This window comes from Paenibacillus alba (assembly GCF_013204855.1).
Lineage (GTDB): Bacteria > Bacillota > Bacilli > Paenibacillales > NBRC-103111 > Paenibacillus_E > Paenibacillus_E alba.
In genome coordinates this window covers 1-57,671 of sequence record NZ_JABMKZ010000025.1, presented here as the reverse complement: position 1 = coordinate 57,671, position 57,671 = coordinate 1, and the positions used below count along the sequence as shown (strand labels likewise).

Annotated in this window: 58 protein-coding genes and 1 other annotated feature (1 of these 59 running past the window's edge); of the genes, 50 read left to right on the top strand and 8 right to left on the bottom strand. The window is 47.3% G+C overall.

Features of this window, described 5'->3' with window-relative positions:
* Positions 1 to 64 carry the final stretch of an SPOR domain-containing protein gene (locus tag HQN90_RS25530; RefSeq protein ID WP_173223955.1) on the top strand. 1,283 nt of this gene lie to the left of the window's left edge, so only the last 64 of its 1,347 coding nucleotides appear in the window; its start codon lies off the left edge, out of view; it ends in the stop codon at positions 62 to 64.
* A gap of 45 nt (positions 65 to 109) precedes the next feature.
* Here HQN90_RS25530 and HQN90_RS25525 read toward each other — a convergent pair whose 3' ends face one another.
* Complete coding sequence (locus tag HQN90_RS25525; RefSeq protein WP_173223953.1) at positions 110 to 1,360, bottom strand: N-acetylmuramoyl-L-alanine amidase; 1,251 nt, start codon at positions 1,358 to 1,360, stop codon at positions 110 to 112.
* Positions 1,361 to 1,505: 145 nt separating this feature from the next.
* On the opposite strand from HQN90_RS25525, the gene HQN90_RS25520 reads away from it, so the two are divergent.
* The 20 genes from HQN90_RS25520 (at position 1,506) to HQN90_RS25425 (ending at position 17,732) form a co-directional block, all read left to right on the top strand.
* The gene (locus HQN90_RS25520; protein WP_173223951.1) at positions 1,506 to 1,748 is read left to right on the top strand and encodes a DUF4321 domain-containing protein; all 243 of its coding nucleotides are present in this window, start codon (positions 1,506 to 1,508) and stop codon (positions 1,746 to 1,748) included.
* A 59-nt stretch (positions 1,749 to 1,807) separates the two neighbouring features.
* Complete coding sequence (locus HQN90_RS25515) at positions 1,808 to 2,416, top strand: Maf family protein (RefSeq protein WP_173223949.1); 609 nt, start codon at positions 1,808 to 1,810, stop codon at positions 2,414 to 2,416.
* A gap of 110 nt (positions 2,417 to 2,526) precedes the next feature.
* The gene (locus HQN90_RS25510) at positions 2,527 to 2,976 is read left to right on the top strand and encodes an RrF2 family transcriptional regulator (RefSeq protein WP_079419079.1); all 450 of its coding nucleotides are present in this window, start codon (positions 2,527 to 2,529) and stop codon (positions 2,974 to 2,976) included.
* 111 nt (positions 2,977 to 3,087) lie between these two features.
* Positions 3,088 to 3,777: a RadC family protein gene (gene radC / locus HQN90_RS25505; RefSeq protein WP_173223947.1), complete on the top strand. Its 690-nt coding sequence runs from the start codon at positions 3,088 to 3,090 to the stop codon at positions 3,775 to 3,777.
* A 34-nt stretch (positions 3,778 to 3,811) separates the two neighbouring features.
* The gene (locus HQN90_RS25500; protein WP_173223945.1) at positions 3,812 to 4,846 is read left to right on the top strand and encodes a rod shape-determining protein; all 1,035 of its coding nucleotides are present in this window, start codon (positions 3,812 to 3,814) and stop codon (positions 4,844 to 4,846) included.
* A 19-nt stretch (positions 4,847 to 4,865) separates the two neighbouring features.
* A complete protein-coding gene (mreC, locus tag HQN90_RS25495) occupies positions 4,866 to 5,729 on the top strand; it encodes a rod shape-determining protein MreC (protein WP_173223943.1) in 864 nt (287 codons plus the stop codon).
* 13 nt (positions 5,730 to 5,742) lie between these two features.
* Positions 5,743 to 6,273: a rod shape-determining protein MreD gene (gene mreD, locus HQN90_RS25490; RefSeq protein WP_173223941.1), complete on the top strand. Its 531-nt coding sequence runs from the start codon at positions 5,743 to 5,745 to the stop codon at positions 6,271 to 6,273.
* Positions 6,274 to 6,345: 72 nt separating this feature from the next.
* A complete protein-coding gene (gene minC / locus HQN90_RS25485) occupies positions 6,346 to 7,008 on the top strand; it encodes a septum site-determining protein MinC (protein ID WP_173223939.1) in 663 nt (220 codons plus the stop codon).
* 40 nt (positions 7,009 to 7,048) lie between these two features.
* Entirely contained in the window at positions 7,049 to 7,843 is a 795-nt protein-coding gene (gene minD, locus HQN90_RS25480; protein ID WP_173223937.1) for a septum site-determining protein MinD, read from the top strand.
* A gap of 7 nt (positions 7,844 to 7,850) precedes the next feature.
* Positions 7,851 to 8,999 carry an FtsW/RodA/SpoVE family cell cycle protein gene (locus HQN90_RS25475; RefSeq protein ID WP_173223935.1) on the top strand — a complete coding sequence of 383 codons (1,149 nt, stop codon included), beginning with the start codon at positions 7,851 to 7,853 and terminating at the stop codon, positions 8,997 to 8,999.
* 144 nt (positions 9,000 to 9,143) lie between these two features.
* Entirely contained in the window at positions 9,144 to 10,034 is an 891-nt protein-coding gene (locus HQN90_RS25470; RefSeq protein ID WP_173223934.1) for a M23 family metallopeptidase, read from the top strand.
* Complete coding sequence (locus tag HQN90_RS25465) at positions 10,027 to 10,902, top strand: M50 family metallopeptidase (protein ID WP_173223932.1); 876 nt, start codon at positions 10,027 to 10,029, stop codon at positions 10,900 to 10,902. The genes HQN90_RS25470 and HQN90_RS25465 overlap by 8 nt, the downstream gene beginning before the upstream one ends.
* Before the next feature lie 23 nt (positions 10,903 to 10,925).
* Positions 10,926 to 12,089 carry an Rne/Rng family ribonuclease gene (locus HQN90_RS25460; RefSeq protein ID WP_173223930.1) on the top strand — a complete coding sequence of 388 codons (1,164 nt, stop codon included), beginning with the start codon at positions 10,926 to 10,928 and terminating at the stop codon, positions 12,087 to 12,089.
* A 54-nt stretch (positions 12,090 to 12,143) separates the two neighbouring features.
* Positions 12,144 to 12,234: a sequence feature (ribosomal protein L21 leader region), on the top strand.
* Between the two features lie 12 nt (positions 12,235 to 12,246).
* Positions 12,247 to 12,558, top strand: coding sequence for a 50S ribosomal protein L21 (gene rplU, locus HQN90_RS25455; protein WP_029194673.1), 312 nt, complete (start codon positions 12,247 to 12,249; stop codon positions 12,556 to 12,558).
* 11 nt (positions 12,559 to 12,569) lie between these two features.
* Entirely contained in the window at positions 12,570 to 12,923 is a 354-nt protein-coding gene (locus tag HQN90_RS25450) for a ribosomal-processing cysteine protease Prp (protein ID WP_173223928.1), read from the top strand.
* 5 nt (positions 12,924 to 12,928) lie between these two features.
* Entirely contained in the window at positions 12,929 to 13,240 is a 312-nt protein-coding gene (gene rpmA, locus HQN90_RS25445) for a 50S ribosomal protein L27 (protein ID WP_079419062.1), read from the top strand.
* Positions 13,241 to 13,428: 188 nt separating this feature from the next.
* On the top strand, positions 13,429 to 14,184 hold the full coding sequence (locus HQN90_RS25440) for a Spo0B domain-containing protein (RefSeq protein ID WP_173223926.1): 756 nt from the start codon (positions 13,429 to 13,431) through the stop codon (positions 14,182 to 14,184).
* A gap of 53 nt (positions 14,185 to 14,237) precedes the next feature.
* On the top strand, positions 14,238 to 15,539 hold the full coding sequence (obgE, locus tag HQN90_RS25435) for a GTPase ObgE (RefSeq protein ID WP_173223924.1): 1,302 nt from the start codon (positions 14,238 to 14,240) through the stop codon (positions 15,537 to 15,539).
* Between the two features lie 179 nt (positions 15,540 to 15,718).
* Positions 15,719 to 16,792, top strand: coding sequence for an anthranilate phosphoribosyltransferase (locus HQN90_RS25430; RefSeq protein ID WP_173223922.1), 1,074 nt, complete (start codon positions 15,719 to 15,721; stop codon positions 16,790 to 16,792).
* Between the two features lie 145 nt (positions 16,793 to 16,937).
* Positions 16,938 to 17,732, top strand: a complete 795-nt coding sequence (locus tag HQN90_RS25425) for a C40 family peptidase (protein ID WP_173223920.1) — start codon at positions 16,938 to 16,940, stop codon at positions 17,730 to 17,732.
* A gap of 78 nt (positions 17,733 to 17,810) precedes the next feature.
* On the opposite strand, the gene HQN90_RS25420 is transcribed toward HQN90_RS25425, so the two are convergent.
* The gene (locus HQN90_RS25420; RefSeq protein ID WP_079419052.1) at positions 17,811 to 18,320 is read right to left on the bottom strand and encodes an NUDIX domain-containing protein; all 510 of its coding nucleotides are present in this window, start codon (positions 18,318 to 18,320) and stop codon (positions 17,811 to 17,813) included.
* Positions 18,321 to 18,485: 165 nt separating this feature from the next.
* Here HQN90_RS25420 and HQN90_RS25415 point away from each other — a divergent pair, with 165 nt between their 5' ends.
* The 5 genes from HQN90_RS25415 to HQN90_RS25395 all read left to right on the top strand — a co-directional run bounded on the left by HQN90_RS25415 (position 18,486) and on the right by HQN90_RS25395 (position 23,754).
* On the top strand, positions 18,486 to 18,968 hold the full coding sequence (locus HQN90_RS25415; protein WP_326069968.1) for an ACT domain-containing protein: 483 nt from the start codon (positions 18,486 to 18,488) through the stop codon (positions 18,966 to 18,968).
* Between the two features lie 30 nt (positions 18,969 to 18,998).
* Positions 18,999 to 20,285, top strand: a complete 1,287-nt coding sequence (locus HQN90_RS25410) for a homoserine dehydrogenase (RefSeq protein WP_173223918.1) — start codon at positions 18,999 to 19,001, stop codon at positions 20,283 to 20,285.
* Positions 20,286 to 20,332: 47 nt separating this feature from the next.
* On the top strand, positions 20,333 to 21,310 hold the full coding sequence (gene thrB / locus HQN90_RS25405) for a homoserine kinase (protein WP_173223916.1): 978 nt from the start codon (positions 20,333 to 20,335) through the stop codon (positions 21,308 to 21,310).
* Positions 21,307 to 22,170, top strand: a complete 864-nt coding sequence (gene pheA, locus HQN90_RS25400) for a prephenate dehydratase (protein ID WP_173223914.1) — start codon at positions 21,307 to 21,309, stop codon at positions 22,168 to 22,170. The genes thrB and pheA overlap by 4 nt, the downstream gene beginning before the upstream one ends.
* Before the next feature lie 153 nt (positions 22,171 to 22,323).
* Positions 22,324 to 23,754: a LysM peptidoglycan-binding domain-containing protein gene (locus tag HQN90_RS25395; RefSeq protein WP_246362836.1), complete on the top strand. Its 1,431-nt coding sequence runs from the start codon at positions 22,324 to 22,326 to the stop codon at positions 23,752 to 23,754.
* A gap of 64 nt (positions 23,755 to 23,818) precedes the next feature.
* Here HQN90_RS25395 and sigW read toward each other — a convergent pair whose 3' ends face one another.
* On the bottom strand, positions 23,819 to 24,430 hold the full coding sequence (sigW, locus tag HQN90_RS25390) for an RNA polymerase sigma factor SigW (RefSeq protein WP_079419042.1): 612 nt from the start codon (positions 24,428 to 24,430) through the stop codon (positions 23,819 to 23,821).
* Positions 24,431 to 24,968: 538 nt separating this feature from the next.
* On the opposite strand from sigW, the gene HQN90_RS25385 reads away from it, so the two are divergent.
* The 8 genes from HQN90_RS25385 (at position 24,969) to yajC (ending at position 33,765) form a co-directional block, all read left to right on the top strand.
* Entirely contained in the window at positions 24,969 to 25,643 is a 675-nt protein-coding gene (locus tag HQN90_RS25385; RefSeq protein WP_338042383.1) for a BofC C-terminal domain-containing protein, read from the top strand.
* Between the two features lie 120 nt (positions 25,644 to 25,763).
* On the top strand, positions 25,764 to 26,267 hold the full coding sequence (gene ruvC, locus HQN90_RS25380) for a crossover junction endodeoxyribonuclease RuvC (protein ID WP_079419040.1): 504 nt from the start codon (positions 25,764 to 25,766) through the stop codon (positions 26,265 to 26,267).
* On the top strand, positions 26,264 to 26,896 hold the full coding sequence (gene ruvA / locus HQN90_RS25375; protein WP_173223910.1) for a Holliday junction branch migration protein RuvA: 633 nt from the start codon (positions 26,264 to 26,266) through the stop codon (positions 26,894 to 26,896). The genes ruvC and ruvA overlap by 4 nt, the downstream gene beginning before the upstream one ends.
* A gap of 207 nt (positions 26,897 to 27,103) precedes the next feature.
* A complete protein-coding gene (gene ruvB, locus HQN90_RS25370) occupies positions 27,104 to 28,111 on the top strand; it encodes a Holliday junction branch migration DNA helicase RuvB (protein ID WP_173223908.1) in 1,008 nt (335 codons plus the stop codon).
* Between the two features lie 845 nt (positions 28,112 to 28,956).
* A complete protein-coding gene (locus HQN90_RS25365) occupies positions 28,957 to 31,155 on the top strand; it encodes a SpoIID/LytB domain-containing protein (RefSeq protein ID WP_173223906.1) in 2,199 nt (732 codons plus the stop codon).
* A gap of 9 nt (positions 31,156 to 31,164) precedes the next feature.
* On the top strand, positions 31,165 to 32,250 hold the full coding sequence (gene queA, locus HQN90_RS25360; protein ID WP_173223904.1) for a tRNA preQ1(34) S-adenosylmethionine ribosyltransferase-isomerase QueA: 1,086 nt from the start codon (positions 31,165 to 31,167) through the stop codon (positions 32,248 to 32,250).
* Positions 32,251 to 32,298: 48 nt separating this feature from the next.
* Positions 32,299 to 33,438 carry a tRNA guanosine(34) transglycosylase Tgt gene (gene tgt, locus HQN90_RS25355; RefSeq protein WP_173223902.1) on the top strand — a complete coding sequence of 380 codons (1,140 nt, stop codon included), beginning with the start codon at positions 32,299 to 32,301 and terminating at the stop codon, positions 33,436 to 33,438.
* 15 nt (positions 33,439 to 33,453) lie between these two features.
* Entirely contained in the window at positions 33,454 to 33,765 is a 312-nt protein-coding gene (yajC, locus tag HQN90_RS25350) for a preprotein translocase subunit YajC (protein WP_173223900.1), read from the top strand.
* A 64-nt stretch (positions 33,766 to 33,829) separates the two neighbouring features.
* Here the strand turns inward: yajC and HQN90_RS25345 are convergent, their stop codons facing one another.
* Both HQN90_RS25345 and HQN90_RS25340 read right to left on the bottom strand, forming a co-directional pair.
* A complete protein-coding gene (locus tag HQN90_RS25345; RefSeq protein WP_173223898.1) occupies positions 33,830 to 34,666 on the bottom strand; it encodes a phosphatase PAP2 family protein in 837 nt (278 codons plus the stop codon).
* Positions 34,667 to 34,761: 95 nt separating this feature from the next.
* On the bottom strand, positions 34,762 to 35,142 hold the full coding sequence (locus HQN90_RS25340; RefSeq protein ID WP_173224062.1) for a TIGR04086 family membrane protein: 381 nt from the start codon (positions 35,140 to 35,142) through the stop codon (positions 34,762 to 34,764).
* Between the two features lie 109 nt (positions 35,143 to 35,251).
* On the opposite strand from HQN90_RS25340, the gene HQN90_RS25335 reads away from it, so the two are divergent.
* Positions 35,252 to 36,595, top strand: a complete 1,344-nt coding sequence (locus HQN90_RS25335) for an ArsB/NhaD family transporter (RefSeq protein ID WP_173223896.1) — start codon at positions 35,252 to 35,254, stop codon at positions 36,593 to 36,595.
* Between the two features lie 106 nt (positions 36,596 to 36,701).
* Positions 36,702 to 37,382 (top strand): DUF421 domain-containing protein, encoded by a 681-nt coding sequence (locus tag HQN90_RS25330; protein WP_173223894.1) that lies wholly within the window; start codon positions 36,702 to 36,704, stop codon positions 37,380 to 37,382.
* A 39-nt stretch (positions 37,383 to 37,421) separates the two neighbouring features.
* On the opposite strand, the gene spoVB is transcribed toward HQN90_RS25330, so the two are convergent.
* Positions 37,422 to 38,987 carry a stage V sporulation protein B gene (gene spoVB, locus HQN90_RS25325; protein WP_173223892.1) on the bottom strand — a complete coding sequence of 522 codons (1,566 nt, stop codon included), beginning with the start codon at positions 38,985 to 38,987 and terminating at the stop codon, positions 37,422 to 37,424.
* Between the two features lie 163 nt (positions 38,988 to 39,150).
* Between spoVB and HQN90_RS25320 the strand changes: the two genes are divergently transcribed.
* The 10 genes from HQN90_RS25320 to HQN90_RS25275 all read left to right on the top strand — a co-directional run bounded on the left by HQN90_RS25320 (position 39,151) and on the right by HQN90_RS25275 (position 51,028).
* Complete coding sequence (locus tag HQN90_RS25320) at positions 39,151 to 39,504, top strand: post-transcriptional regulator (RefSeq protein WP_338042382.1); 354 nt, start codon at positions 39,151 to 39,153, stop codon at positions 39,502 to 39,504.
* A 119-nt stretch (positions 39,505 to 39,623) separates the two neighbouring features.
* Entirely contained in the window at positions 39,624 to 40,859 is a 1,236-nt protein-coding gene (gene secD / locus HQN90_RS25315) for a protein translocase subunit SecD (RefSeq protein ID WP_338042381.1), read from the top strand.
* The gene (gene secF, locus HQN90_RS25310) at positions 40,849 to 41,775 is read left to right on the top strand and encodes a protein translocase subunit SecF (protein WP_173223890.1); all 927 of its coding nucleotides are present in this window, start codon (positions 40,849 to 40,851) and stop codon (positions 41,773 to 41,775) included. The genes secD and secF overlap by 11 nt, the downstream gene beginning before the upstream one ends.
* Before the next feature lie 65 nt (positions 41,776 to 41,840).
* A complete protein-coding gene (locus tag HQN90_RS25305; protein WP_173223888.1) occupies positions 41,841 to 42,794 on the top strand; it encodes a cation diffusion facilitator family transporter in 954 nt (317 codons plus the stop codon).
* 23 nt (positions 42,795 to 42,817) lie between these two features.
* Positions 42,818 to 45,265, top strand: a complete 2,448-nt coding sequence (recJ, locus tag HQN90_RS25300) for a single-stranded-DNA-specific exonuclease RecJ (protein ID WP_173223887.1) — start codon at positions 42,818 to 42,820, stop codon at positions 45,263 to 45,265.
* Complete coding sequence (locus tag HQN90_RS25295) at positions 45,262 to 45,774, top strand: adenine phosphoribosyltransferase (protein ID WP_173223886.1); 513 nt, start codon at positions 45,262 to 45,264, stop codon at positions 45,772 to 45,774. The genes recJ and HQN90_RS25295 overlap by 4 nt, the downstream gene beginning before the upstream one ends.
* 185 nt (positions 45,775 to 45,959) lie before the next feature.
* Complete coding sequence (locus tag HQN90_RS25290) at positions 45,960 to 48,143, top strand: RelA/SpoT family protein (protein WP_079419010.1); 2,184 nt, start codon at positions 45,960 to 45,962, stop codon at positions 48,141 to 48,143.
* 35 nt (positions 48,144 to 48,178) lie between these two features.
* A complete protein-coding gene (dtd, locus tag HQN90_RS25285; RefSeq protein ID WP_173223884.1) occupies positions 48,179 to 48,619 on the top strand; it encodes a D-aminoacyl-tRNA deacylase in 441 nt (146 codons plus the stop codon).
* Positions 48,620 to 48,705: 86 nt separating this feature from the next.
* Positions 48,706 to 48,879: a hypothetical protein gene (locus HQN90_RS25280; protein ID WP_173223882.1), complete on the top strand. Its 174-nt coding sequence runs from the start codon at positions 48,706 to 48,708 to the stop codon at positions 48,877 to 48,879.
* Positions 48,880 to 49,081: 202 nt separating this feature from the next.
* A complete protein-coding gene (locus HQN90_RS25275; protein ID WP_173223880.1) occupies positions 49,082 to 51,028 on the top strand; it encodes an FAD-dependent oxidoreductase in 1,947 nt (648 codons plus the stop codon).
* 92 nt (positions 51,029 to 51,120) lie between these two features.
* On the opposite strand, the gene HQN90_RS25270 is transcribed toward HQN90_RS25275, so the two are convergent.
* Together HQN90_RS25270 and HQN90_RS25265 are read right to left on the bottom strand one after the other, a co-directional pair.
* Positions 51,121 to 51,399, bottom strand: a complete 279-nt coding sequence (locus tag HQN90_RS25270) for a hypothetical protein (RefSeq protein ID WP_173223878.1) — start codon at positions 51,397 to 51,399, stop codon at positions 51,121 to 51,123.
* A 535-nt stretch (positions 51,400 to 51,934) separates the two neighbouring features.
* Complete coding sequence (locus HQN90_RS25265) at positions 51,935 to 52,327, bottom strand: DoxX family protein (RefSeq protein ID WP_173223876.1); 393 nt, start codon at positions 52,325 to 52,327, stop codon at positions 51,935 to 51,937.
* Between the two features lie 159 nt (positions 52,328 to 52,486).
* Here HQN90_RS25265 and HQN90_RS25260 point away from each other — a divergent pair, with 159 nt between their 5' ends.
* The 4 genes from HQN90_RS25260 to HQN90_RS25245 all read left to right on the top strand — a co-directional run bounded on the left by HQN90_RS25260 (position 52,487) and on the right by HQN90_RS25245 (position 57,149).
* Positions 52,487 to 52,792: a winged helix-turn-helix transcriptional regulator gene (locus tag HQN90_RS25260; protein WP_079419001.1), complete on the top strand. Its 306-nt coding sequence runs from the start codon at positions 52,487 to 52,489 to the stop codon at positions 52,790 to 52,792.
* 440 nt (positions 52,793 to 53,232) lie between these two features.
* The gene (gene hisS, locus HQN90_RS25255) at positions 53,233 to 54,498 is read left to right on the top strand and encodes a histidine--tRNA ligase (protein ID WP_079418999.1); all 1,266 of its coding nucleotides are present in this window, start codon (positions 53,233 to 53,235) and stop codon (positions 54,496 to 54,498) included.
* Between the two features lie 81 nt (positions 54,499 to 54,579).
* A complete protein-coding gene (gene aspS, locus HQN90_RS25250) occupies positions 54,580 to 56,358 on the top strand; it encodes an aspartate--tRNA ligase (protein WP_173224056.1) in 1,779 nt (592 codons plus the stop codon).
* Between the two features lie 23 nt (positions 56,359 to 56,381).
* The gene (locus tag HQN90_RS25245) at positions 56,382 to 57,149 is read left to right on the top strand and encodes a tRNA threonylcarbamoyladenosine dehydratase (RefSeq protein ID WP_079418995.1); all 768 of its coding nucleotides are present in this window, start codon (positions 56,382 to 56,384) and stop codon (positions 57,147 to 57,149) included.
* Positions 57,150 to 57,671 lie beyond the last annotated feature (522 nt).

Here is a 57,671-nt window from a genome sequence, read left to right as displayed (position 1 = left end):
GTCGATGATGCAGTACATTATCGCGCAGAAAGAGCTGATTAAGAAAATCAGCGTCCCTTCCTAAAAAAAGCGTGTCCGAACCTTTTAAGGGCTCAGACACGCTTTTTTTTCATTTGACATAATAACGATTCAACAAGGCCGCTATCTCGGCGCGGGTAATGGTTTGATCGGGCTTGAACGAAGTATTGGTGATGCCATTGATCAATCCTTTATTTTGCAAAGCGTAAATGGCTTTGGCGCTCCATAGCGTAGAGGGCACATCGTCGAAGCTAGGCAGCTGTGCTGCCTGCTGTCTGCTGTTTGCAGTGGCGGATAGCTGCAGCAAATGGTCAAACAGATAGGCAACCTCGCCACGTGTAATCGGTTGGTTGGGACGGATGGTTCCATCCGAGTACCCCTGCAGCAGATTCAGTTTCTTGGCTTTGGCGAACACGGGGCTAGCCCAGTGAGACGTTGGCAGATCTTTGTAGCTTTGCTCAGCGGCACCGGCCTGGCAGCCATATACAAGCGATGTGACAGTCCCGCTTGGCTCGCAGGACGCTTTCATTTCGCTGAAGGTGAAGACACGATCCATCAAGGTGAGGAATTCAGCTCTGGTTAGTGCGCGATCGGGTTCAAACAGATTGGCGGCCATACCTTCAATGACACCTTTATTTTGCATCCGCACGATCGCTTCTCGAGCCCAATGGGTAAGTGTGTCCGTGAACAAGGGAGGTGCATAAGCTGCAATCCCGTTCGCGATGCCTTTCGCCATCTTGGCTCGAACCGCATCGCTGGCCAGCAAAGCGGCATCGCTGCTCTGACTGAGAAAAGCTGTTTCTACGAGAATACTCGGAATGGTCCCCATTCGAGCGACATACACAGCACTTGGGACGAGTCCTAAGTTTTTGGTGCCCACTGCTGCGACCAGAGAATTCAAAACGTGCTGTGCCAGATCTTTGCTGTAGGGAGTCAATTGCTTCATCGTTTCACTGGCAGGATAATCCTCTTGCGGATAGGCGTTGTCATAGTAAAGCACCATCGAGCCGTTGGTTTTGCCATCAGGGTGTGCATTCGCATGAATGGATACGAATAAATCCGCTTGCTGCGCATTCGTGAATTCGACTCGCTGTGCAAGCGCCCAGTAGGAATCATCTTTTCTGGTCAAAACAACCTCATAACCGAGCGCGGTCAGCTCGTCTCGTACCTTTTGGGTGATGTCCCAGTTGACATCCTTTTCACGGAGACCATTGACTCCGATAGCTCCGGGATCACTTCCGCCGTGTCCGGCGTCCAGCACAACTTTGTAAGCAAAGGCTTGATACGGAAAGGCAATGGTGAACAGAAAAGTGAATAGGATAAGTCTTTTTAGTAGAGTCATAGTTGAGATACCTCCGGTAACTATCTTACTAGGATCAGCAGGGGATGTAAGCAGGTAACAATCACCATGCGATCACATTTTTCATGGAAAAAAGAGGAGTGTGCCAGTATAATAGGGCTTGTACATAGAAGAGAGGATGACAGGCATGAAAAAAGGCACCTTCGCATTAATCGTATTTTTAATCGTCGGTTTGATTACCGGGATTATTGTTGGCCAGCTGCTGGCGCCGGTCCCTGCTCTTGCTTTTTTGACCAAATCAGCTCAGATCTCCTGGGAGCCTAAAGCTGATCTGCAGGTTGTGAAATATGAGTTCCATCTTTTGGTGAAACTAAACTTATGCAGTATTCTTGGATTAGTGGGGGCCTACCTCCTGTATCGCAAGGTGTAAAAAAGGCATTCTCGCCTATGTGTGAATTCGATTATTACTTTGAACGGGAGTTGTTTCTTATGAGTACCCATACCAATCAACAGCAAAGACTTATTCTGGCTTCGTCATCGCCGCGCAGACAAGAGCTTATCCAAACATTAGGTCTACCCTATATCATTCGAGTAAGTGACGCAGATGAGACCGTCGAAGAAAAAATCACGCCAGCTCAGTTGGTGGAATTGCTTTCTTTGCGCAAAGCATCCATGGTGCGTGAAATGCTGGAAGCTGGAGAGCAGCATGGTATTATTATCGGCTCGGATACGGTCGTTGTTTACCACAATGAAGTTTTGGGTAAACCGGCGGACGAACAAGACGCTTTCCGGATGCTGCAAGCACTGCAAGGCAATACGCATCAAGTTTATAGCGGGATCGCGTGTATCGATGCAGCTACGGGAAAACAAGCCGTTTCGCACAGTGTCACAGATGTCAAGATGAAGCCAATGAACGACAGCCAAATTCTTCGTTATATTGCGACAGGAGAACCTAAGGACAAGGCCGGCTCTTACGCCATTCAAGGGATCGGAGCTACGATTGTGCATGCCATCGAAGGCGACTATTTCACCGTTGTTGGCTTGCCGCTGTCTCTGCTAAGCGATTTGCTGCTTCAGTTTGATATTGAAGTTCTCTAAACGTTCACCGTTCTGCCTCCCAAAAGGTGCCCATCCATTGACTGAATAATCTGTAACGGGTACAATGACAGTAAGCGACACAACATCGCATTCTTCAGGGGGGACCAACCATGAACAGCGAATTTACGATAGCCGTCCACAGCCTTGTATTTCTCGCTAATTTGCCCGATCATATGGCAACAAGCGAAGAAATTGCTGTGAATGTGTCTACACATTCTGCTCGTATTCGCAAAGTGATGGGCTTTCTTCGAAAAGCAGGCTACGTTTCAACGAAAGAAGGTATCGGCGGCGGTTTCATCCTTAGCCGGAACCCGGACGAAGTGACACTCGGTGAAATTTACCGATTGACGTGCCAAGGCTCCTTGAAGCCAAGCTGGTGCTCTGGGGATGAGAATAAACCCTGTTTGATTTCATCCAAGATGGATAAATTAATGGGAGATGTGTTCGCAGACGCCGAGAAGCAGATGGAATTGTACTTCAATGGACATACCATCGGCAGTATGTTGGAACGAATTAGAGCTTTCGAATGCCCACAATCGAATAATGAGCTATTGTCCTAGAAGCCCTCGGATCTTATGAATCCGGGGGTTTTATGTCGTTTTTTGAGCATATTTCGGCATGAATGGGATAGAGGCAAGTAACACAACCTACAAGATGAAAGAGGGGAATTCATGGAAGCCACAAGCTTGATGCTGCGAGAAGTGCCAAATGAGGAAAGACCGAGAGAGCGCATGCTCCAGTATGGAGCTGGAGCCCTTAGTCATGTGGAACTTTTGGCTATTTTGCTTCGAACAGGGACCGTATCTGAATCAGCTGTGCGTTTGGCGTCACGAATATTGAACGAAAGTGGGGGCTTGCGCAGTCTAGTAGATATGAGCAAAGATCAGCTGACGCAGATCAAAGGGATCGGCGATGCGAAAGCCCTGCAAATTATGGCTGGCATTGAGCTTGGACGCAGACTCGCCAAAAGCAGCTATGCCGAGCGGGTGACGATTCGTTCGCCCAAGGATATCGCCAATTTGATGAGCGAAGATCTTCGTTATTTACAAAAGGAGCATTTTGTTTGTTTATTTCTGAATACGAAGAATCATTTGCTGGCGCAGGAAACTTTGTCTATGGGCAGCTTGAATGCATCCATCGTACATCCCAGAGAAGTGTTTCGCGCGGCGATCAAACGCAGCAGTGCTTCTATCGTTTGTGTACATAATCATCCCAGCGGCGACCCCACACCAAGCCCTGAGGATATTCAATTAACGCATCGTTTAGTGGAAGCGGGAACTATCATTGGTATTGAAGTACTGGATCATGTTATCATTGGTGATCAGCGATTCATTAGTTTGAAGGAACAAGGCTTTATGTAATATAATAGATTGGCAACAGGAAAGGAGCATTGCCATGTTTGGCGGTTTAACGAAGGATTTAGGGATTGATTTGGGTACAGCGAACACACTGGTTTATGTAAAAGGCAGAGGAATTATCGTTAGAGAACCGTCTGTGGTTGCTCTACGTACGGATACGAAAACAATCGAGGCTGTCGGAGACGCGGCCAAAAAAATGATCGGGCGCACCCCTGGCAACATCCGTGCGATTCGCCCGATGAAAGATGGCGTTATCGCCGACTTTGAAACGACAGCGACGATGATCCGCTACTTTTTGAGACAAGCTCAGAAGCAGCGCTGGCTCTTCCAGCGTCACCCGAATGTGATGGTTTGCGTGCCATCCGGAATTACAGCTGTAGAGAAACGTGCAGTTGAGGATGCGACCAAACAAGCCGGAGCGCGCGAGGCGTACACGATTGAAGAACCGTTTGCTGCGGCAATCGGTGCCGATCTTCCTGTTTGGGAACCAACAGGCAGTATGGTCGTCGATATTGGCGGCGGAACGACAGAAGTCGCGGTGATTTCTCTCGGGGGCATCGTTACCAGCCGCTCGATCCGCATCGCCGGGGATGAAATGGACGATGCTATCATTCAATACATTAAGCGTACATACAATTTGATGATTGGGGAACGCACATCCGAAACGCTTAAAATGGAAATTGGCTCTGCGCTTCCGATGGAGAAGCCGGAAACAATTGAAATTCGTGGACGGGATCTGGTTTCCGGATTACCCAAAACGATGAGCGTGACATCCGATGAAATTACGGAATCCCTTCAGGACACGGTCAATGCCATCGTCGAAGCGGTCAAAGTTACGCTGGAGAAATGTCCACCAGAATTGTCCGCGGATATCATGGACCGCGGCATCGTTCTGACGGGCGGCGGCGGCTTGCTTCGCAATCTTGATCGACTGCTGGCAAGAGAAACAGGCATGCCTGTCCTCGTGGCAGAGAACCCGCTCGATTGCGTGGCAATCGGCACAGGACGCGCACTAGAAAACATTCATTTGTTCAAGAATAAGTCAGGATCAGGCTCGCGATATAAGCGTTAATATTCGTTAGAAGGTGCTCATGTTGTTTAAATTTATGGGAAACAAGAGGCTGTTTTTCCTGATGTTCGGACTTGTCTGCTTCTTTATATTGATGGGATTGACACTAGGGAACCGGGCACCGATGACGTGGCCGGAGAAATTCGTCAAAGACTCCGTTTCTTGGACGCAAGGACTCTTCTACAAGCCCGCTGCGCAGGTAGCGGGTTTCTTTGAAGATGTTCGTCAGTTAAGAGTTATTTATGAAGAGAACAAGACGCTGAAGCTGACGCTTACGCAGTATGCGCGAGATACGCAGCGGTTGAATGATCTGGAGGCTCAGAACAAGCGGTTAATGGAAGCGCTTGGCTTTACAGAGCGCCAGCGTCAAGCCAACGTGTACACGTATCGCATTGCGGAGGTCGTTACGATGGATACAGATCCATACAATGCGACGGTAACGATTAATTTAGGCGATAAAGACGGGATAAAGGAAAATATGGCTGTCATGACCGTGGACGGTCTGGTAGGCAGAGTAAGCAAAGTGTTCGGCTTTCACTCGAACGTTCAATTGCTCAACGAAATCAATGATTCTGACAATAATTCCAAGGCCATCGCCGTTACGGTTAAGGGTAATGAGAATCAGCCATTCGGGATGATTGAGTCTTATGCCAATACTGGCGAGCTTGTGATGAACAAGGTTGAACACGCGGATGATATGAAAGTTGGAGACACCATTATTACATCAGGCTTGGGTCAAGTGTTTCCTAAAGGCATTGAGGTTGGAACTATTTCATCCATCGGCCCTGGGGAATTCGGCATCACATACAAGGTTATGGTGAAGCCCAAAGCTTCGTTCAGCCATATTCGCGAAGTGTTTGTGGTCGAAGTCCCGGAAGTGAAATGAGGTGAGCCGTAACGTGAATCGACATTTGCTGTGGCTCATCATTTTATTAGCAATTTTCATTCTGCAAGGCAGTATCTTTGTTTGGTTGATCCCTTCGGCCTGGCAAGGGGTTGTGCGTGTAACGCCCCATTTCACTTTGGTCTTCATCTTGTTTATCGGACTTTTTCATCATCGTCATACCGCTCTCATTTACGGGCTCCTGTTTGGGCTTTTGCATGATTTCAACTACTACGGTTCCATGCTGGGGGTGTATTCCTTCGGTATGGGATTAACCGGCTACTTGGCTGGATTAGCACAGCGAAGACAACCTAATTTAATATTTTATAATTTGCTGATTACCGGAATGGGACTGCTCTTGTTTGAGTTTTTGAACTACGGGATCAACCGTTTGTTCAAGCTTATTGACATTGATCTGAAATTTGCCCTCACCCACTACATGCTTCCGAGTGTTCTGTTTAATCTGCTGTTTGCCCTGATTTGCTACGTTCCCATTCGCAAGCTGCTTGAAGGAAAGCGGAATGTGCCTGCCGGAAACGAAGATTAATTTTCTGGGCGGTTTGCAGGAGAATTCAGGACATGAACCGAAATGTATAGGTTGGGAGGTTGTCATACACTTATGTCCGTAACTAAGCACCATGTAATGATAAAAGGGGTCAAGGATGGCCTTGTTTTTTTACTAAACGATGCATGCGAATGGCAAGATTTGCTGCAAGAGCTGCAGCATAAGCTTGAGAAAACGCATCAACAAATATTGACTGGACCGATTATTCATGTGCATGTGAAATTAGGCAGCCGTGACGTGACGGAAGAGCAGAAGGACGAGATTAGATCTGTCATTAAGCAAAAAGGCAATCTTCTCATCCAATCGATCGAAGGTGAGCCCCGTAAAGAGGCTGCCGCTGAAGAACCTGCGGCTTCAATGACAACAGTTAAGGGCATGATTCGTTCGGGACAAACCCTCCACCAAGAGGGTGATTTACTATATTTAGGCGATGTGAATCCGGGCGGAACGATAACATCTACCGGAAACATTTATATTATGGGTTCGCTTCGGGGGATGGCGCATGCGGGGATTGACGGCGATGATAAAGCTATTATCGCAGCCTCCCATATGCGCCCTACTCAATTGCGTATTGCCGGCATCATCAGCCGTTCTCCCGATGAGTGGGGAATTGAAGAGGCCTTCATGGAATTTGCTTACGTGAAAGAAGGCAAAATGGAAATCGATAAGGTGCATCAGCTTCATCGACTTTGGCCGGATTCAAATTTGAAATCTTAGTATATAACATATAGAAAAATTGCGTGTGGGGTGAGAAAGTATGGGAGAGGCAATCGTTGTCACTTCAGGAAAAGGCGGTGTTGGTAAAACAACGACTTCCGCTAATCTTGGAACAGCATTGGCACTATTGGGGAAAAAGGTTTGCATGGTAGATACCGATATCGGACTGCGCAATTTGGATGTCGTCATGGGACTTGAGAATCGGATCATTTACGATCTGGTCGACGTGGCGGAAGGCCGCTGCCGGTTGCCGCAAGCTTTAATTAAAGATAAACGCTTCGATGAGCTGTATCTTCTGCCTGCGGCGCAGACGAAGGATAAGCATGCTGTATCGCCGGAACAAGTGAAGGATATTATTCTCGAGCTCAAAAAAGACTTCGAATTCGTCATCATTGACTGTCCTGCGGGCATCGAGCAAGGGTTCAAAAATGCTGTGGCCGGTGCTGACAAAGCGATTGTCGTGACCACGCCTGAGAATGCCGCTGTGCGTGATGCTGATCGGATTATCGGACTACTGGAGAATGAGAAAATTTCCTCTCCCAAGCTGGTTATTAACCGTATACGCCCCTTGATGATGAAGAAGGGCGAGATGCTGGATATAGACGAGATCTGCTCGGTACTGGCGATTGATTTATTAGGAATTGTTCCTGATGACGAGCACGTCATCAAGGCAGCTAATCTAGGCGAGCCCACCGTTATGAACCCATCCTCTCGCGCAGCTATCGCTTATCGCAACATTGCTCGCCGCATATTGGGGGACACCGTTCCGCTTATGCAATTGGAAGACAAAACGGGCTGGGTGAAACGTATGAAAAAGTTTATTGGAATAGGATGATTGGACAGTGCTTGCGAAACTGAAAAACATAGATATTCCGATAGTAGTCATCTTGCTTGCCTTCATGGTGATCAGCACAATGATGGTGTACAGCGCCTCTGTTGATCATCCGTCAATTGTTATCAGCGTCACCAAAATTCTTGTCTTATACGGGGTTTGTTTAATTGCTTTTCTGGCATGCAGTATATTTGATTTTCGCGTTCTTATTCGAATCGCTCCTTACTTATACGGAATTGGTATTCTTTCATTGATCGCTGTGTATTTTTTTGGTAAAAAAATTCATGGTGCACGCGGTTGGTTTGAGCTTCCCGGGGGACTTACCTTTCAACCGGCGGAATTGATGAAGTTAATTCTGATTATTTGCGTTACAGCGCTCTTGGCAAGACGCGGCGGGGATCTATTGCAAATTAAGAATGATATCATTCCGGTCGGAGCAGCTGTTGTATTGCCTTTTATTCTGGTTCTTATCCAGCCGGATTTAGGGAATGCGATCATCTTTGTCATTATTCTGCTCGGTATGCTCTGGATTGGAAATATTAAATATTCGCATGTTTTGCTCAGTGTTGTGATCTTGGCGGGGGCTGGCTTCCTAATATTGACTCTGTACAAACAATTTCATCAACCCTTGTATGACTTGCTTAAGGGATATGGCTTCAGCCACTGGCTGGACCGGATTGATACGTTTCTGTACCCGACAGAAGTAGCCGCTGATGATAGTTATCAAGTAAATAATGCGATTAGAGCTATTGGTTCGGGCGGTCTAGAAGGGGAAGGATTCCTGAAGGGAACTTCCGTTCATAGTAACTTTATTCCTTTCGCATACTCGGACTCCATCTTTGTTGTGGTAGGAGAAGAGTTCGGTTTTCGTGGATCAGCAGTTCTCTTGCTTATCTATTTCTTGTTGATTTACCGGATGATTCTCATCTCCATTCAAAGCACGCATCTGGGCGGCGCTTATATCGTCGTTGGTGTTGTGTCCATGTTTGTGTTTCAAATTTTTGAAAATGTGGGCATGATGATAGGAATTATGCCATTAACGGGAATAACGCTGCCTTTCGTCAGTTACGGCGGAACCTCGCTTATGATCAACATGCTTTCAATAGGGTTAGTCATGAGTGTGAAGCTGCATCAGGATCGTGAGCCTGAATTATTTTAAACATCCAGCCCTAGTCTTGCAGAGTCCTTAGCTCTGTAAGATTAGGGCTTTTTTTGGTTAAACGTGATTGATCACATAATCTTGTCCCTCTTCTCATAGGCTGTACTAAACATGATTCGCTAGTACTGTTTAGGAGGGGCTTCCATGGAAGTCAAAGATAAAGTCAAGCAAAGACGATTGGAACGGCTTCGCAATCTGCGGGAAACGCCGGATACCCTTAAGGGGAACGCGGGTCCATACAAGCCTGCACGACTCAATGAGCAGCTGCCCATGCTTCATAACCCCCAGACACCGCCTTACGTAGATATGGACTTGAAACGACGGATGGAAGATCCGGAATATGCCTGGCAGCAAAAAATGCGCATGGACAAAACCTTGCATGGACGAGATTATGGGGGCGATGAAGGGGGAGGCCTATTATCGCCGCCTTCATCCCGCAAGATTGCGCTTAAGCTTTTGATTAGCGGAGCTTTATTTGCGGCGATGTATGGCATGTTTCAGCTGAACCAGCCATGGGCGCTGAAGGGAAAGCAGATCGTGACGGCTTCTCTTACAAAATCCTATGATTTCACTGCGGTTTCGGCTTGGTATACGACCCGTTTTGGCGGTTCGCCGTCGTTTATTCCCAGCTTTAACCGTGAGGGGAATGAGGCGGTCAAAGTGAGTACAACGAAACGCACTTTCTACTCTCCGGTCAAAGGAAGCATCATCCTGCCCTTTGATGGGACGAACCATCCGGGCGTTAATTTGAATACCGCTGAATATGCACCTGTATACGCTTTGGATACTGGTCAGGTTATCTTCTCCGGTGTTGCTGTGGAGACAGGGCTAACGATCATCATTCGCCATCCTGGCGGCTTGCAATCCTTGTACGGGGGATTAGGCGAGGCCGATGTAGAAGTAGGGGACTGGATGAAAGTAGGCGAGTCGATAGGCAAAGCCGATAAAAAGGATCCGGCCAAAGGGACGCTGTATGTCGCTTTGACGAGAGACGGTCGTCCTATTAATCCACTGGATGTGACGAACTTTGATTAAATGGGCCGGAACAACGTATCGCTTTCACCCTTTGTTTACCCTCATCATGATCGGTTCCGCTTTGACGGGATATTTTCTGGAAGCTGCTACGTTATTTGGTATCGTGCTTGTCCATGAGCTGGGTCATCTCGTTGCTGCGAGCGGCTTCGGATGGCGGGTTAAGGAAGTTCAGCTTCTGCCCTTTGGCGGTGTTCTCGTTGTAGATGAATTGGGGACAGTTCCGACTTGGGAAGAGCTTGTCGTCTCTTTGGCCGGCCCGCTGCAGCATGTCTGGATGATCCTCTTGGCTCTGCTCATGAAGGGGCTTGGGGTAGGTGTCGGCAGCTGGTGGGACTATTTCATTGATGCCAATCTGATGATTGGTTTATTTAATCTCATTCCAGTTATGCCGCTGGATGGCGGCAAAGTGCTGCAGTCCTTGCTGGGTTATTTTTTATCCTACCACAACACCATTTTATATACGGTTTGGATTAGTATGATACTAAGCACGGCGATTATCGCCATGGCCATCATGCAATTCATCAGCGGACAACTCCCGCTCAATATATTGGTTATTGGCATTTTTTTGCTCGTGTCCAATTGGTATGCGTACCGCCAGCTGCCCTATCACTTTTTTCGTTTCCTGATTGGCCGTGGAGCGCGCATGAGCCAAGTGATCAGCCGCGGAACATTAGCCCAGCCGATTGTCATTACCAGGCAGCGGACTATGGCGGAAACGCTGAAGCTTTTTATGCGGGAGAAATACCATTTAATCTATATCGTCAACGACGTTGGGCGCATACAAGCCGTGCTGCCGGAACAGCAAATTGTGAGCGGTTATTTGGATGGAAAAAAACCGGGGAGTGCAGTTTCCGATCTTTTCATGTAAAATAACTGTTGAGGTGAACGTGTATGAAGCAACTTATAATTCACTGCGCACCTGAACTTACACAAGCGGCATTGCTTGAAGACGGTCGTCTTGTTGAGTATGATACGCAGTATCCGCTTGATTCCCAAAGAGCAGGCAGCATCTACATGGGTCGCATCGTCAACGTTCTTCCCGGCATGCAGGCGGCGTTCGTCGATATCGGACTTTCGAAGAATGCCTTTCTTTATATAGACGACCTCCTCCCTGTCCATTTGGACAAGCAACCTAAGATTAAACCCTCCATAACGGAGCTCGCTGAAGTTGGACAGACGCTGATGGTGCAGGTGACCAAGGATCCGCAAGGAACCAAAGGTGCCAGAGTAACGACACATATTTCCATTCCCGGCCGCTGGATTGTCTATATGCCGGATGCCGATTATATTGCCATATCCCGCAAAATTGATTTGGAAGTTGAACGACAGCGTCTCAAACAGCTTGCAGAGGGCAATTTACTTCCCGGAGAAGGTGTTATTCTGCGGACGGGCGCGATTGGACAGAGTGAAGAATCCATTCGTGATGACTTGCAAAATTTACGAGATTTATGGCAGGCGATTGTAGCCAAAGTTGAAGGCGTGCACGCGCCGGCGCAGCTGTATCAGGATTTGGATTTGCTGCCAAGATTAACGCGAGATGTCATCTCGGATGACGTAAACGAAGTTTGGCTGAACGATGCCAAGGTGTATGAAGAGATGCGTCAGCTGCTGCGCAGGCAGCATCCGAGCTGGCGCGGACGAGTTGCCTATTATGACCGCAAGATTCCCTTGTTCGATCAATTCGGAGTCACTGATGAATTGAATATTAGTTTCCGACGGAAAATTTGGCTGCCTAGCGGGGGTTATTTGATTATTGATCAAACCGAAGCATTAACGGTCATTGACGTTAATACGGGCAGATATACCGGATCCATTAATTTAGAACAGACGGTCACGGATATTAATCGGGAAGCAGCGAGTGAGATTCCAAGGCTTCTGCGGCTGCGAAATATCAGGGGCATTATTATTGTAGATTTCATAGATATGATTTCCGAAATGAATCGCGCGGCAGTCATGGAGAATATCTCGCAAGCCGTGCGCAAGGACCGCTCCAAAACGATTATTGTTGGCTGGACAAGACTTGGGCTTCTCGAAATGACGCGCAAGCGCAAATAAAAGAATTGCATATCAAAATGTTTCTGTGATATAATACTCGGAGTGTGTTGTTTAGGCATGCTGTAACCGCACGAATCGGGTCTAAGCACGGCATCGGATGTTTCATCCTAACCGTCACCTGGACAAGGCGAGTCTGAGACATGAGGAGGTAATGAAAATGTACGCAATTATTGAAACAGGTGGTAAACAGTACAAAGTTCAAGAGGGCGATGTTCTATACATCGAGAAATTGAACGCTGCTGAAGGTGAAGTTGTTTCTTTTGATCGTGTGTTCCTGGTTTCCAAAGAGAGTGGCTTAGTAGTAGGTGCTCCATTGGTAGCTGGTGCTTCAGTTTCCGCGAAAGTGGAGAAACACGGCAAAGGCGCTAAAGTCATCGTTTATAAGTACAAACCGAAAAAGAACTATCACAAAAAGCAAGGTCATCGTCAACCGTACACAAGAGTAGTTGTTGAGAAAATCCAAGCGTAATAGGCTGACTTATGATCTACGTGACCATAAAGCGTCTTGAACCGGATTCGCCTCAGATCTTATCTTATGTAGTGGCAGGCCATGCTGAGTATGACGTACCCGGCAAAGACTTAGTCTGTGCTGCAGTATCGGCGGTTTCCGTTGGTACCTTTAATTCTATAGAATCTTTAACCGGTGTGATTCCTATTCACGAAATGGAACGAGGCCTTCTGGATGTTACAATCCCGGAGAGCACGCGGGACATGGTGGAAACGTGGAACCAAGTTCAGTTGATTCTGGAATCGATGGTCGTTATGCTTCAAACGATTGAACAAAACTACGGTGACTATATAACGATTGAAACAATCTATCACAAAGGAGGATAAACACCATGTTGAAATTGGATCTCCAGTTATTCGCTTCCAAAAAGGGAGTAGGTTCCACAAAGAACGGACGTGACTCGCATTCCAAGCGCCTTGGCGCTAAACGTGCTGACGGTCAAACGGTTACTGCGGGCAGCATTCTCTATCGCCAACGCGGTACGAAAATTCACCCAGGAACAAACGTAGGCATTGGTTCGGATGATACACTTTTCGCTTTGGTACAAGGCGTAGTGAAATTCGAGCGTTGGGGCCGCGATCGCAAAAAAGTGAGCGTATACCCAGTTGATGTAGCTCCTGTGGCTGCAGCAGTAGAAGCGTAATATGAATCCCTGGCGAGCCTGAGTTCGCTCAGGGATTTTTTTCCTAGAACGAAACAAACCTCTAAACGCGGTCACGCTTTCTGATGGCCGAGGGCGGAGGTTTTCTCATTTGTTTGGTGAAGTTTGCTGGTACATCATGATATACTGGATGAACGTTTACAAAGCAGGGAGAACGGAGCGAACGGGGAATGAAGCGAGCAGGCAGCGCCCAGGTTTATTTATTAGCGTTTGTGCTCCTCGGACTAACAGGGATGATGTTTGTGGAATCCTGGATTGTCAGAGGCGCGGTGGTCATCATTGTTGTGGTATGTGGCTATACAGCTTTTAAACTGGAAACAAGCAGAGTAGAAGAAAAGTGGACTCAAATCCTTCACGAACAGGAACACACGAGTCAGAAGAAGCTAATTCAGGTGATGAATCGCCTTAGACATGACTGGATGAACGACACTCAGATTTTATTTGGTTACATTCAACTGAAGAAGTTTGATAATTTACAGCCTTATATGGAAAAAATAAAAATGAATATGCAGCAGGAAAGTAATCTCTCCAAGTTAGGTCTCCCCTCGTTTATTGCTTTCTTGTTGCTGTTCCGAGTCGAATCGAAGTCACTCGAGTTCGTGGTTGAACTAGATCAGGAAATGAATCTGGCTGAGCTCCCTTTGCCAAGCGGACTGATCGAAAGAGTGGTACGGCAAACAGTGGAATGTGTCCAGCAGCATGCAGCTACAGGTGATGGCGAAAGTGGGACACTTAGCTTAGAACTCGATGTTCAAGAAGATAGCTTACTGCTTGATTTTGTATATCAAGGCCCCTATCATCGGGAGCAACTTGAGAAAGCTTTGAATGAGCGCTTGCGTTCGAATGTCCATTCGTTTACGCTAGAGCACAATGATTGGCAAGAGGAAGAAGTGGCTGTGACGTTGCGGTTGCCTTTTCATACATAAATAAAGGGATCTTTGGCTCAAGGTCAAAGTCTCTCCTTAGTTGAGGTGTAGAAATGTTTGTAGATAAAGCGAAGATTTTTGTAAAAGGCGGCGACGGCGGCGATGGCTTGGTTGCTTTCCGACGCGAGAAGTATGTACCGGAAGGCGGTCCTGCCGGCGGTGATGGCGGGAATGGCGGAGATGTGGTATTCCGTGTAGATGAAGGCCTTCGTACCTTGATGGATTTCCGTTATCAGAAGCACTTTAAAGCGGATCGCGGCGAGAAAGGCCGCAATAAGTCGATGCATGGCGCTAACGCAGAAGATATGGTTGTACGCATCCCGCCAGGGACTACGATCATTGATGATGATTCGCAGGAAGTCATCGCTGATTTGACGCGTCACGGACAAGAAGTTGTTGTTGCGAAGGGTGGCCGAGGCGGTCGAGGCAACACACGGTTCGCAACCGCGCGCGTTACAGCCCCTGAGATCGCCGAGAATGGCGAAGAAGGCGTGGAACGCTGGGTTGTCCTAGAGATGAAGGTGATGGCTGACGTCGGCTTAGTGGGTTTCCCTAGCGTTGGGAAATCGACGCTATTGTCGGTTGTCTCTGCCGCGAAGCCGAAGATTGCCGCGTACCATTTTACAACACTGACTCCGAACCTCGGGGTTGTGGATGTGGGCGACGGACGCAGCTTCGTGATGGCGGACCTTCCAGGTCTGATCGAAGGAGCCCATGAAGGCGTGGGGCTCGGCCATGAATTCCTGCGTCACGTTGAACGGACGCGAGTGATTGTCCATGTCGTGGACATGTCCGCTGCGGACGGTCGCGACCCTTACGAGGATTTCCTCAAAATCAACGAGGAAATCAAGCTCTATAATGCGAAGCTGGAGCAGCGTCCGCAGATCGTTGTTGCGAACAAAATGGACATGCCGGATTCCGAGGACAATTTGACCTTGTTTAAGGAGCAGTTGGCTGCGGATGGCAAGGAAGTAGAGGTTTATGCGATTTCGGCTTTGACGCGAGGCGGTATTCAGGAGCTGCTCTACAAGATTTCGGATATTGTAGAAAGCATTCCGAATGCACCAGAGGTTGAGGGTGTAGCTCAAAAAGAAGAACGTAAAGTATATCGCTTCGAGAAACGCGAGGAGAATGACTATACGATTCGTCGTGACAATGATGTATTCGTGATCGAAAGTCCTTCGATTGAGAAGCTCATCAAGCGAACAAATTTCAGTACACAGGATGGCGTTGCCCGGTTTGCCCGGATTTTGCGGAATATGGGAATCGATCAGGAATTGCGTACGCGTGGAGCCGTTCATGGTCAAACGATCCAAATTGGCGACTTTGATTTTGAATTTGATGAGAAGCAGTAAACTCACAAAACACTTATCCTTGCACAGGGTGAGTGTTTTTTTGCGTTAAACGCGCATTATATGTTATAAAACTTGACATGTTTTTAGAAAAGGTTTACGATTTTCTTGATAATTGCTTTATATATGTAAGTTAATGTAACATTAAATTGAATGACTTCAAGCAGGGAGGAGGAGTGACGATGAAAAGATGGATTCAAGCGATAGGGTCAGGTCAGCAAGGCTCACGAGATCTTTCTTATGAAGAGGCGGTTGAAGCAGCTCATGAGATGGCCGGTGGACATTCAACGGATGCGCAATGTGCCGCTTTTTTAATGGCGCTGTGTATGAAGGGAGAAGCTGATGAAGAGATGAGGGCGTTCGTGGATGTTTTCCGCAGCTATTCCTTGAATTACCATCCTTTAGCCGATTCACTCAACTGCGCTGGACCTGCGGAGGGGCGGCATTTATTCCCGATTACACTTCCTGTCAGTTTATTGCTGGCCTCTGTGGGTTTCTCACAGATTCTGCATGGCGGAGACTCGCTGCCTGCGAAGCAAGGAACGGCGATGAAAGAGCTGCTGGAAGGTTTGGGCGTAGAATTGGACGTAACCGTTAAAGCTTGGGAGACGATGTTAGTCCATCTGCACATTGGATTTCTGCATACGGAGCAGCTCTGCCCGCCTTTAGGAAAACTGAAGCAGGTACGTGAGCAAATTGGCATGCGCACCGTTATGAACATCGTAGAGAAAGTGATGAATCCGGTACACTCGATGAATATGATCATTGGGGTGAACCAGCGGAAAACGATGGAGTCATTGATTCCTATTTCGATGAGCTCAGGCTTGCAAAATGTATATATTGTCAATGGCATTGAAGGTTCCGAGGATTTGCCTATTTACCAAAACAGCACGATTCGGATTGTTACTCCATGGGGTGATGAATCACGCGTGGTGGAACCGCAGAAATTCGGTTTTCGGAGCGAACCCTTGCTGCCGATAAGCAAAGAGGATCAGGTTTCCATCGTGCAGCGGATCATTGCGGGGGATAATTCCGAGGAATTGCGGCGCGAGCGGGATCATGTTATTTTCAATACGGGCTTGCGGTTGACTTGGTTTGATAAGGTTGGCAGCTATGAGGAAGGCTTTCAATTGGCGGAGTCTCTGCTGCAGAGGAGAGAAGCCCATAAAGTCATGCAAAAATGGATCGACCAAAGCCATCGTTTTACCCGAAAAGACGTTTCTAATGGGAATGACTCTTCCACAAAAATCGGATAAAGATCCTACCTTTCTGCCTGGCAATCAGGCGAAGGCAGGGTCTTTTTTTGAATTATGTTGCGGCTATCCCCTTAAATTGGCCTGTGCTTACGAACCGTATATTGAGGTAAATAAGCTAAAGCGAAAAGCTAGGGAGGCTAACAACATGAAAAAACAACTATTGACTCTTGCGCTCTTACCCACCCTTATTTTTGGGGCGATTACGATACCGATGCCGCAGCAAGCTTCAGCAGCAACAGCAGCAACTGCTCAGATTATAAGCAGTGTCAGCTTGAGACAAAGTGCAGATGAGAATTCGGCGCGGATTCGATACCTGAAGCAGGGAGAGAAAGTTACCATTTTGACCAAAGTAAACAGTTGGTGGTATAAAGTAAAAGCTTCCGACGGACGTGAAGGGTACATAAGCACGAGTTCCAAATACATACAAACTTCTGGAGATAGCTCATCAGGCGGATCCAATAGCGGTGGAAACCAAGGTGGAAGCGGGAGCGACTCAACATCTACAAAGGTTCAAAAAATTATTGCAGCCGGAAAGAAATATTTGGGCACACCCTATGAATATGGGTCAAGCCGTGACAATACAGCGACTTTTGATTGCTCCGACTTTGTTCGTCAAGCCTTCCTGGATGGCATTGGCTTGAAACTGCCAAGCGACTCTAGAGGACAAGGGAGTTATGTGAAATCTCTGGGACATGCCAAAACAGACTGGCACGATCTCAAGCCAGGGGATCTCATGTTCTTCATGTCTTACAAAGGGACAAGCGCATCCAACTACAAGGGAATCAATAAATCAACGCAGACGATAACCCATGTAGCTATTTACTTGGGCGATGGTCAAATCTTGTCCACTTACTCCAAAGAAAGCGGCGGAGTGCGTATTGACTCCATTGCTAATCGGCATTGGGAATATCGCTTCTTGTTTGGCGGAAGCGCACTCTAGGCGACCAACCCAAAAACCTTAAGTTCCACTTCTGTGGGCTTAAGGTTTTTTTGTGTTATAAGACATAGATGCGAGGCGTCAGAGCTGCTTCGGGTCTATGAGAGGATTCCAATGTACGGTAGGCTCCTCTGTGCCTGCGATGACGCCGGCTGAACCGATCCATGGGTGCGGCGTAAGACCAACCTGGAAATAGTGTTCAAGCAAACAGCGGAAAATATAAGGGATTGGGCGATCGAGTACTTGTTCTTTGGGAATCCAATGCAGATCGCCTTCATTGGTGACAATGCGCGGATTGACATCCATTTTGCCGATATAGAAAAATTGCTGGCGAACTTCTTGTCCATTTAAACGAAGTAAGACATACTGTAATTGCAGTCCTTCTATTTCATCATGTTCGATGCCGGTTTCTTCGTATATTTCTCGTAAACAGGCCGCGCGCGGATTATTGAGCTCATCGGGTTCCAAGTGGCCGCCGACTGCTGCCCAAACACCGGGAGAGAGCGTGCGTGTTAAGGAACGTTTCATCATCAAGAGTTCGTTCTGGCTGTTCCAGAGCAGTGCTGTAGATAGCATTCGAAATGTAATCATGGAAAGAGTCCCTTCTTATCTAGTAATCTCAGCTTATCATAGGTAAGATCAAGGCTGCAAAGAATGCAAGAGTAGATGAGAGATGCCTATTGCATCTGTCAGCTTGATTCGATATAATGTCCTCTATAGAGAAACAATAGTCTTTCTAGAGAGGACGGTAGACCAGTGCCGGAAAGCAAAGAGTTTTTGCAGACGATTAAGCATACCGGTCCTGAGAGGTACTACTTAGTCCGGGAAGATATATTGCCGGAAGGTGTACTCAAGACGGCGCAGGCGAAAGAATTGCTGGCAAGAGGCGAAGTAAAGACGATTCACGAGGCTGTTGAACAAGTAGGGCTCAGCCGCAGCGCTTTCTATAAGTATAAGGATGGCATCCATCCTCTCAGCAAGCTGGAAAGAGAACGAATTATTACAATATCCATGGATTTAGAGCATCGCTCAGGAATTTTGTCACGCGTATTGGCGCTTATTGCTGAACTGGATGGGAATGTTCTTACGATCCATCAGACGATTCCATTGCAAGGTATGGCCAATGTCGTCATCTCGGTTGAAACCACTTCCCTAGGGGAAGAGATTCGTCAGATTCTAGATCGACTTCAGGCACAGGATGGAGTCAAGCGCGCGATGATTATCGGTCAAGGAAGTTGATCAAGCTACATGAAACGGGAGGTAAATGAAATGAAACCAGTCAAGGTTGGATTGCTTGGATTAGGAACAGTAGGAACAGGTGTCGTGCGTATTATCGAAAAGCACCAGGAGGATTTGCAGCGCCAAACCGGTTCCGCGATTGAAATTGCCAAAATTTTAGTACAAGATAAATCAAAGCTGCGCAACATCAGTGTAGATGCCGATAAGCTGACAGAAAATGTATGGGACGTAATCGGCGATAGCGAGATTGATATTGTGATTGAGGTTATGGGCGGAGTGTCTTCAACGAAAGAGCATATCCTAACGGCCTTAGGCAATGGCAAGCACGTTGTAACAGCCAATAAGGATCTTATGGCGATGCATGGCGCAGAAATTTTGGCCAAAGCGGCGGAGCATGGCTGCGACGTATTCTATGAAGCGAGCGTGGCTGGCGGTATTCCGATCATTCGTGCACTTGTTGAAGGCTTCTCTTCAGACAGAATCACGAAGATCATGGGGATTGTGAACGGAACGACAAATTACATTTTGACAAAAATGAGTCAAGAAGGCGCGGCTTATGCAGACGTTTTAAAAGAAGCGCAGGAGCTTGGCTATGCAGAGGCTGATCCGACTTCCGACGTTGAAGGCTTGGATGCTGCCCGCAAAATGACGATTCTTTCTACGCTCGGATTCCATGCTAATGTTGCCTTAAGTGACGTAGAAGCAAAAGGTATTTCGAAAGTTACGAAAGAGGATATCCAATACGGTAAAAAATTAGGCTATGAAGTGAAACTGCTTGGTATTGCCGAAAACCATGATGGACACATCTCCGTAAGCGTGCAGCCGACAATGGTCAAAAGCTCGCATCCGCTTGCTTCGGTTAATGGCGTTTTCAATGCGGTATATGTCACTGGAGAAGCTGTTGGCGAAACGATGTTCTACGGTGCTGGAGCGGGTGAACTGCCAACGGCTACATCAGTTGTAGCTGATTTGGTCGCTGTTGTACGGAATTTGAAGCTGGGTATCAATGGACGTACCGTACTCGCGCCTTACAAAGAGAAGAAGCTGAAAACGGACGAACAAATTGCTTCCAAAAACTTTATTCTTCTGCATGTTGAAGATAAAGCGGGTGTACTGGCGCAAATTACCCAAATTTTTGCTCACCATGAAGTCAGCTTGGAATCAGTCTTCCAACATCCGAATCAAAGCAATCCGAAGGCTGAAATTATTATCATTACCCACGATGCGAACCAAGCCAGTATGAAAAATGTACTGAAACAGTTCGATTCTATGGACGTTATTCATGCTATCAAAAGCGTCTACCGCGTAGAAGGCTAATTCCTATCCGTTCAGGCTAAATTATGGAAAAGAGGCGCAATTTCGAAATGAGTTATCAGTCAGTGCAAAAGGTAAGAGTGAAGGTGCCGGCAAGTACGGCAAACTTAGGTCCTGGCTTTGACTCCCTGGGGATGGCCCTGAATCTCTATGCTTGGATCGACATGGCCATCTCGGATCAAACGACCATTCAACTGCTTGGCGATCAGATGAATGGCATTCCAACGGACAAGTCTAATCTCATATATAAAGTCGCTCAAATGGTCTTCCAAGAAGCGGGCGTCGTTTATCCGGAGCTTGAAATTGCGATGTACAGCGATATCCCCTTGACGCGTGGTTTAGGCAGCAGCGCCTCCGCTATTATCGGGGCATTGGCAGGCGCCAATGCACTGATTGGGAATAAGCTCACGCCTTATGAGCTGTTTCAAATTGCGAGCCGTCTGGAGAAGCACCCTGATAACGTAGGGGCAAGCTTATATGGCGGCATCGTGGTGGCATTCTGGGACGGTGAGCGAGCCGAGTCTATTCGGATAGAGCCAGACGTGAACTTGGAAGTGCTGGTAGCCATACCTGCCTTCCAACTGTCTACGGAGAAGGCGAGAGGCGTGATGCCTAAGCAAGTTTCTATGAAGGATGCGGTGTACAACCTTAGCCATTCCTCACTGCTTGTAGCTGCGCTAAGTACAGGCAACCTAGGGATGATCCGTCATGCCATGAAGGACGCACTGCATCAGCCATATCGCGCTGAGCTCATTCCGGGCATGAAGACCTTGTTGGAGCAAGCCGAGCATCATGGCGCACTTGGCGTCGCTCTCAGCGGTGCGGGACCAACGATGCTTGCCCTTGTGGACGCACGAAGCGGACAGAAGGCCGAACTGGAGGCTTTCTTGAAGGATACACTGGCGAAGGAAGGCATAGAGGCCGAAACGCTCTGGTTGAGGCCGAGTCAAGAAGGTGTGACGATAACCCTGCTTCAAGAGAATGACGGAGATCTGCAATCTCTGGTAGAAGGCGGGGTCCTTGTATGAAGAAAGTTGCGATTCTGGGTCCGAGCACCTTTTCGGAAGAAGCTACTCGCCATTTTTTGAAAGAGGATTTTATCTATGTTTCCTATAAGCTGATATCCGAAGTATTCAATGCGACGGTATCGGGAGAAACGGATCTTAGCGTTATTCCGATTGAGAACACCTTGGAAGGCTCCGTACATTTGCATGTCGACTGGCTCGTACATGAGGTCAATCTGCCGATACGAGCTGAATGGGTTTTTCCAATTGATATGAATCTAATCGGATTTCCCAAGTCAGACGTTCAGTCGGAAGGTGCGAACCCGTACCAGCATATCCGCAAGGTACTATCCCATCATGTCGTGCCTGCACAGTGCAGCCGGTTCATGAAAAAGTATTTGAGCGGAGCGGAGTTCGAACAAGTGAGCTCTACCGCAGAAGGGGTTCGTCTTGTATCTGAACTGCAGGATCCAACCGTAGCCGCTATCGGAACGGCCATCGCTTCGGAGAACTATGGCGTTCCCATGCTGGAGAGGGAAATACAGGATCACAAAGACAATATGACTCGCTTCTTGCTGGTGGGCAATGAGGCTTCTGAGCTGAAATCTTCGGGTGACATGAAGACAACTATTCTGGTTACGCTGCCTGAAGACTATCCAGGTGCCCTGCATCAAGTACTGTCTGCGTTTGCTTGGCGGCGGATCAATCTCTCTAAAATTGAATCCAAGCCGACGAAGAAGAAATTAGGAAATTATTACTTTTATATCGACATAGCCGGGTCCTTGGATTCTGTGCTTCTGCCAGCTGCGATTCAAGAAATTGAGGCGATAGGTTGTCAGGTTCGAATTTTGGGTTGTTATCCGAGCTATTCTTATACAAGTTGAACAAGCGATTCCCTGGCGTTGATGACGCGAGGGAATTTTTTTGTCCCAAAAGGGGCAAAAGCCTAGGAACGTGCATAAACTGTAATATCATTGTGAATAAGCATAAGGCTTATGCAGCATGTTTTCTGACGAACATTCGAAGGAGGTATGGTGTTGAAAATCCATATTGTCAAAAAGGGAGACTCCCTGTACGAGCTTGCAAAAAAATACCAGACTACGCTGGACCAGATTATCGCACTCAATCCACAGCTGGCAGACCCGAATCATCTTGACATCGGAATGAAGGTGAAGATTCCTTCGAAACCGAGTCACTTTGAGCCGCCTGCGGAATATGCGTACAAACACGTTGTCGTACAGGGCGATAGCTTATGGAAGCTTGGAAAAGCTTGGGATGTACCGCTTCATGCGATGATTCAAGCGAATCCGCAGCTGAAGAATCCCAATGTACTTATGACTGGGGAAGTTGTGTATGTTCCCAAATTCCAGCATCACGAGCATGAAGGCAGTCAGGGTCAAGCAGCAACCACTCCAGTTCCCTCTTCAAAACCTTCGACGATGCCATTTGAACAAATGCCGGCTGAGCAGCCTTGGACGCCTGTTGATATGAATCAACAGCCAGTTATGCCCATTGCTGAAGCGCCTGTTCCGGTCCCAACGCCTGCTCCAGAGCCTGCCCCCATTATTCCGCAACCTATCCTATCTTCGCAGATGGAGCCATCTTCTATTATGCCTGCTCCAGAGCCTGAGGTTTTTGAAATGCCGGAACAGCATGAGAAAGCCGTTCATCCGTTTAAGCAATTTCACATCTCTGCGACGGAGGTATCGGTCTACCCGGAATCCGAGCAGCCTGAGGCGTCCACGTATCCCGTATTTGCCCAGCAACCTGAGGCGTCCACATATCCCGCATTTTCGGCATATCAACAACCGCCATGGGAACAGGCTTCTTACAGCAATCAACCGCAAATGACGTATCCGGCAAGCGAAGAGGGCTGCGGCTGCGGAGGTCCTTCGATGATGGAACAACCGTGGTCGACAATTCCGGCGGGTTATCCAACAGGCTCCGTCGGAACGCCATGGGATGGCTACCAACAGGGATCCCCTACGATTCCAGGTCTGTATCCGCCGGCATCGCCTTACGACATGCAGCAAGGCGTACAACATCCTTATGGTGATTATCCACAGGCAGGACACCATCATCAATCTTTTGGTGATTATCCGCAGGCTGGACATCATCATCAATCTTTTGGTGATTATCCGGCAGCTGGGCATCTTCATCATCATTCCTTTGATGGCTACCAGCAGGCGCCCTACGGCATCCCGTATGCCGGTGCCCACTATGAGGCTCCTTATGAGTCGCCGATGATGCCGCAAGTTCATACTCATGAGCTGGCCAAAGAAACAAATACAGATGAAATCGTTGAAATTGACATTCGCAGCGATAAGCCGACCAAGTCCAAAACCCATCGCTCAACCAAAAAAGTAAGATTGTCCGGTTCATCCGCCTTAAATTCGTTCTTAAAACGTCAGCAGAGAGCAGATGAAAAGCAGGAATCCAAACCGGCCGGACCTTGGATCAACTTCTGAACATGAAAAAGAAGCCTTCTAAACCACTCGAGCTTGTGTGGAATAGGAGGCTTCTTCATGTATGTTAGGCGATCATGCCGATTGTAAAAAAGACCATTAAGCCAACAACGAAATTCATTCCCCATTTTTTGCGAAGCAGCTCACGTCCGCGGTGCAAGCGGGTTTTCACGGTTGTGATGGGTAAGTTCAGCTTAGAGCTAATTTCTTGAAGTGAGAGCTCCTCCATGTAGTAGAGGGTAATCACACTTTTATATTTGTCCGCTAATTTATTAATGGATGTATGCATGTGATCTCGAATCTCTGTTTGGAGTACGGCGTGCTCAGGCGATTGATCTTGACTTGCCAGCTTGCTGTAGTAGCTATAGTCATCGTCATGATCGTTCAGTTCCGCATCCAAGGATTGGACGGGTCTCTTTTTGCGGAGCAGGTCAATAGCAACATTTTTCCCAATCCGATAAATCCATGTAGAGAAGTTCTGGCTCTCATCATAATGATTTAAGTTCAGATAGACACGGATGAAGGTTTCTTGGACGATGTCCTCCGAATCCGGTCTGTTGTGCAGCATGCGAAAAGCAAGCTTCTGAATTTTGTTGCGGTATAGCTCGACTAACTCCACGAAAGCATTGCGGTCGCCTCGTCTGGATAATTGAATTAATTGAAGTTCTGCCACATTCATGATGTTTTCCCTCCCTTAAGAGTTTTCATAAGAAAACTGTCTTCTTTAACAAAAGCAAAGCGTTTTTCGCTAGAAAAACTTGCATTTTTAAGATGAACTTTTGTGATTTAGTCTTGTTCCATATATATCGTTGTTCCTGAATAAGTATGAGATTAATTCATCTACTTCTGACTATATCACTTCTGTGGCTACAGTCAAATTTTAACCTATGGCGAGCTCATTTTATACCCATTCGTAATCGAATTTATGGAGGTTTGGTTACTTTTTTGAGTTGGCGAGGGATGTGCGGCTGAAGTTGAACGTGGTGGAACCCCTGTTGACCTGGTTTTATTAATTTCGTTCCAAATGGCTACTGACCCCCACAACAAGACGACTCCAATCATGAGGAGCGTTGTGCGTTTAATCCGTTTTCTACCTTTCATTCAGGGCATCACCGTCCGTCTTGATTGTTTTCATTCGTTCTCTCTATGGTAAATGATGTATAGCGTTTGATGCAAATGGAAACAATACGGAAAAACGAGAAGAGAAGGGGATATCAGTGAATGTGCAACGCTTTTTGAAGCATTGGAAAAGAAAGCTGCGGCGCAAACGCAGTTTGTTGACGTTAGGGATGTTCTTTCTTGTCGGAGCGGCGGGTTGGCTATTATTTGCTTCAGACGGTTATTTAAGTAAAGCTGAGCGCTCTGAGAGAGCAGTTCAATCAACCATGGCGCAGCTAACACCTGAAGATGATGAACGGTTGAAAACGGCGACAGAAACGCTCAAACGGATAACGGATAGCCGTGAAAGCTACTTGCTTAAGTCCTATGTTTGCGGAGAGGAACGCAGCCAGCTAGGACTGCAAACGTCGGAACAATTGCTCAATTTGCAGACTAAGCATCCAGATTGGCTGTTGAGCTTAAGCACGAACGGAGAGGTAACATTTACCGAAAATATTGATGATTTATCACCGGCTTGCAAAGAAAACGCGGTATTCGGTATCGATGGCAGCAGCAATCTCTCCCTTTTTAATGGAACACCAGCCAAAGATAATGTGATTCGCACCTTTTTTCAGTTGAATATTAAGCATCTGGAAAGCAGTTTGCCGCGTGATACGGTGGAGCAATTGCACAATGGCATTCGAGTGTCGGATATGGAGGAGTATAATAGCGTATTATCCACCTTCAGTGATTATGCCGTTGAAGAGACGGAGCGGGCGATGACAAGGCCATAAATGGGAATAATGAAGAAGAGGTAGATGAGGGGATTCCCGAGTCTATCTCTTTTTTTTGTTATCTGCTATAATGTGAAATGACTACATATGTTCGCTTTTTTTAGATGGGAGAGAAATGCTGTGCGTATTCTGGGGATTGATCCGGGGATCGCGATCGTAGGTTTTGGCTTTATTGATAAGATTGGCAGCAAGCTCGTCCCTGTGCAATATGGTTCTATTCAGACAGAGGCACATACGGACCCCGGCATCCGGCTCAAAGATGTCTATGATGCTACGGTACAATTAATAGAGAAGTATAAACCGGACGCGATGTCGATCGAGAAATTATTTTTTAATCGAAATGTAACAACGGCTTTCACGGTAGGGCAAGCGCGAGGTGTGATGATTCTTGCGGGTGTTCAAGCCGGTCTGCCGATTGCTGAATATACGCCTCTTCAAGTGAAACAAGCGGTTGTTGGCTATGGAAATGCCGAGAAGCGTCAAGTTCAGGAAATGGTCAAGATCTTGCTTAAACTTTCGCAAATACCCAAACCGGATGATGTGGCCGATGCGCTTGCGATTGCTATTTGCCATGCACACTCATCTGCTTTGCAATCTAGGATAAATGAGGTCAGGAAACGATGATAGATTTCTTAAGAGGGAAAGTTGCCTTTCGCGAAAGCGACTATGCCGTTTTGGATGTAAACGGTGTAGGTTACCGTGTTTTTTGTCCGAATCCGTATGCCTTGTCTCATAAGGAAGATGAAGATGTGACCATGTTCATTCATTACCATGTGCGTGAGGATGCTCACCTGCTGTTCGGCTTTATCTCACGGGATGAGCAGTCTCTGTTTCGTTTGCTGCTCGATGTGACGGGCATTGGACCTAAGGTAGCTCTCGGGATTCTGGCAGCGGGCGGTAGGCCGGAGGCTGTTATTTTGGCGATTAGCCAGGAGAATTTAGCCTTTTTGACGAAGCTTCCGGGTATCGGCAAAAAAACGGCTCAGCGGATTATTTTGGACTTGAAGGACAAATTAGGTTCTGTCAGCTTCTCCAGTCCGGAGGCGGCTGTCGCTTTGAGCGTGGTTGGTTCGGCGCAGCTTACTGAAGGCGGCCACATCTGGAGCGAAGCGAAGGAAGCATTGATGACGCTGGGGTATACCGAAGCAGAGACTGACCGTGCTTGGCTGCAAGTGAAGCCCAAAACGAATCCGGGAGATTCGGTGGATGTGTTAGTGAAGCTTGCTTTGCAAGCTTTGTATTCGATGCAGTAGAAGTGATGAACGTTATGGAATCATAGAATTCATAGTATACATAAGGGTAAGGGCTATACATGCGGTAGCTCAGGTTTGTGAGATAAAAGCAAGTGAAAATGGCTTATGAGATAAAAGCAAATGAATGTGGCTTGCAGAGTTAAAGTAGATGGCTGCTTAGGTTTACGAAGTCAGCTTTCCTTAGGGAAAGCTCTTAGGAGGATCACGATGGACAATGACCGGATTATATCGGCTAATTTGATGATGGAGGACAATGTCATTGAATATAGCCTGCGTCCTCGTTATTTGGCCGAATATATCGGCCAGAAGCAGGCGAAGGAGAACCTTAAGATTTATATTGAAGCCGCCAAGATGCGTAAAGAAGCACTTGATCATGTGCTGCTGTACGGTCCGCCTGGCTTAGGCAAAACCACGTTGTCCAACATCATCGCCAATGAACTTGGCGTGAGTATCAGAACGACCTCCGGCCCAGCGATTGAGCGGCCGGGCGATCTTGCTGCCATCCTGACGAATTTGCAGGAGGGCGACGTGCTTTTCATCGACGAGATTCACCGTCTCCACCGTACGGTGGAAGAGGTTCTATACCCGGCGATGGAGGACTTTGCCCTTGACATTATCATCGGCAAGGGACCGAGCGCACGCTCCGTGCGGCTGGACTTGCCGCCGTTCACGCTGATCGGCGCGACGACGCGCGTCGGATTGCTGTCTGCGCCGCTGCGCGACCGCTTCGGGGTCGTCAGTCGGCTGGAGTTTTACACGGTGGAGGAGCTCACCTACATCGTCAGCCGCACAGCCGACATCCTGCAGGTTGGCATCGTCGGCGAAGCTGCGCGCGAGATCGGGATGCGCTCTCGCGGGACACCGCGAATCGCTAACCGCTTGCTGAAGCGGGTTCGCGATTTCGCGCAGGTCAAAGGCGATGGCATCATCACGCTAGACATCGCCAGAGAGGCGCTGAAGCTCATTCAAGTCGATGACCTTGGTCTGGATGAGATTGATCACAAAATGCTGCGAGCGATCATTCAGAGCTTCCAGGGCGGTCCTGTCGGTCTGGAAACAATTGCCGCTACCATCGGTGAAGAGAGTCAAACGATCGAGGATGTGTATGAGCCTTATCTGCTGCAGATTGGTTTTTTGCAGCGAACACCGCGCGGCCGCATCGTCACACCGCTAGCCTATCATCATCTGGGCTTGCCAGTGCCGGATCAGAAGTAAGGGAAATCTTTTGCCTCAGCCGAATGGCGGGGGTGAAAGATTTTTTTGTTTGAAGTTACGTGAAACGGTCGTAAACAGTGAACTTATACGGCGATGAGCCTGCCGAAAAGGCAGGCTCGAGCGAGAAAAGAAGCAAACCTGCGCAAAAGATGTGATGAGCCTGCGAAAAAAGCTGTCTTAGGGGTAGAGAAGCAGTGAACCGCCGCTGAGCCTGCCGAAAAGGCAGTCTCGAGCGGAAAAAGAAGCAAACCTGCGCAAAAACTGATCTGAGCCTGCGAAAAAAGCTGTCTCAGGGGTAGAGAAGCAGTGAACCGCCGCTGAGCCTGCCGAAAAGGCAGTCTCGAGCGGGAAAAGAAGCAAACCTGCGCAAAAGATGTGATGAGCCTGCGAAAAAAGCTGTCTCAGGGGTAGAGAAGCAGTGAACCGCTCCTGAGCCTGCCGAAAAGGCAGTCTCGAGCGGAAAAAGAGGCAAAACTGCGCAAAAGCTGATCCGAGCCAGCCGAAAAAGCAGTCTCAGAGGCAGAGAAGCAGTAAACCGCTCCTGAACCTGCCAAAAAGGCTGTCTCGAGGTACAACTCGCAAAGCGAGAAAGCTTGCATGTTAACGCAACTTCACAGCGCTAAAGGTGCCCCTATGCCCACCGCAACGCTGAAGAACGCGCACACAGCAGCAGTGAACCCCGATCTAACAACACTGCATAATCCAGCATTTTCGCAGAAATATCGGGTCCTCTCCCAAGAGTACCCAGACATTTTTTGCTAAAAACGACGCTATCAAACAAAACTTCTTCGGCTTACTAGAGTCTAACGTTATAGAATGCCTCGAAAGAAAGGAATTATTGTCGAATGAATTGGAGAAAAAAGCTGCTCGCCCCTAAGACGTTGACTGTGATTACTACAGCCGCTTTGATTTTTGGAACATTCCCAATAGTGGAGTCGCCTGCCCATGCAGCGGAAGTAAAGCATTTGGATCAAATTCGTGTTGCTCTCCTGATAGATTCAACGAAGTATAAATTGGTAGAACCAGTAGTTACGCTATCCGGCGGAACGGGTGGGATGGAAATTGGTGTTCGCGCTGCTGCGAATGCAGTGGTTAAGCCTTGGTTATCCATCGTGGATACATCTATCCGTATGTCTATTGAGCAGTATAGCGCCATGATGCTGGAGACAACGGATTTTACGGCGGCCAAAGCGCTATATGCCAAGCTGGCTACAATGACGGCAGATGGCTATGTATTAAGCCGAGTGAAGCAAGGCAAAACTGTTTATCAAGTGTATTACGGCAGCTTTCCTACCAAGGAGGCGGCCGAGGGCACAGCTGCGCAGGCATTGAAAGATGGGACGGTCGCAGCACTAACGAAGTCGATTCCACCTGTTCTGACAGGTCCACTGCACTTAAGTGCCGGGAGCTATGCGACGGAAGCGGCAGCTCAGCAGCAAATGAGTGTATACATACAAGCCGGAGTTCAAGCGGAAATAGCCGTGCAGGAAGATGCGACAGGAACGCTGGCTTATAGCGTTTTTGTAGGCAGCGAAGCAACGGCAGCGCAGCTTGACGCGGTGAAGACAGCCGCGCTGAAAGCAGCTCCGAATGTACCGCTGCAAGCCGTAAACGCAAAGTCCTCTTATATCATTGCTCGATCAGATGTTACAGCTTCATCGAACGGCGCTGCTGCAATCCCGCATTATGCGTCAGCCGCAGGCGAGCAGAAGACGGTGGTTCATCCCAAAAGCGACGGGATTACGGTGAAAGAGCGGGGAGACCGCCGTTATCGCGGAGATATGGAAATTAGTACTTATCATGATAAATTAGCCTTGGTGAACGAAGTTGCCATGGAGTCTTATTTATACGGTGTTTTAGGCTCCGAGCTTAGTGCTGGCTGGCCTGTGGAAGCTTTGAAAGCACAAGCAGTCGCTGCAAGGACTTTTGCGATTAAACAAGGGAATAAGTATGAGATTGCTCAAGTAACGGATACCACGCTTGATCAAGCTTATTATGGTATTCAAAAGGAGTTTCCTGCAGGGAATCAAGCAGTGGATGCTACGAAGGATGAAGTCATCAGCGATAAAAACGGACTCATTTCACCGGTGTTCTCCTCTAATGCTGGAGGAATGACCGCTGATCCTTCTGAAGTATGGGGGAATCCGCTTGCTTATTTGCGCAGTGTGCCTAGTCCGGATGAAGGTGCAGAGCAAGGGAAAGCTATTTGGTACCGCATTCAGCTGGCAGATGGTCGAACGGGTTATGTGCATTCGATGTATCTCAAGGATAGCGGCCAGAAGTCCAAAGAAGGGGCTTCTTATTACACGGCTACAGAGAAAGATGTTAACGTGCGGCTAGCACCTTATGTTGATAATGCGGCGAACCCTTCAATTGATCAACTTTCAACGAATGAAAAGGTGCTTGTCATTGGTCAAGAGAAAGAATCAAATGCATTTTCTTGGACGCGAGGACCTTATACAGCCAGTGATATCAAGGGTAAATTAACGGCAGCAGGGATTGCAATCACGGGAGATTTGCAAACATTAGAGATATCCAAACGCGGCCCATCCGGCAGGGTGACCGAGCTGAAAGCGAACGGCACAGTTGTGAAAGTTCCTTATCCGGATGCTCTACGCACGGTGCTTGGCGGTTTGCCCAGCACTCGGTTTGAAATTGAACCAGCAGGCAGTTATACTGGTAATACGCCAAATGCGGCTGGCTTAGCCATTGCTGGTGCAGCCGCGACAGAAACAAGCGGTTCTGCGACGGAGCCCATCTATGTTTTATCCGCAGGACAATCGGCCCCCACCGCTTTGAAAAAGTCAGATTTAACAGCTCTCGGCACAGCTGGATCGTCTAAGCCCAGCCTGGCGCCAGGCAGCTCGACATCTTCGTCTGTTGTTCAAATAGGTTCAGGCAAACAATTTGTTTTCCGAGGAACAGGCTATGGCCACGGGCTAGGCATGTCCCAGTGGGGGGCAAGAGGTTATGCGGAGCTCGGCTATGATTATAAGAAAATTCTCCAGTCCTACTACGCTGGAATTACCATAACTAAGGAATGAAACTACTTCATGGATGTACAATCTTTTGATTTTGAACTACCCGAAAATTTAATTGCCCAGACGCCGTTGCTGAATCGTACGGCGTCCAGATTGCTGGCACTTAACAAACAAACTGGTGAGACGAATCACCAAACTTTTGAACAGCTGATTGATTATATCGAAGCCGGGGATTTGCTCGTGATGAACGATACACGGGTTATACCAGCCCGGCTTTTTGGTGCGAAGAAAGACACCGGAGCGAAAGTGGAGCTTCTGCTTCTGAAGCCGCTGGGCGACGACCGTTGGGAAGCTTTGGTCAAGCCTGGAAAGCGCATGAAGCTAGGCGCGATAGCAGTCTTTGGACTGAATATGGATGCAGCCAATCCGGAGGAGCCGCTTTTAACGGCGGAAGTGGTAGAAGAAGGCGAGATGGGGGCCCGTGTGCTTCAATTTAGCTATACCGGCATTTTCAACGAAATTCTCGACCAATTGGGCGAGATGCCGCTTCCTCCCTACATTAAGGAGCAGCTTTCTGAACGAGAACGTTATCAGACGGTGTATGCCAAGCATGAAGGGTCATCTGCGGCCCCGACAGCAGGTCTGCATTTTACAGAAGCCTATCTGGACAAATTACAAGCGAAGGGCGTGCGAATTGCATTTGTAACTCTGCACGTCGGATTAGGAACTTTCCGTCCTGTTTCGGTCGATACGATTGAAGAGCATCAAATGCATTCGGAATATTATGTGCTTTCACCGGAAACAGCCGCTTTAATCAATGAAACAAAAGCGAATGGCAGACGAGTCATAGCGGTAGGGACAACCTCGGCACGCACGTTGGAAACGGCGGCAGGACTGAGTCGTGAACAAGCGGGAAGCACGGGGACAGAACCGCTGCATATCGAAGCCTCCCAAGGCTGGACGAGCATTTTTATTTATCCGGGATATCAGTTCGGAGTCGTGGATGCCTTGTTAACCAATTTCCATTTGCCGAAATCAACTTTGTTGATGCTGATCAGCGCGCTTGCAGGGCAATCTCATGTCTTGAAGGCGTACGAAGAAGCTGTGCGGGAGCAATATCGCTTTTTTAGCTTTGGCGATGCGATGTTCATTTATTAATAATCAAGATGAAGAGAAAGCTTAGAATAGGAATAGGAAGTGGATGTATTGGCAGCAGCAGTAACGTATGAACCGATCAAAACATGCAAACAGTCCGGAGCCCGCTTAGGCAAGGTTCACACGCCTCATGGAGTCATTGAAACACCGGCATTTATGCCGGTTGGCACACAAGCAACGGTCAAAACGATGAGTCCTGAGGAATTAAAAACGATGGACGCTCAAATTATTTTGAGCAACACGTATCATTTGTTCATTCGCCCTGGTCACGATATCGTGAAAGCTGCAGGGGGATTGCACAAGTTCATGAACTGGGATCGGCCGATCCTTACAGACAGCGGCGGATTTCAAGTTTTCAGCCTGAGCAATATGCGAAAAATTACAGAAGAAGGCGTGACGTTCAAATCGCATTTGAATGGGGACAAGCTGTTTCTTTCCCCTGAAGTAGCGATGGAGGTACAGAATGCTCTCGGATCTGATATCATGATGGCTTTCGATGAATGCCCCCCTTTCCCTGCCGAGTATGATTATGTGAAGAAATCCCTTGAACGCACGACGCGTTGGGCTGAGCGGTGTCTGAAAAGTCATAGCAGACCGGAAGATCAAGGCTTGTTCGCCATTATCCAAGGAGGCATGCATGAGGATCTGCGGAGGCTAAGTGCGGAGCAGTTGACTTCCATGGATTTCCCGGGGTATGCTATTGGTGGACTGAGTGTTGGAGAGCCTAAGCACCTGATGTATGAAGTGTTGGATTACACAACACCACTTATGCCTGCGAATAAACCGCGTTATTTGATGGGCGTTGGATCTCCAGATGCCTTAATTGAAGGCGCTATCCGTGGGATCGATATGTTCGACTGTGTATTGCCAACAAGGATCGCAAGGAACGGGACATGCATGACCAGCGAAGGTCGACTCGTGATTCGCAATGCGAAGCACGCCACTGATTTTGGACCGCTCGATCCCAAATGTTCTTGCTACACGTGTAAGAATTACAGCAGAGCGTATATCCGTCATTTAATTAAAGCGGATGAGACCTTCGGTATTCGATTGACAACGATTCATAACCTTCACTTTCTACTACAGCTCATGCGTGATGTCAGAGGAGCCATTCAGGAAGATCGACTGCTTGATTTCCGCGATGAATTCTTTGCCTCTTATGGGCTGAATGATAATGAAAGAGGATTTTAAGAAAGGAGGATACCTATGTTACTATCAGCAGATGCTGCAGCTAATACTGGCGCAGTTGGGTACTTGTATACATACGGGCCTTTAGTGCTTATGTTTGTTGTTCTTTACTTCTTACTTATTCGTCCACAACAGAAAAGACAGAAAACACGCAATCAAATGCTTGGTGGATTGAAAAAAGGGGATAAGGTCGTTACGATTGGTGGTTTACACGGAACGATTATGGATATCACGGATGACATTTGTGTACTTCGTGTCAATGATGCAACGAAAATGACGTTTGACCGTTCCGCCGTTAATGCGATTTCGAAATCGGCAGCAAAGGAATAAAATAAAAAAGCGAGAACCTTCATCAGGCTCTCGCTTTTTATTTGGCTTTTTTATAAGAGACGGGTTACAATTCATTGTTCTTGAGAGGTTTGAGAAGTGCTTGCTCGCCAAGGACCAGACGGCCTTCTGCGATACGCAGCCCGAATCTCGCGGCGACAACGCCAAGTACGACACCTGCACACATATCTGACAGCCAATGGATGCCTAGGTAGAAGATTGTGAAAATAATAAATGCCGCAGAGCAGGGCACGAAGATTTTCCAAAATGTATTGCGGCTCTTCACAGCAATGACAGCCATGGAAACCGAGATGGATGTATGCAAACTTGGGAAACAATTATCGAGTCCCGAAAGAGGACGATAATCTTGTTCGAATGTAGGAAATACATCGAGAATCAACAGTTTGACATTCGGATGAAACGACCAGACTTCATTAACTGGGAAAAACAGATAGAATGGAATAGCGACCATATAGTTGAACATCAAAGCATAACAAATGGCGTAAAACAGTTTATAATTTTTCTGGTAGGTATAAAGTGCTATAGATGCAATCATCACAGCAGGAAAGATAACGACGTAGAAATAACTACTGACAGCGGTTAGGATATCATTATGAAAAAAGTTCTGAATCGAAGCCACGAAGTTGCCTTCTATGCCGTAGATCGATTTGGTGAAATCCGCATTGAAATGCATTTTTTTCTCAATGATCATTTCAATTTTATTGAAAAATAGAATCGTGATAAGGGCGGCGAAGTGAATTAGGTACTTCCGGGAAGTGAACACTTCTTGTACGAAACTCCCGGCAATATTGAAAGGGCTTGTGCGTGTCGCAGCAATCAGCAAGACAAAGATAGTAATAACTATATAGACCGTTGCATGTGTCATTGACTGAAACGGGCTCATGGTGTTTTCCCCCTAATATTGGAAATTTATTACGATAATAACCAAGATATTATATCACAGTCTGAGGGGGAAAGTGATAATTTCACGGAAAAATCTTATTTTCTTGTATTTACGCCAAGCATGCCGCCCAAAGCTCCGGATACGAATAAAATGCTAAGCAACTGCAGGGATTGAAGGTTTAATCCTGCATCGAATGCAAGAAAACCAACCAAAAAGATAAGCAAGAAATAAACAAAACCAACAATGCCTCCATGATACCAGCCGCGGTTTCCCGCTCTTTTGCCAGAAACCCAGCCTCCAATAAAAAGTGATACCGCATGGATAATTGTTGTTAACGTATGTAAGGAGCTCTCTTGGGTGCTGGTTAAGAGCAGAAACAAAGATGTTAGTATCGTTCCAATTGTCATCATGCTTAATGAATACATAAGGCCGGAAAATAAAGGAGACGTTATTCGAACCTGACTGACCGTTTTCATGGGGTTCACAGGCACCAATCCTTTCGCATATTCGTTCTTTTCATTAACATCATTGTATGGTCAAGCACATAGAATTAGTACAGACTGTTTAAGGAGGAAATGAATCGTTATGACGGAATTTTCACAAGGACCTGCGCTTTGGCAAACGGTCGCAGCTATTGTTATATTTGCCGCGGCGTATATTTGCATTTTAATTGAACGCTGGGACCGCATGTATACGGCTTTAGGCGGAGGCTTGCTGATGATTGTTTTGGGAATAATTCCGATCGGCAAAGCTGTAACAACGTATGCCAACTGGCATGTCCTTTTGCTGCTGATGAGTTTATTTGTAATTGCCGGACTTTTTCAAAAAACAGGACTTATTTCGTATGCATCCAGCCACATCATTCGCAAGTTTCGCATGCAGCCTTTTACGCTGCTGGTCAGCTTGTCGCTGCTTGCTGCCGCCAGTTCGGCACTGTGGGATGGCTTATTGGCTGTCGCTGTAATTGTCCCTATCTTGCTGAAATCGACGAAGATGATGAAACTATCGCCTGTTCCTTTTCTAATTTCTGTTCTTTTATCCGCGCACATTGGCGGTATGGCAACATTGATGGGCAATTTGTCGAACCGACTTGTCGGTCAGTCTGTCCCTATTTCAGCTGCTCAGATGCTCGCCAAATTAGGACCGCTTAGCTTGATTCTGCTTATCGTTGTGTATGTCATCCTGTGGGTGGTTTATGGGAGAAGCATGGTTATTGCTGAAACGAGCAAAAGGGAGCTGCTCAGCTTACAGCCTGCTTCTTATTTAACACAGGATCGCCTCTTTTTGATTGGAGGTTCCCTTACAACAGGGCTTACTCTGTTGACCCTTTTGCTGCAGGGGGTTCTAGGGTGGAAAGCTTCTTACATTGCTGCAAGCGGCGCGCTGCTTTTATTTCTATTAGGCTATAAGCAATGGGTGCATCTCATTAAGCAAAAAGATGTTCAGACTGCTTGGCAAGTAGTCAAGGACTCGCAATTCTTATTTTTCTTCGGTTTATTTGTGATGGTGGGTGGATTAGCCTATGCGGGCTTCACGGGATTTGTGGCAGCGAGAGGGCTTGAATTAAGCCAAGGAAGTGTTCCCTTTTTAACGAATCTGCTGCTATGGTTAACGGCGTTTGGGTCTGCGATGATGGATGCTATTCCCTATACAGCGGCCATGATACCGGTAGTGAAGGATATGGGGAAGGAAGTCCTCAATTATTCTTCTCATACAGCCGCTATCCCCATGTGGTGGTCGTTGCTTGCAGGCACAGCGATTGGAAGCGGGGTAACTCTGCTTAGCTCAACGGCGAATATGTATGCGGCAGTTCTTGCTGAACAAGAAGGCGGGGGGCTGACCCAGCGTAATTATGTGATCGTGGCAGCGCCGATTTCTTTGCTTTTATGCATCATTGCGACGATCTATTTCAACATTTTTCTGTTGTAATTGCCAACAATTGAATACGTAAATTCTGCATGATGAAGTGCATCCGCGGTCAGAATACCATTGAACTCCGAGAACAAGCAAGAGCTTAGATCAGGGGAGGTTAACGATGGAAATTCTGACCATTTTTTTACGTACCGTGCTGGTTTACTTTGTCGTTTTTCTGATGCTTCGGCTGATGGGGAAACGAGAAATCGGTAAATTATCGCTGTTTGATCTGGTAATCTCGATTATGATTGCAGAAATCGCTGTATTCGTGGTAGAGGATTCCAGTAAACCGCTGCTGGATGGGCTTATCCCGATGGGAACGCTGGTGCTTATCCAAATTTTTATCGCTTTCATAGCGTTGAAGAGCAGGACTCTGCGGCTTATGTTTGATGGAAAGCCAAGCGTTATCATCAGCAAGGGAACGATTGATCGCGAAGAAATGAAGAAGCATCGTTACAATTTAGATGATTTGATGCTGCAGCTCAGACAGAACAAGATTATGAATGTGGCTGATGTGGAATTCGCAGTGCTTGAACCGTCGGGGAAACTAAGCGTTGTGGAGAAAGCAGTGAAGGAGTCTAGCGCAGACGTGGAAACGCCAAAAGGTGTGATCCGATACGAGGGACTGCCGCTGGCCCTTATTATGGATAGCAAAGTGCAAGACGATAATTTAGAGAAGATAGGGAAGACGAGATTTTGGTTGAAAAATCAGCTTCAGCTCAATGGGGTCCGTGATTTCAAAGAGGTTTTTTATTGCTCGATCGACCACAGAGGACGCATATTCCTGGATCGCAAAAGATAAGGCAGGCCGGTGACAGGCGCTACCTTATCCACGTTTGCATCAACGAATCATTTTTTTGCCCATGCTCATAAGTCGACTGATATCCTTCAACCGAATCAGGCGGAAAGCAGCGATAAGCAGCAGATAAGTAAGAAAGCCGACAATCAGGGAAGTGACAAAACGGAGCCAGTCCGTTGATGTCCAAGCTGTATACATGACAAGGTAGCTGCAAAGCCCCGAAAGCACCATCGCCGCTCCGATTTTGCCGAAATCGCTGCCTTCCATGCGGAATTTCAACAAGCGTACTACACTGTTCCAATGCAGGAGTGTTACGAGCACGATATTGACATTAATGGCAAAAACCGCACCGTGAATGCCCATTTCCGGCTTGCTGGCCAACCAATAGATAAGAACAAGCTTGACGATAGATCCGATTAGCGTGTTGATTAATGCCGCTCCCGGTTTGTTCAAGGCTTGCAAAGTGGACTGCAAGGGAGCTTGAAAATAAATAAATATGGCGATGGGCGCCATCATTTTCAGCATAACACCGACATCAGGTTGATTGTACATATACGTACAGATGGGTTCGGCCAGAACGAACATAAGGACGGTAAAGGGAGCTCCTGTCACGAGAGCCAGCTTCAGGGATTGATGCAGGCGCATATGGATTGTTTTGATATCTTTGCGTGCCGCGGCTTCACTCAGAGATGGCACCAGCGAAACCGAAAGCGACATCGTAAGTGCGCTGGGTAAAAGAATGATAGGAATAATCATCCCTTGCAAAGCGCCATATTGCGCTGTAGCGACGGAGGTTGTAATTCCAGCAATGGCTAAGCTTTGTGCGATCAGAATAGATTCGAACAGGTACGAGCTGGCGCCTATCAGTTTACTTCCTGTGATGGGGACGGCAATCCGCAAAATTCTGCGTAAATTAGCCAATCTGCCTTTCACTTTGGTTGAGCCGATTTGGGCGAGTGGTGTTTTTGGAGACGTTTTTTTATCATATTTGAAATGGATGGCCAGAACGACTAGACCGCCAATTTCGCCGGCAAGCACGCCCATCATGGCGCCTGCTGCAGCATATTCAATCCCATAGGGAATCATGACGTATGAACAGACAAGCACCATGACAATACGGATCAATGTCTCCATGATTTGAGACGTTGCCGTGGGGATCATATTCTGTCTGCCTTGAAAGTAGCCGCGATACACCGCAGAGATCCCGATGATGGGTATCATGGGACTCATGCATAAGAAGGTGTAATAAACCCGTGAATCCGTTAATAAGTGCGAGGTAATCCACGAAGCCCCGACGATGCATGCAACGGTGAACAGTGCGCTAAGCGAGATCGTGATGGCTAACGATATTCGGAGAATGCTGCGAATTCTCGTTTCATTATTTTCGGCTTCAGCCTCCGCGATCAGTTTGGCAATGGCCACCGGAATCCCGCCCGTTATGATGGTGAGGATTACGGATAAGAAAGGCCAGCCCATATGATAAATACCGATGCCTTCCGCACCGATGACTCGCGGCAGCGTAATTCTTGGAATGAAGCCAAGAATCCGGTTTAAAATTCCTGCGGCTAACAGGATCATCGTACCTCTAATAAACGATTGCTTCGTCAACGCGACTCCCTCTTCCGATACTTGACATACTCTATGAGTATGCGAGGGTTGGCCAAGCTCATGCTAACATTTTGTGGACAGGGCAGCGCCAAGCAGGAAAATCGTGGATGACTATCGAATAGAAGATGGAAGCAGGTAAATCACACCTTAGGAGGATCTCTCTATGACCGGAGAAGATAACGACCAAGTCCCTCATCATCCTGAGGATACAGAGAACGAAGAAGACGACACGGAGCATCAAGAAACATCCACAGAAGCCGGTGAAATGGATCATGGACCTTCCGACACAGAGCTCAATGAGATCATTGAGAGCTTGTGCTTAAGCAAGGTGGAGGAGTTTGTCCTGCTTGGCTATGAGCATGTGAGTGGGAAAGATATATGGGATTGTGTGAGTGATAAATATCGTAAAACCGGTGTTCCTTCGCTTCACCAGATCGTGAATGACATTTTATCGCTGAAATCGACGCAGTTTATGAACTGGATGACGATTAGTATGTATAAAGGAGCCCAATTCTGAGAATAGGGCTTATTTTTCTGTTATTGAGACATGATAAGGTGATAAACCGACTTAAATTGACTCGATTTTCAGACCTGAGTATAATAGGCATATTGAGTATCGAAGGGAGCAAGCAAGAGATGCTGGATTGGAAAAGAATTTCGTTCTTTTTTCTTACGGTCATAATTGTACTCGGAGCAATCGGGGTAACAAGTCCGTCATTGGTAGAACGAATCAAGCTTGGATTAGATTTAAAGGGCGGGTTTGAAATCTTGTATACCGCCGAGCCATTGTCAGCTGGTCAACCATTGACAAAGGAAACGCTTACGCAAGCAGCAGAAAGCCTTGCTAAACGGGCTGACACTCTTGGTGTAGCGGAGCCTGAGGTTTACCCGGAAGGATCAGACCGGATCCGTGTACGTCTGGCCGGTGTGGAGAACGAGGAAGAAGTTAGAACTCTGATGTCCAAGCCTTCTGTGCTGACGTTCAGAGGACCGGATGGAACGATTTATATGAACGGGACGGATTTCGTCGAGAACGCAGCCAAATTAAGCTACGATCCGAATACGAAACAACCGATTGTAGAAATCAAAATGAAAAGCAGAGAGAAATTCAAGGAAGTAACAACAAAGCTGGTTGGCAGCACGTTGTCCATTTTCTTGGATGATCAAGTGCAATCTACGGCATCTGTTAATTTTCCAATTGACAGTGATTCCGCCATCATTACACAAACCAATGTAGCGGAAGCAACGAAAGTAGCAAAGATGATTAACCTCGGCGCAATGCCGCTGAAGTTAACTGAGAAATACATTCAGCGTGTGGATGCAACATTAGGGAAAGCTTCACTGCACGAAACAGCTAGAGCAGGGTTGATTGCTTCGATTCTGATCTTCGTTTTCATGGTGCTGTATTATCGTGTTCCTGGACTTGTGGCTGCATTTACGCTTATTACTTACGTGTGGGTTTTACTTGCGATATTCGACTTTATGAATGCAACATTGACCTTGCCGGGTATTGCGGCACTCGTCTTAGGAGCAGGGATGGCGGTTGACGCCAATATTATTACATACGAAAGAATCCGTGAGGAAATTCGCGCGGGCAAGAGCATTCTTTCATCTTTAAAAGCCGGAACTAAGCATTCCTTCCGTACGATTATGGATGCTAACGTAACAAACTTAATTGCCGGAATTGTTCTGTATTATGTAGGGAACGGGGCAATTCGTGGATTCGCAGTTATTACGATGATGAGTATTATTATCAGTATCTTAACGAACGTCTTGTTCTCCAGATGGCTGCTGCATCTTATCATACGAGGCAACTTGCTGAAAAAGCCAAGTTATTTTGGTGTGAAGGAGGCAGACATTCGTGGGCTCTAAACAAAGGTATGATTTTGTCAAAAATCGCAATAAATTTTTCATCATTTCCGTGGCGCTTCTTGTCATCGGTCTGGCGGTAATGCTTTTCTCCGGCATGAACTTCGGTGTCGATTTCAAAGCAGGAACGAATATTGACCTCGTGGTAGGAAAGCAATTGGACAAAGCCAAGGTTGAGGAGATTCTGCACACACTCACAACCAGCGGTGACCTCAAATCAAACTTTGCGGATCCAACGATTGGCGGCAATAACAGTGACCGTGTTTCGATTCGATTCGATGATGTATTGAATGACGATACCGTAAACAAGATCCAAAAGGCATTTGCAACAGCCTATAGCGCGGAAGTATCCAAGGAAATCAATACGGTAGATCCTCAACTAGCGAAGGAATTGCTGCTTAAAGCGGTTTATGCGGTTGCGATTTCCAGTGTATTAATTTGTTTGTATGTGAGTATCCGCTTTGAATGGCGTTTTGCCATTGCGGCGATTATTGCCATTCTTCATGATGCTTTTATGGTTATCGCCATGTTTGCGATTTTCAGATTGGAAGTGAACTTGCCGTTTCTGGCGGCAGTCTTGACCACGATCGGTTATTCCATTAATGATAAAATCGTTATCTTTGACCGTATTCGTGAAAATTTAAGATTTGCTAAGTTGAAAACAGATGAAGATCTGATCGCGTTGGTCAACGATAGTATCTGGCAAACGATGGCGCGGAATATTAATACGGTACTCGTTGTATTAATAGCTGCGGGATCCTTGTATATTTTCGGCAGCGAATCCATCAAGCTTTTCGCACTTGCGAAATTAATCGGTTTAACGAGCGGAGCTTACTCCTCGATCTTCATTGCTTGTGCACTTTGGTACCTGCTCAAAAGAAAATCTTTGCGTAGTTCTAAAAAGAAAGCTGCAGCGTAATAACCATAATAACCGGCCGCGTGAATGTTGCGCGGCCTTTGTATCCGTTCAGGGGGAGTGCCAACGTGAATGACGAGCGTTTTCGAAAGACAAAACTCGCTGTAGGGCTCGGTCTTGCAGGCAATATTGCTCTTGCGTGTCTCAAAGGTATCGTAGGCTTTACGGCGCAAAGCTCAGCTTTGCTCGCTGACGCGGCACGTTCGACATCGGATGCAGTCAGATCCATTGCTATCTTCATGAACATTCAAACACAAGCGATGCTGCCCGAAGAAGCTTACTCTAAGCGTGAAGGCAAGAAAATGCCTGTCTCTACGATCCTGCTATCACTGATTATGCTGCTGCTTGGGGTAGAGATGGGGATTTCAGCGATCAAGTCCTTGTGGGCTGGCGTTGATCATGCACCAAGGCTCTACGCGTTTGCGGCAATCGCCGTATCTCTAGCGGTGAAAGAAGCCATCTATCAATATACATACAAGTTGGGGAAGCATTTCCATGATCAGGAGATTATTACCAATGCAAGAGGACATCGTTTCGATATATACTCTTCTATTGTAGCTCTTATTGGTATGGCAGCTGCGCAAATGGGCCACTTTAGGGGTCTCTCGTTTCTTTATTACATGGATCCATTAGCGGCCTTAGTGGTATCTGTCTTAGTGCTGCGAAGCGGGATTAAGTTCATTAAAGATACGTTACATATCAACAAAGAGCATATCCTGCAGCATGAAGATGCTGCGGACCTTATTGCTGCGGTGCAAGTCATGAAGGGTGTTATTACCGTTGATGATTTAAAGGCTCGAGAGCAAGGTCACTACGTCGTAGTTGACATCAAAATCAGTGTGAACCCAAGGGCATCCGTATGGGAAGGACATGAGCTGTCCAAAAAGGTCAAGCAACAGCTGATGAAACGGTTTCATCATGTTTCGGATGTTTATGTTCATGTGGCTCCCTACGATGCCGGTTTTCCATACAAACATGACGTGGATACAGAACAACAGGACTTTCCTTCTGTGATCCATTAAGAAATACGAAGGAGGACCACCAAGTGCTAGCACCCAAAGCAAGATGGACAATTGGTAATGCGGATGAAGGGCTCGTCCAAACATTGGAGAGTGAGCTGCAGGTTGACCCGCTTGTCGCCAGATTGCTTGTACTTCGAGATATCCGCACAGTAGCGGATGCCGAACAGTTTATGCATGGTGGAGTCGACTACTTTCTTGATCCGTATTTGTTGGACGATATGCTTCCAGCGGTGGAACGTATTCGGACAGCGATTAAGAACAATGAATTAATTCGGGTATATGGCGATTATGATGCCGATGGCGTCAGCAGCACATCCTTGATGGCTCACTTGCTGCAAGGCATGGGAGCGCGTTTTGACACGTATATCCCACATCGTATTCGTGAAGGCTATGGGCTGAACCGCGCTGCGATGGATCAAGCGAAGGACCAAGGCGTAGATCTATTGATCACGGTGGATACTGGGATTAGCGCTGTTCAAGAAATCGCGTATTGCCAGGAACTAGGATTAGATGTTATTGTAACGGATCACCATGAGCCGCCTGAGGTCCTGCCTCAAGCCTTAGCTGTGATTAACCCGAAGAAGCCTGGATGCCCCTATCCGTATAAGCACCTCGCAGGTGTGGGAGTGGCCTTCAAGCTGGCCCACGCTCTTCTGGGGCGACTGCCAGAAGAGCTGCTGGAATTTGCCGCACTAGGTACCGTGGCTGACTTAATGCCTCTTACCGGGGAGAATCGCCTCATTGTGAAGATGGGGCTGCAGCGCATGCAAGATTCTGCGTATGCCGGTTTTCGCGCTTTAATTGGTGTATCCGGCATTGATAATAAAGAAGTGACAGCTTCCCATATCGGTTTCTCGCTAGCGCCGAGAATTAATGCCAGCGGCCGCTTGGAAGCAGCGGATATTGCCGTTAAGCTGCTGACAACAACGGATGAGCAAGAGGCAGAGCATATTGCATATGAACTGGATATGTTGAATAAGGAACGTCAACTTATCGTAGAAGATATGGTGAAAGAAGCCTTCGTGTTAGCCGAGGAACAACAAGCTAAGGGCTTGGACAAAGTTATTGTTGTTGCCAAGGAGCAGTGGAACGTTGGCGTCGTGGGGATTGTGGCATCCAAGATCGTAGAGAAATTTTATCGGCCGACACTGGTCTTGAGCATTGATCCTCAGACAGGGATCGCCAAAGGATCTGCTCGTTCGATTGCCGGATTTGACCTGCACAAAGCGTTGACAGCCTGCGAAGAATGGCTGGACCATTACGGGGGGCATCAGGCTGCGGCAGGCATGAGCCTGAACAAGAGGCATCTGGATGCCTTCACGCAGAAGCTGAATCATCTTGCGGCCGAAGTATTGACAGAACAGGACTACATACCGCTGCTGAAGGTGGATGCCGTGTGCAGCTTGCCTGATGTTCCCATCGCCAGCATTGAACAACTGGAGAAGCTCGCTCCGTTTGGCATGGGAAATCCAGCCCCTAAATTCATGTTTACCGATTTGCAGCTTGGCGAAATACGGACCATGGGCAAAGAGAAGCAGCATCTTAAATTAGCTCTTTCGCAGGCGAAAGAAGAAGTAAGCTGCTCGGTTGAGGCTGTTGGTTTTGGCAAAGGCAGTCTTGCTTCTCTGATTGCACCAGCCGCTAAAGTGGATGTGCTCGGAGAGCTTTCCATCAACGAATGGAACGGTGTCCGAAAGCCGCAAATTGTTATGCAGGATCTACGGATTACGCATATGCAGCTCTTCGATTGGCGAGGAGCTGGCCAGCTGAGCGCGAAGCTAAGCGCGCTTGAGAGTAATTTAGCTTCTGTGAATGGCAGGAATACGTTCACACCTGCAATTGTGCTCTTTGATGAAGCGGATGCAGCTGGTTTCACGTCAACGGCGTTTCAGCTGGGAGATGCCGTTCCCTACTGGATTGTTCAAGACACAGAGCAGCTGCGGCCAGGCAATGATGCGGCCAAGCGGCTTAGCTTTGATCATATGCAGGATATTATTCTGTATACGATTCCTCGCCGTGTAGCCAGCTTACAGAGCGTGCTGCATCAAGCTAGGGGCATGATGCGCTGCTACCCTGTTTTTACCGAACTAGGTCCTGATAGCGGCAGCACGCTGCCGTCTCGCGACATGTTTAAAATGCTGTACGGCACTTTGCAGAAAGAAGGCTCGCTTAACGTTCAAGACGTTCGATTGATGTCTTCATTCAGCAAGCGATCCGGCCTTTCGCCAGCCATGATTCAATTTATTTTATCCGTATTTGAAGAGTTGGACTTTGTTGAACGACAAGGTACATTCGTTAAGCTTCAGGCTTCGCCAGCCAAGAAAGATCTTACGGCATCCCGCTTGTATCAACATAGATTGCACCGTCAGGAAGTTGAATCCATTATTATGTATTCGTCGGCCAAAGAACTGGAGCAGTGGATGGCTGAACAAATAAAAAAAGAAAACCACTTATTGGAGGAAATCATATGAATTTCAAAGAGTACATTCGCGTTATCCCGGACTATCCACAACCAGGCATTCGTTTTAAGGACATCACGACTTTGCTGCAAAATGGGCCTGTTTACAAAGAAGCCATTGATCAGTTGAAGGCTTTAATCCAAGAAAAAGAAATTGATGTGATCGCAGGTCCGGAAGCACGCGGCTTTGTGATTGGCGCTCCGCTTGCTTATGCGCTTGGCGTAGGCTTTATCCCAATTCGCAAAAGCGGTAAACTGCCTGGGGAAACGATTGAGGCTGATTACGCGCTTGAATATGGCAAAGATAAATTAGCTATGCACACCGATGCGATTAAACCAGGGCAAAAGGTGCTGATTGCTGATGATCTGCTTGCCACTGGCGGTACGATTCAAACGTCTATTGATTTGATTAAGCAGCTTGGCGGGGACATTGTCGGCGCTGCCTTCTTGATTGAGCTGTCTTATTTGGACGGCAGAAGCAAGTTTGACGGTATTGATGTTGTTTCCTTAGTTCAATATTAATGACACAGAAGCACCTCAGGATAGCACTACCTATCCTGAGGTGTTTTCCTAACATTTCGGTCATACTTTTAAACGATCGCGAAAAAATGATGGTTTTTGTCGAAAGTGATACAGTGAATAGTTGACGTGGAGCCTGCCTTGCAGGCATAATGAATAAAAATCGATTAAAGGGAATGGGTAGATGCATGGGTATAGAGCAGCTTCTTGAGAAGGCCGCCACCTATCTGAAAGAGAATGATTTGCAGAGGATTCGGGAGGCCTATGAATTCGCGGATGAAGCCCATCATGGCCAAGTACGCAAATCGGGGGAGCCCTATATTCTGCATCCACTCGCTGTTGCAGATATATTGGTGAATATGCAGATGGATGTTACATCTATCATTGCGGCGCTTCTGCACGATGTCGTTGAAGATACAACAGTTTCACTGGAAACTGTTTTAGATAAATTCGGGAAAACCTGTGCTATGTTGGTGGATGGCTTAACGAAGCTGGAACGCATTAAGTTCAAGTCCAAAGAAGAGCAGCAGAATGAGAATTACCGCAAAATGTTCGTGGCCATGGCGCAGGACATTCGTGTCATTCTAATTAAGCTGGCGGATCGTCTGCACAATATGCGCACGCTCAAGTATCAGTCTGAGGAGAGTCAGCGGCGTATTGCGGAAGAAACGCTGGAGATTTTCTGTCCAATCGCCCACCGACTCGGTATTTCTACCATCAAGTGGGAAATGGAGGACATTGCCCTCCGTTATTTGAATCCGCAGCAATATTACCGGATCGTTAATCTGATGCAGAAGAAGCGAACCGAACGTGAACAGTATATTGAGGATGTTATTCACAGCATCAAAGAGAAATTAGATGAGATGGGGATTCAGGGAGATATTTCCGGAAGACCTAAGCATTTGTACAGTATTTACAAAAAAATGAGTTCCCGCGGCAAGCAGTTTAATGAGATTTATGATCTCATGGCGCTTCGCGTCATTGTTGACGGCATTAAAGATTGCTATGCCTCTTTGGGGATTATTCATACCTTGTGGAAGCCGATGCCAGGGCGCTTCAAGGACTATATCGCAATGCCTAAACCGAATATGTATCAATCCTTGCATACGACGGTGATTGGGCCCAAAGGAGAGCCGCTGGAGGTCCAGATTCGGACGTGGGAGATGCACAGAACGTCAGAGTTCGGTATCGCAGCTCACTGGGCCTACAAAGAGGGCGGATCGGTCGTGCCTTCAGGCACATTTGGAGATAAAATGGGCTGGTTCCGTGAAATTTTGGAGCTGCAGCATGAAACGAATGATGCCTCTGAGTTTATGGAATCCATGAAGATGGATTTCTTCTCCGATCTTGTTTTCGTATTCACTCCGAAGGGGGAAGTCATTGAACTTCCTGCCGGGTCCGTGCCTTTGGACTTTGCTTATCGCATTCATACCGAGGTTGGCAATCGTACAATCGGAGCCAAAGTCAATTCGCGCATCGTTCCTCTGGACCACAAGCTCAAAACGGGAGATATTATTGAAATCTTGACCTCCAAGCACTCTTACGGACCAAGTCAGGATTGGGTGAAAATTGCGCAATCCTCCCATGCGCGAAGCAAAATTAAGCAGTGGTTTAAGAAAGAGAAACGCGAAGAAAATGTAGAAAAAGGGAAAGATATGATTGAGCGTGAGCTCAAGCGTCTGGCCATTGATCCTCCGACACTGATGAGTGACGATAAGATGCTCGAAGCCGCGAGGAAATTTAATTTTAACGATATAGAAGATATGCTGTCTGCTGTTGGCTTTGGCGGGATTACGGCGGCTCAGATTTGTACGAAGTTAACGGAGAAGCTGCGCAAGGAAGCCGAAGAAGCGCAAGTGCTTCAGCTTACCAGCGAGGTTAAGGAAGTCAAATCCAAAGAGAATGAGCGCAAGGGACGTCCTACGAATGGCGTGCGCGTCAAAGGTGTAGACAATCTGCTTGTCCGATTTGCCCGCTGCTGCAATCCGGTGCCAGGCGACTTGATCATCGGATACATCACAAGAGGCCGCGGTGTGTCGGTTCACCGTTCCGATTGCACGAACATTCCTTCCAGCAGTGGGGAAGAGGAGCGCGTGATTGAAGTGGATTGGGCTGAAGCCGTTGAATCCAATTTCAATGTGGAAATCGAAATCACAGGGCATGATCGCCGCGCTTTCCTGAATGAAGTGCTGCAAGCTGTTTCCGAAAGCAAAACGATGATTTCCGCCGTTTCCGGGCGTTCGGACAAGAATAAGATGGCGACGGTTCATATGACCATTTTGATCAAAAATATCGATCATTTGCAGTCTGTCGTTGAGAAAATCAAACGTGTCAAAGATGTTTATTCCGTGCAGCGGATCATGCAAAGTTAGCGATAATTAGCGAGTTTAAGGGGTTTTGGAAGGCAATGAGAGTGGTAGTTCAACGTTGCAAACGTGCTGAAGTTACAGTTAACCATACATCCATCGGTCGTATTGAGCATGGCTTGATGCTGCTCGTTGGCATTACGCATGAAGATACCGAGCAGGATGCCAAGTATTTGGCTGATAAAATTGCCGGGCTGCGTATTTTCGAAGATGAATCGGGGAAAATGAACCTTTCTGTCTTAGAGACAGGTGGGCAAATCTTGTCCGTATCGCAATTTACCTTATACGCGGACTGCCGCAAGGGGAAGCGGCCGAACTTCATGTCAGCAGCCAGACCTGAGCAAGCGCAGCCGCTTTATGACCAATTCAATGAGCTGCTCAGAGCTCAGGGATTGCATGTCGAGACCGGAGCCTTTGGTGAAATGATGGACGTTTCTTTTACGAATTGGGGACCTGTGACGCTGGTTATAGACAGTAAATAGACCTTGCGCCTCAAGTTGCAATAGGATAATAAGCAGACTGGATGGGCATACTGAAGCTGTATAACCTTGCAGTTAGGAGCATCCAGATGCGACAATCCATTAAACACAAAGCCATGACGGCACCCGAGCAGCAACTGCTTCATACGACGCTGGCTGAACGAATGAGCCAAGCTCCGGCACTTGCTGATGTGGAAATCAGCGCTGAATTTACATCTGAGCAAGAAAAGCTGAAGAGCATCCCCAAAAAAGCATATCGGTAACCATAAGGCTTCGCATGCGGATCATAACGTATGGCGGAGCTTTATTTGTGCGGGCGCAGAATTTCTCTACACCTGCAAATTGTGGTAAACTAACAAGTGATGTTTAGGCAACAAATAATTTCACTGCGCAAGGGAGCTTATTGGACATAACGTTGGATAAGCAGCATCAGAAGCAGGAGATAAGGCGGGTGCTTTTGTTTTAATGGCAAATTCGAATCGTAATACGTCCACATCCAAGGGTTGGATTTGGTTGATGGCAACCTTGATTGTACTTGCGGTGTTAGCGGCTGCGGGGTCCTTGTATTATCAATACAAACACAAAGCAGAAACCCAGCATAATGTAGCGAAGCAAGGGCTTGAAGAAGTGAAGTCTGTGAAGAAGGCGAAAGATGCGTACGATGTGATTGTCGTGGGGACCGATCCAGAAGGTGTTGCGGCGGCAGTTTCAGCAGCGCGTAATGGTTTGTCAACCTTGCTGGTAGATGGGCGGAATCGCGAAATATTGGGCGGGCTTATGACCTTGGGATGGATTAATTCCCTGGATATGAACTATTCCCCAAATAAAACCCTACTAGGCAAAGACGATGTATTTAACAAAGGTATTTTCTCTGAATGGTATGCCAAACTCGAAGGGGATTCCTTTGATGTGAACACGGCGGCTAACGCTTTCTATAACTTAGTAAAAAATGAAAAAAACATTGATCTTTTGCTAAAAACGAAAAAGGTTGAACCCCTTCTTACGGACAGCAAAAGTGCCGTGCAAGGAGCTACAATTACGCTCGATAACGGCACGACACAAGTTGTCAAAGCCTCCTCAGTGATCGATGCGACGCAAGATGGCGATTTCGCAGCCGCGTCAGGTGTCCCTTTTACAATGGGGCGTGAGGATATCGGGGATCCAAAGTCGAAAATGGCGGTTACCCTAGCGTTTCGTCTCAAAAATGTAACTCCGGAAGTTTGGAGCCTGATGGCCAAAAGATTAAATGGCGATGACAATCCTGACACTGGTGTTAATGAAGTAAGCGTTTTTGGATATGGTGAAATGAGCAGCTATCCGCCGCTTAACAAAGAGAGAGCCAAGATGCGCGGTCTTAATATGGGCAGACAGAATGATAACACGGTACTTATTAATTCCTTGCAAATTTTTGGCGTAGATACCTTCGATCCCAAATCGGTACAAGAGGCCTTTGACATTGGGAAAAAGGAATTGCCTAATGTCGTAGCTTATATGCAGAAGACGTTCCCAGAGTTCGCAAGCTTGGAGCTTGATGCTTCCGCTCCTGAGCTCTACGTGAGGGAAACCCGTCATATGCAGGGCGAATATCGCTTGAATATCGTCGATGTGTGTACGAACAATGATCAATGGGATCGCATTGGCTTCGGTTCCTATGCTGTTGATATTCAACGGACCTCTCCGACGGATAACGGCAACGTTGTGTGTAAGCCGAAGCAATATGCGATTCCTTTCCGCAGCATCGTGCCGCTAAAAGTAGACGGCTTGCTTGTTGTAGGACGAGCTGCCAGCTACGATACATTGCCGCATGGCAGCGCGAGAGTCATGCCAACCGGTATGGCTGAAGGTGAAGCAGCCGGAGCTGCAGCAATGTTTGCGAAGCAAGAGAAGCTCTCGTTCCGTCAATTAGCAGCATCCAAGGATTTAATTGGCAAGCTGCAGGCACAGTTGACCAAACAGGGAATGGAATTGCCGGCAAGCACGCTCAAGCCGCAGCCATTCATGGAGCATAAAGCTTATGAGGGCTTGAAATCCGCGCTGATGCTTGGTCTAGCGTCAGGCGCATATAACAACAATTTCCAATTAGATGCTGCAGCGAACCCGAAACGCATGGTGAATCTTGTCAGCGGAGCGAAGAAGATGAAGCCGGAAGCTTATAAGGGAGATGCGGCGAAGGCGATAGATAAGCTGGACAACGCAGATAAACTGCCGCTAACTTTGGAGCAAGCCAGCTATACAGTAACCCAAGCGTTAGGAATAGCAGCTTCGCTGAATGAAGCGCAGGCTAAGTTAATCGAGGGTAATTTGTTAACCGACGCAACATTGAAGCTTATCGCGGACAAGCAAAAATTAACCAATGGCGATACGTTCTTAATGATTAAAGATTTGAAGATGGGGCTTACAGGCAAACCATAGTTCGATAAATAAGAGCCTTACTGCCGGTTGATCTGGCGGTAAGGCTCTAACTTTGTATCAGGATGAGGTTTGTGTGATTGCGCTTACATATGTCAGTCAGCTTCTGAAGTATCCTCTTCCGCCTCGGCAGATACTTCCTCATCCGCTGCTTCCTCTTCGCTATCCGCCTCGGCATCCTCCTCAGCTTCAACTTCCTCCTCATCCGCCGCGTCTTCTTCTGCTTCTACAGCCTCATCCGATTGTTCAATGGCCTCTTCTTCGGCTGCTTCTTCGGCTACTTCGTCTTCAACTTCTGCTTCGGTTTCGGATTCTTCAGAGAAGAGCACCACTAGGTCTTGCCGTTCCTCTTGAAACTCGTTTTGTTTTGTCATTGTTACAGCCTCCTGAAGATAAATTCAAGGCCATTTGCCTTGTTGTACATGTATATGTGAATATTCCTCTGAATATACGAGGGGGAGGGGATGAAAATTGTATGAAAATGCTGCAAAATCACTGTCATGCAATTGTAATATTATTTTCATCTTTCTTTAATGAACAAGGGATATACTTATAGACGACCCCCTTTAAAAATATAAATTTGAGGCCTGCAGCCGATGTGCTGCAGGCTATTTTCTTTTAGACAGAAGAACGGCCATTCTTCATGGATAACCTACTTCTCGTTTGATGCCAATAAACCATTTTTCGGTGGAGAAGGCCGTCTCAACTCGCGAAGAGGGGACCTATCCGAGCAAAAGTAAGCCGAGACAACCAAAAAGGCAGTCTCGGGAGGGAAAAAGCAGCTAACTCGCTCTGAGCCAGCCAAAAAGGCAGGCTCAACTCGCAAAGAGGGGCTATAATTTGCTGATACAGAAAACAAGCAAAAAGAACCGTCGGGAAATTTCCCGACGGTTCTTTTTAGTCACACTTTTACATCAAAGCATCGATAGAATACTCGCCCGCGCCAATCAAAGCAACACCTACTGCGATGGCTATCAGAATCAGGTTGTACTCAATGCCATTGGAAGTAACCCAAAACCCGTTTTTGCCGTGAACTTTGATGATGGCGATCAACATCGTCAGTACGATCAGGATAGCTCCAAGCGTCGTCCAAAGCCCAGCAGCAAAAAGCAACCCGCCGCCAATTTCAGCCAACCCTGCAAGAACGGCCATAAGGACGCCAGGCTTGATTCCGATTGATTCGAAGAAGCCGCCAGTCCCTTTTGGACCATAACCTCCAAACCAACCAAATAATTTCTGTGTACCATGTGCAGCGAATGTTAACCCTATAACTAAGCGAATAATAAGAAGACCTAATGCCATTACTAACAACTCCTCTTTAAATATATTTTGTTTAACAACTTACTTTATGTTAGTATATTATTACGAAGCACTTACTTTTGTCAAGCGACTATGATAAAATTGTTAAGCATAAGCTTACGATGCAAGTTTTCTTGCGAAAACTCTGAGGAGATGATTTATATGGAAGACTATCAACTGTGCCCCAAATTCGAGAATGCATTTGAACTTCTGGGTAAGCGGTGGACAGGATTGATCGTTCATGTCTTGCTTTCCGGACCAAAGCGCTTTAAAGATATATCAGTACTCATTCCAAGTATGAGTGATCGCATGCTTTCGGAGAGGTTCAAGGAGCTTGAGGCCGCAGAGATCATTATCCGTCATGTATACCCGGAAACACCGGTTCGGATTGAATACGAGCTGACACCGCGAGGCAAAGGGCTCAAGCCTGTTATGGACGAGTTGCAGAAGTGGGCCGACTCACATTAACTAATATAGTGATCCCGCTAGGAGTTTAGACTTGTATCCCTTGACTTTATTTCTGGCAATGATTACAATAAACAATAATGTAATTCGATACTTGAGTGATCCATTGAAGGGACAAAGTAAGTCGCACCCACATAAGCAGAGAAGGAAGCCTAGGCTGCAAGCTTCCTATGATGAGCGAACGAAAAGACCTCCCCGAGGACCAATTGGGAACCGCCAGACGATCTAGGTCGAGCAGCGTAGTAGCAGTTGTGCGTATAGCGGGCGTTAACCGTAAAGAGCAGAGATCTGCTTCGTTTGCTATGGCAGCGAGTGCAGCGTCCTGAATGTGGGTGGTACCACGGGTGAATTTGTTAATCAAATCTCTCGTCCCTGACGTAAGTCGGGGGTGGGGGATTTTTTGCATTTTAGCCATGACGATCGATAAAGGGAGGTTGAACCACATGAGCATCCAAAAGCCGAAAGGCACCCAAGATCTTCTTCCCGGTGAGGTGGAGAAGTGGCAGTACTTAGAGAACAAGGCCCGGGATTTGTGCCAACGTTTTAACTACAAAGAAATCCGTTCCCCCATTTTCGAGGATACCGATTTGTATATTCGAGGTGTCGGAGAAACCACGGATATTGTCGGAAAAGAAATGTACACCTTCCTCGATAAAGGGAATCGCAGCATGACGCTTCGTCCCGAGGGGACCGCGGGAGTCGTTAGAGCTTATGTTGAGAATAAACTTTATGGGATTCCAGACCTTACGAAGCTGTATTATGTAGGTCCAATGTTCCGTTATGAGCAGCCGCAAGCGGGCAGGTACCGCCAGTTCCACCAGTTCGGAATTGAAGCCTTCGGCTCTGTTGATCCAAGCATTGATGCTGAAGTCATTGCGCTGGGTTATACCTTTTATAAAGAAATTGGCCTCAAAGAAGTAACCGTCGAAATTAACTCGGTCGGCACGCCTGCGGTGAGAACGACTTATCGTGAGAAGCTGCAACAATTTTTTGCTCCCGTGAAAGATCAGTTGTGCAAAGATTGTCAGTCTCGTTTTGATAAGAATCCAATGCGTATTTTGGATTGCAAAGTTGATCAAAAGCTGACGGAAGGCGCTCCGAGCATTTTGGATTTCTTGGATGAAGAATGCCTAACCCACTTCGAGCAAGTGAAAGAGCATTTGACAGCGATGGAGATTCCATATCGCATCAATCCTCGTCTGGTGCGCGGACTGGACTACTATACGCATACCGCTTTTGAGTACAAAGCAGCCGGAATTGGCGCGATTGATACGATTGGCGGAGGTGGGCGCTACAACGGCTTAGTAGAGCAAATCGGCGGTCATGGCAACGATCAGCCGGGTGTCGGCTTAGGGCTTGGGCTAGAGCGTATTCTGCTCGTGCTGCAAGCGCAAGGCGTGGAGATTCCGAAGCCGGAACCGCTGGACGTTTACTTGATTGGGTTAGGCGCGGCAGCCGAGAAAGAAGTTACGAAGCTGCTTCACCAGCTGAGGGTTCAAGGACTCAAAGCGGAGAAGGACTATCAAGGACGCAAGATGAAGGCACAGATGAAATCGGCAGACCGTTTCCAAGCGACCTATGTCGCAATTCTTGGTGATGATGAGCTGGAACGCGGCGAAATTACACTGAAGAAAATGGATACCGGCAGCCAGCTGACAGTTAGTTTAGTGGATCTTGCCTCCAACGCTGCAAAGACACTATTCGAATAGAGCTTTTAAATGTTTATTACAAAAAGAGGAGACTTTGAGCTAATCTCAAAGTCCCCAACACTAGGAGGAAAAATTATCATGATGCTCAAAACACATCATTGCGGGCAGCTTACGAAAGATCAAGTAGGACAAACAGTAACATTAAACGGGTGGGTACAAAGAAGACGTGACTTAGGCGGCGTACTTTTTATCGACCTGCGTGATCGCAGTGGTCTTGTTCAAACCGTATTCAACCCTGATTTCTCCGGCGATGCGCTAGCTGTCGCTGACCGTGCGCGCAATGAGTACGTGCTTGCAATTAAAGGAAAAGTGGTTGAGCGCGATGCTGAGACCGTTAATAAAAACATTCCAACAGGTGAAATCGAAATTCAAGTTACTGAAATTGAAATCATGAACGCGGCCAAAACACCTCCATTCTTCATTGAAGATGGCGTTGAAGTGGACGAATCGGTTCGTTTGAAATATCGTTATCTGGACCTGCGCCGTCCAGAAATGCAAAAAACGTTGATGCTCCGTTCCAAAGCATCGAACATTTTCCGCAACTTCCTGGATTCCCAAGGATTCATCGATGTAGAAACGCCAATCCTGACGAAAAGCTCGCCGGAAGGCGCGCGTGATTACCTCGTGCCAAGCCGCGTGCATCCAGGAGAGTTCTATGCGCTGCCGCAATCGCCGCAAATCTACAAACAACTGCTAATGGTGAGCGGTATAGAGCGTTACTACCAGATCGCCCGCTGCTTCCGTGATGAAGATCTTCGTGCTGACCGTCAGCCTGAATTCACACAAGTCGACATCGAGACTTCCTTCCTTTCCCAGGACCAGCTTCTTGAGATTTTGGAAGAGCTAGTCGTGAAGTTAATGCAGGAAACAGCGCAAGTTGAAATCCCGCGTCCATTCCAACGTATTACGTATGCGGATGCCATGTCGAAATACGGTTCAGACAAACCGGATCTTCGTTTTGGACTTGAGCTAGAGGATGTTTCTGACATCGTTGAAACTTCCGGCGTTCAAGTATTTGCGAACGTTGTTAAAGGCGGCGGTCAAGTAAAAGCATTAAACGCCAAAGGCTGCGGTACTTGGAGCCGTAAGGAAATCGACGATCTGCTTCCATTCGCAGCGCGTTATGGCGCCAAAGGTCTTGCTTGGATTCAAGTGAAAGACGGCGAATTCAAAGGGCCAATCGTGAAATTCTTCAATGAAGCCGAAATCGCGGCATTGACAGAGCGCTTAGGTGCGGAAGAAGGGGATTTGCTGCTTTTCTCTGCTGACAAGAAGAAAGTGGTTGCTGATGTACTGGGCAATCTTCGTCTTAAAATTGGACGTCAACTCGGATTGATTGATGATTCCAAGTTCAAATATGCCTGGGTCGTAGACTTCCCGCTTTTGGGCTACGATGAAGAAGCGAAACGTTATGTAGCGGAACACCATCCGTTCACACGTCCGAATGAAGAGGATGTTCAGTTCTTCGATACGGATCCAGGACAAATTCGCGCGCAAGCTTATGACCTCGTGCTTAACGGCTACGAAGTTGGCGGCGGTTCGATGCGGATTTACCAACGTGATGTTCAAGAGAAAATGTTCAAAGCGCTAGGATTCTCACCAGAAGAAGCAACTGAGCAATTCGGCTACCTGCTGGAAGCATTTGAATACGGAACGCCTCCGCATGGCGGATTCGCTTTCGGTTTCGACCGTCTGGTCATGCTGATTACTGGCCGTACCAACCTGAGAGAGACCATTGCATTCCCGAAAACGGCGAACGCAACAGATTTGCTGATGAATGCACCGAGCGCGGTAGATGACAAACAGCTTGAGCAGCTGTCCGTTCGTGTAGCGATTAAGCAGCCTGCTGCCAAAGCCTAAGAACTTAAAGAGGAAGTGTTTCTATGCTTCACCAATTTTCTCGGACTGAACTTGCAATTGGACCTGAAGGTCTAGAAATCATGAAAAACAGCACAGTAGCGGTGCTGGGTATCGGCGGGGTAGGTTCCATTGCTGCTGAAGCTTTGGCGCGTACGGGAGTTGGACGTCTGATTCTAATCGATAAGGATGTTGTCGACATCACCAATATCAATCGTCAGATTCATGCGCTTACGACAACCGTCGGCCAGCCTAAAGCGGATCTGATGCGCGACCGTATCAAATTAATTAACCCGGAGTGCGATGTAATCGCGCTTCGGATGTTCTATACGGAAGAAACGTATGAGGAAGTGTTTGCTTACCCCATCGATTATGTGCTCGATGCCAGCGATACAATCTCCTACAAAATCCATCTGATTAAGCAATGCCTCGAGCGGAAGATTCCTATCGTGTCCAGCATGGGTGCGGCGAATAAAATGGATCCGTCACAGTTCAAAGTAGCCGATATTTCCAAAACAAGCATGGACCCGATCGCTCGGGTCGTACGCCAAAAGCTGCGCAAGGAAGGCATCAAAAAAGGTGTGAAGGTCGTCTTCTCGACCGAAGAGCCGATGAAGCCGCGCGAGGATGTTACGCAGCAGATCGTTCCGGCCAACGCGCCCGAAATCCGCAAGGCGAAGCAGCCACCAGCCAGCAACGCTTTTGTTCCACCAGTTGCCGGTTTGATTATGGTGAGTGTAGCGGTGAAAGAATTGCTGGAAATTGGTTTGAAGAAAAGCAAGGAAGAGCAGTAGAGAAAAGTAAAGAGCAGTAAAGAGCAGTAAAGAGCAGTAAAGAGCAGTAAAGAGCAGTAAAGATAATGGGCTGTCCTCTAAGTAGATAAACCTACTTGAGGGCAGCTTTTTTTATTTGGCGATTAACCTGCCTCTAAACGGAGTCGCTCATCATTGAGTGGCCTCGATAGAGGGTTCACATTGAATTATGGAAGTTTTTCTCGAAAAGAGACTGGGACAGGGGGAGTCTGGAACTAGGGCCAGCACCTTTTTATAAAACTGCAATTATGCATCCTTTTTAAGCTTGGAATAGGCTCAATTATGAAATTCCTGCAAATGTGCATGTTTTTGAAGCTTTTTCTGGATGAGAAGCTGGATTTACTGGAAATACCTGCACAATTGCAGGAATCTACACTTTTTAGCGATGAAGTAAAATAGTTTGTGTACCAACATTTGGAGTATAGGCAAATGACAAAAAAGTAGGGTATTCTCGGGATTACCACACCACCAAGAAGGAGCCCTACTCAATGACTACTATACCCC

Coding starts and splice junctions, on each gene's coding strand:
- HQN90_RS25525 (WP_173223953.1), bottom strand. CDS start 1,360: ATGACTCTACTAAAAAGACTTATCCTATTCACTTTTCTGTTCACCATT.
- HQN90_RS25520 (WP_173223951.1), top strand. CDS start 1,506: ATGAAAAAAGGCACCTTCGCATTAATCGTATTTTTAATCGTCGGTTTG.
- HQN90_RS25515 (WP_173223949.1), top strand. CDS start 1,808: ATGAGTACCCATACCAATCAACAGCAAAGACTTATTCTGGCTTCGTCA.
- HQN90_RS25510 (WP_079419079.1), top strand. CDS start 2,527: ATGAACAGCGAATTTACGATAGCCGTCCACAGCCTTGTATTTCTCGCT.
- radC (WP_173223947.1), top strand. CDS start 3,088: ATGGAAGCCACAAGCTTGATGCTGCGAGAAGTGCCAAATGAGGAAAGA.
- HQN90_RS25500 (WP_173223945.1), top strand. CDS start 3,812: ATGTTTGGCGGTTTAACGAAGGATTTAGGGATTGATTTGGGTACAGCG.
- mreC (WP_173223943.1), top strand. CDS start 4,866: ATGTTGTTTAAATTTATGGGAAACAAGAGGCTGTTTTTCCTGATGTTC.
- minC (WP_173223939.1), top strand. CDS start 6,346: ATGTCCGTAACTAAGCACCATGTAATGATAAAAGGGGTCAAGGATGGC.
- minD (WP_173223937.1), top strand. CDS start 7,049: ATGGGAGAGGCAATCGTTGTCACTTCAGGAAAAGGCGGTGTTGGTAAA.
- HQN90_RS25470 (WP_173223934.1), top strand. CDS start 9,144: ATGGAAGTCAAAGATAAAGTCAAGCAAAGACGATTGGAACGGCTTCGC.
- HQN90_RS25460 (WP_173223930.1), top strand. CDS start 10,926: ATGAAGCAACTTATAATTCACTGCGCACCTGAACTTACACAAGCGGCA.
- rplU (WP_029194673.1), top strand. CDS start 12,247: ATGTACGCAATTATTGAAACAGGTGGTAAACAGTACAAAGTTCAAGAG.
- HQN90_RS25450 (WP_173223928.1), top strand. CDS start 12,570: ATGATCTACGTGACCATAAAGCGTCTTGAACCGGATTCGCCTCAGATC.
- rpmA (WP_079419062.1), top strand. CDS start 12,929: ATGTTGAAATTGGATCTCCAGTTATTCGCTTCCAAAAAGGGAGTAGGT.
- HQN90_RS25440 (WP_173223926.1), top strand. CDS start 13,429: ATGAAGCGAGCAGGCAGCGCCCAGGTTTATTTATTAGCGTTTGTGCTC.
- obgE (WP_173223924.1), top strand. CDS start 14,238: ATGTTTGTAGATAAAGCGAAGATTTTTGTAAAAGGCGGCGACGGCGGC.
- HQN90_RS25430 (WP_173223922.1), top strand. CDS start 15,719: ATGAAAAGATGGATTCAAGCGATAGGGTCAGGTCAGCAAGGCTCACGA.
- HQN90_RS25425 (WP_173223920.1), top strand. CDS start 16,938: ATGAAAAAACAACTATTGACTCTTGCGCTCTTACCCACCCTTATTTTT.
- HQN90_RS25420 (WP_079419052.1), bottom strand. CDS start 18,320: ATGATTACATTTCGAATGCTATCTACAGCACTGCTCTGGAACAGCCAG.
- HQN90_RS25410 (WP_173223918.1), top strand. CDS start 18,999: ATGAAACCAGTCAAGGTTGGATTGCTTGGATTAGGAACAGTAGGAACA.
- thrB (WP_173223916.1), top strand. CDS start 20,333: ATGAGTTATCAGTCAGTGCAAAAGGTAAGAGTGAAGGTGCCGGCAAGT.
- pheA (WP_173223914.1), top strand. CDS start 21,307: ATGAAGAAAGTTGCGATTCTGGGTCCGAGCACCTTTTCGGAAGAAGCT.
- sigW (WP_079419042.1), bottom strand. CDS start 24,430: ATGAATGTGGCAGAACTTCAATTAATTCAATTATCCAGACGAGGCGAC.
- ruvA (WP_173223910.1), top strand. CDS start 26,264: ATGATAGATTTCTTAAGAGGGAAAGTTGCCTTTCGCGAAAGCGACTAT.
- ruvB (WP_173223908.1), top strand. CDS start 27,104: ATGGACAATGACCGGATTATATCGGCTAATTTGATGATGGAGGACAAT.
- HQN90_RS25365 (WP_173223906.1), top strand. CDS start 28,957: ATGAATTGGAGAAAAAAGCTGCTCGCCCCTAAGACGTTGACTGTGATT.
- queA (WP_173223904.1), top strand. CDS start 31,165: ATGGATGTACAATCTTTTGATTTTGAACTACCCGAAAATTTAATTGCC.
- yajC (WP_173223900.1), top strand. CDS start 33,454: ATGTTACTATCAGCAGATGCTGCAGCTAATACTGGCGCAGTTGGGTAC.
- HQN90_RS25345 (WP_173223898.1), bottom strand. CDS start 34,666: ATGAGCCCGTTTCAGTCAATGACACATGCAACGGTCTATATAGTTATT.
- HQN90_RS25340 (WP_173224062.1), bottom strand. CDS start 35,142: ATGAAAACGGTCAGTCAGGTTCGAATAACGTCTCCTTTATTTTCCGGC.
- HQN90_RS25335 (WP_173223896.1), top strand. CDS start 35,252: ATGACGGAATTTTCACAAGGACCTGCGCTTTGGCAAACGGTCGCAGCT.
- HQN90_RS25330 (WP_173223894.1), top strand. CDS start 36,702: ATGGAAATTCTGACCATTTTTTTACGTACCGTGCTGGTTTACTTTGTC.
- HQN90_RS25320 (WP_338042382.1), top strand. CDS start 39,151: ATGACCGGAGAAGATAACGACCAAGTCCCTCATCATCCTGAGGATACA.
- secD (WP_338042381.1), top strand. CDS start 39,624: ATGCTGGATTGGAAAAGAATTTCGTTCTTTTTTCTTACGGTCATAATT.
- HQN90_RS25295 (WP_173223886.1), top strand. CDS start 45,262: ATGAATTTCAAAGAGTACATTCGCGTTATCCCGGACTATCCACAACCA.
- HQN90_RS25290 (WP_079419010.1), top strand. CDS start 45,960: ATGGGTATAGAGCAGCTTCTTGAGAAGGCCGCCACCTATCTGAAAGAG.
- dtd (WP_173223884.1), top strand. CDS start 48,179: ATGAGAGTGGTAGTTCAACGTTGCAAACGTGCTGAAGTTACAGTTAAC.
- HQN90_RS25280 (WP_173223882.1), top strand. CDS start 48,706: ATGCGACAATCCATTAAACACAAAGCCATGACGGCACCCGAGCAGCAA.
- HQN90_RS25275 (WP_173223880.1), top strand. CDS start 49,082: ATGGCAAATTCGAATCGTAATACGTCCACATCCAAGGGTTGGATTTGG.
- HQN90_RS25270 (WP_173223878.1), bottom strand. CDS start 51,399: ATGACAAAACAAAACGAGTTTCAAGAGGAACGGCAAGACCTAGTGGTG.
- HQN90_RS25265 (WP_173223876.1), bottom strand. CDS start 52,327: ATGGCATTAGGTCTTCTTATTATTCGCTTAGTTATAGGGTTAACATTC.
- HQN90_RS25260 (WP_079419001.1), top strand. CDS start 52,487: ATGGAAGACTATCAACTGTGCCCCAAATTCGAGAATGCATTTGAACTT.
- hisS (WP_079418999.1), top strand. CDS start 53,233: ATGAGCATCCAAAAGCCGAAAGGCACCCAAGATCTTCTTCCCGGTGAG.
- aspS (WP_173224056.1), top strand. CDS start 54,580: ATGCTCAAAACACATCATTGCGGGCAGCTTACGAAAGATCAAGTAGGA.
- HQN90_RS25245 (WP_079418995.1), top strand. CDS start 56,382: ATGCTTCACCAATTTTCTCGGACTGAACTTGCAATTGGACCTGAAGGT.